The 57,671-nt window shown below is 52.9% G+C and carries 48 protein-coding genes, 1 other RNA gene and 1 pseudogene (1 of these 50 running past the window's edge); 20 read left to right on the top strand and 30 right to left on the bottom strand.

The window, feature by feature from the left end:
• Positions 1 to 2,172 carry the 3' portion of a PAS domain S-box protein gene (locus ACQ4M4_RS21070; RefSeq protein ID WP_430686434.1) on the top strand. It extends 783 nt beyond the left edge of the window, so only the last 2,172 of its 2,955 coding nucleotides appear in the window; its start codon lies off the left edge, out of view; its stop codon occupies positions 2,170 to 2,172.
• A gap of 10 nt (positions 2,173 to 2,182) precedes the next feature.
• Positions 2,183 to 2,917: a CPBP family intramembrane glutamic endopeptidase gene (locus ACQ4M4_RS21065; protein WP_430686433.1), complete on the top strand. Its 735-nt coding sequence runs from the start codon at positions 2,183 to 2,185 to the stop codon at positions 2,915 to 2,917.
• Here ACQ4M4_RS21065 and rnc read toward each other — a convergent pair.
• The 4 genes from rnc to ACQ4M4_RS21045 all read right to left on the bottom strand — a co-directional run bounded on the left by rnc (position 2,856) and on the right by ACQ4M4_RS21045 (position 5,336).
• Entirely contained in the window at positions 2,856 to 3,659 is an 804-nt protein-coding gene (gene rnc / locus ACQ4M4_RS21060; protein ID WP_430686432.1) for a ribonuclease III, read from the bottom strand. The genes ACQ4M4_RS21065 and rnc overlap by 62 nt on opposite strands.
• Before the next feature lie 24 nt (positions 3,660 to 3,683).
• Positions 3,684 to 4,140, bottom strand: an RNA gene (gene rnpB, locus ACQ4M4_RS21055) — RNase P RNA component class A.
• A gap of 52 nt (positions 4,141 to 4,192) precedes the next feature.
• Positions 4,193 to 4,846: a hypothetical protein gene (locus ACQ4M4_RS21050; RefSeq protein ID WP_430686431.1), complete on the bottom strand. Its 654-nt coding sequence runs from the start codon at positions 4,844 to 4,846 to the stop codon at positions 4,193 to 4,195.
• A gap of 34 nt (positions 4,847 to 4,880) precedes the next feature.
• Entirely contained in the window at positions 4,881 to 5,336 is a 456-nt protein-coding gene (locus tag ACQ4M4_RS21045) for a hypothetical protein (RefSeq protein WP_430686430.1), read from the bottom strand.
• A 293-nt stretch (positions 5,337 to 5,629) separates the two neighbouring features.
• Between ACQ4M4_RS21045 and ACQ4M4_RS21040 the strand changes: the two genes are divergently transcribed.
• Positions 5,630 to 6,265, top strand: coding sequence for a hypothetical protein (locus ACQ4M4_RS21040; RefSeq protein ID WP_430686429.1), 636 nt, complete (start codon positions 5,630 to 5,632; stop codon positions 6,263 to 6,265).
• A 150-nt stretch (positions 6,266 to 6,415) separates the two neighbouring features.
• Here the strand turns inward: ACQ4M4_RS21040 and ypfJ are convergent, their stop codons facing one another.
• The gene (gene ypfJ, locus ACQ4M4_RS21035) at positions 6,416 to 7,258 is read right to left on the bottom strand and encodes a KPN_02809 family neutral zinc metallopeptidase (protein WP_430686428.1); all 843 of its coding nucleotides are present in this window, start codon (positions 7,256 to 7,258) and stop codon (positions 6,416 to 6,418) included.
• 410 nt (positions 7,259 to 7,668) lie between these two features.
• On the opposite strand from ypfJ, the gene ACQ4M4_RS21030 reads away from it, so the two are divergent.
• Positions 7,669 to 8,610 carry a LysR family transcriptional regulator gene (locus tag ACQ4M4_RS21030; RefSeq protein ID WP_430686427.1) on the top strand — a complete coding sequence of 314 codons (942 nt, stop codon included), beginning with the start codon at positions 7,669 to 7,671 and terminating at the stop codon, positions 8,608 to 8,610.
• Between the two features lie 191 nt (positions 8,611 to 8,801).
• Here ACQ4M4_RS21030 and ACQ4M4_RS21025 read toward each other — a convergent pair whose 3' ends face one another.
• Together ACQ4M4_RS21025 and ACQ4M4_RS21020 are read right to left on the bottom strand one after the other, a co-directional pair.
• The gene (locus ACQ4M4_RS21025; RefSeq protein ID WP_430686426.1) at positions 8,802 to 9,461 is read right to left on the bottom strand and encodes a response regulator; all 660 of its coding nucleotides are present in this window, start codon (positions 9,459 to 9,461) and stop codon (positions 8,802 to 8,804) included.
• 107 nt (positions 9,462 to 9,568) lie between these two features.
• Positions 9,569 to 10,804, bottom strand: a complete 1,236-nt coding sequence (locus ACQ4M4_RS21020; RefSeq protein ID WP_430686425.1) for a sensor histidine kinase — start codon at positions 10,802 to 10,804, stop codon at positions 9,569 to 9,571.
• Positions 10,805 to 11,342: 538 nt separating this feature from the next.
• On the opposite strand from ACQ4M4_RS21020, the gene ACQ4M4_RS21015 reads away from it, so the two are divergent.
• The 5 genes from ACQ4M4_RS21015 to ACQ4M4_RS20995 all read left to right on the top strand — a co-directional run bounded on the left by ACQ4M4_RS21015 (position 11,343) and on the right by ACQ4M4_RS20995 (position 15,936).
• Positions 11,343 to 11,885, top strand: coding sequence for a hypothetical protein (locus ACQ4M4_RS21015; RefSeq protein WP_430686424.1), 543 nt, complete (start codon positions 11,343 to 11,345; stop codon positions 11,883 to 11,885).
• A 689-nt stretch (positions 11,886 to 12,574) separates the two neighbouring features.
• A complete protein-coding gene (locus tag ACQ4M4_RS21010; protein ID WP_430686423.1) occupies positions 12,575 to 13,648 on the top strand; it encodes a sulfate ABC transporter substrate-binding protein in 1,074 nt (357 codons plus the stop codon).
• A 135-nt stretch (positions 13,649 to 13,783) separates the two neighbouring features.
• Entirely contained in the window at positions 13,784 to 14,638 is an 855-nt protein-coding gene (gene cysT, locus ACQ4M4_RS21005; RefSeq protein WP_430686422.1) for a sulfate ABC transporter permease subunit CysT, read from the top strand.
• A complete protein-coding gene (gene cysW / locus ACQ4M4_RS21000; protein WP_430686421.1) occupies positions 14,631 to 15,509 on the top strand; it encodes a sulfate ABC transporter permease subunit CysW in 879 nt (292 codons plus the stop codon). The genes cysT and cysW overlap by 8 nt, the downstream gene beginning before the upstream one ends.
• 103 nt (positions 15,510 to 15,612) lie before the next feature.
• Positions 15,613 to 15,936 (top strand): NIL domain-containing protein, encoded by a 324-nt coding sequence (locus tag ACQ4M4_RS20995; protein ID WP_430686420.1) that lies wholly within the window; start codon positions 15,613 to 15,615, stop codon positions 15,934 to 15,936.
• A gap of 214 nt (positions 15,937 to 16,150) precedes the next feature.
• Here the strand turns inward: ACQ4M4_RS20995 and ACQ4M4_RS20990 are convergent, their stop codons facing one another.
• Both ACQ4M4_RS20990 and ACQ4M4_RS20985 read right to left on the bottom strand, forming a co-directional pair.
• A complete protein-coding gene (locus ACQ4M4_RS20990) occupies positions 16,151 to 16,792 on the bottom strand; it encodes a response regulator transcription factor (protein WP_430686419.1) in 642 nt (213 codons plus the stop codon).
• 589 nt (positions 16,793 to 17,381) lie between these two features.
• Complete coding sequence (locus ACQ4M4_RS20985) at positions 17,382 to 18,554, bottom strand: bifunctional sterol desaturase/short chain dehydrogenase (RefSeq protein WP_430686418.1); 1,173 nt, start codon at positions 18,552 to 18,554, stop codon at positions 17,382 to 17,384.
• A 277-nt stretch (positions 18,555 to 18,831) separates the two neighbouring features.
• Here ACQ4M4_RS20985 and ACQ4M4_RS20980 point away from each other — a divergent pair, with 277 nt between their 5' ends.
• A complete protein-coding gene (locus ACQ4M4_RS20980) occupies positions 18,832 to 19,716 on the top strand; it encodes an SDR family oxidoreductase (protein ID WP_430686417.1) in 885 nt (294 codons plus the stop codon).
• 41 nt (positions 19,717 to 19,757) lie between these two features.
• Here the strand turns inward: ACQ4M4_RS20980 and ACQ4M4_RS20975 are convergent, their stop codons facing one another.
• The gene (locus ACQ4M4_RS20975) at positions 19,758 to 20,513 is read right to left on the bottom strand and encodes a TIGR00297 family protein (RefSeq protein WP_430686416.1); all 756 of its coding nucleotides are present in this window, start codon (positions 20,511 to 20,513) and stop codon (positions 19,758 to 19,760) included.
• A gap of 146 nt (positions 20,514 to 20,659) precedes the next feature.
• On the opposite strand from ACQ4M4_RS20975, the gene ACQ4M4_RS20970 reads away from it, so the two are divergent.
• A complete protein-coding gene (locus ACQ4M4_RS20970) occupies positions 20,660 to 21,112 on the top strand; it encodes a VOC family protein (RefSeq protein ID WP_430686415.1) in 453 nt (150 codons plus the stop codon).
• A 96-nt stretch (positions 21,113 to 21,208) separates the two neighbouring features.
• On the opposite strand, the gene ACQ4M4_RS20965 is transcribed toward ACQ4M4_RS20970, so the two are convergent.
• The 3 genes from ACQ4M4_RS20965 to ACQ4M4_RS20955 form a co-directional block, all read right to left on the bottom strand.
• Positions 21,209 to 21,922, bottom strand: a complete 714-nt coding sequence (locus ACQ4M4_RS20965; RefSeq protein WP_430686414.1) for a phytanoyl-CoA dioxygenase family protein — start codon at positions 21,920 to 21,922, stop codon at positions 21,209 to 21,211.
• Between the two features lie 1,093 nt (positions 21,923 to 23,015).
• Positions 23,016 to 23,960: a glycosyltransferase family 2 protein gene (locus ACQ4M4_RS20960; protein ID WP_430686413.1), complete on the bottom strand. Its 945-nt coding sequence runs from the start codon at positions 23,958 to 23,960 to the stop codon at positions 23,016 to 23,018.
• Between the two features lie 33 nt (positions 23,961 to 23,993).
• Entirely contained in the window at positions 23,994 to 24,542 is a 549-nt protein-coding gene (locus ACQ4M4_RS20955; RefSeq protein WP_430686412.1) for a DUF4330 domain-containing protein, read from the bottom strand.
• Positions 24,543 to 25,204: 662 nt separating this feature from the next.
• Here ACQ4M4_RS20955 and ACQ4M4_RS20950 point away from each other — a divergent pair.
• A complete protein-coding gene (locus ACQ4M4_RS20950) occupies positions 25,205 to 26,071 on the top strand; it encodes a M48 family metallopeptidase (protein ID WP_430686411.1) in 867 nt (288 codons plus the stop codon).
• Positions 26,072 to 26,315: 244 nt separating this feature from the next.
• Positions 26,316 to 27,785: a glycolate oxidase subunit GlcD gene (gene glcD, locus ACQ4M4_RS20945; protein ID WP_430686410.1), complete on the top strand. Its 1,470-nt coding sequence runs from the start codon at positions 26,316 to 26,318 to the stop codon at positions 27,783 to 27,785.
• 225 nt (positions 27,786 to 28,010) lie between these two features.
• On the opposite strand, the gene ACQ4M4_RS20940 is transcribed toward glcD, so the two are convergent.
• The 3 genes from ACQ4M4_RS20940 to ACQ4M4_RS20930 all read right to left on the bottom strand — a co-directional run bounded on the left by ACQ4M4_RS20940 (position 28,011) and on the right by ACQ4M4_RS20930 (position 31,916).
• Positions 28,011 to 29,096: a sensor histidine kinase gene (locus ACQ4M4_RS20940; RefSeq protein WP_430686409.1), complete on the bottom strand. Its 1,086-nt coding sequence runs from the start codon at positions 29,094 to 29,096 to the stop codon at positions 28,011 to 28,013.
• Between the two features lie 10 nt (positions 29,097 to 29,106).
• Positions 29,107 to 30,363 (bottom strand): FIST signal transduction protein, encoded by a 1,257-nt coding sequence (locus ACQ4M4_RS20935; protein WP_430686408.1) that lies wholly within the window; start codon positions 30,361 to 30,363, stop codon positions 29,107 to 29,109.
• A 182-nt stretch (positions 30,364 to 30,545) separates the two neighbouring features.
• Positions 30,546 to 31,916 carry a proton extrusion protein PcxA gene (locus ACQ4M4_RS20930; RefSeq protein WP_430686407.1) on the bottom strand — a complete coding sequence of 457 codons (1,371 nt, stop codon included), beginning with the start codon at positions 31,914 to 31,916 and terminating at the stop codon, positions 30,546 to 30,548.
• A gap of 437 nt (positions 31,917 to 32,353) precedes the next feature.
• On the opposite strand from ACQ4M4_RS20930, the gene ACQ4M4_RS20925 reads away from it, so the two are divergent.
• Together ACQ4M4_RS20925 and ACQ4M4_RS20920 are read left to right on the top strand one after the other, a co-directional pair.
• The gene (locus tag ACQ4M4_RS20925) at positions 32,354 to 34,456 is read left to right on the top strand and encodes a recombinase family protein (RefSeq protein ID WP_430686406.1); all 2,103 of its coding nucleotides are present in this window, start codon (positions 32,354 to 32,356) and stop codon (positions 34,454 to 34,456) included.
• A gap of 351 nt (positions 34,457 to 34,807) precedes the next feature.
• The gene (locus ACQ4M4_RS20920) at positions 34,808 to 36,409 is read left to right on the top strand and encodes an alpha-amylase (protein ID WP_430686405.1); all 1,602 of its coding nucleotides are present in this window, start codon (positions 34,808 to 34,810) and stop codon (positions 36,407 to 36,409) included.
• A gap of 380 nt (positions 36,410 to 36,789) precedes the next feature.
• Here ACQ4M4_RS20920 and ACQ4M4_RS20915 read toward each other — a convergent pair whose 3' ends face one another.
• The 3 genes from ACQ4M4_RS20915 to ACQ4M4_RS20905 all read right to left on the bottom strand — a co-directional run bounded on the left by ACQ4M4_RS20915 (position 36,790) and on the right by ACQ4M4_RS20905 (position 39,678).
• Positions 36,790 to 37,473 carry a hypothetical protein gene (locus tag ACQ4M4_RS20915; protein WP_430686404.1) on the bottom strand — a complete coding sequence of 228 codons (684 nt, stop codon included), beginning with the start codon at positions 37,471 to 37,473 and terminating at the stop codon, positions 36,790 to 36,792.
• Between the two features lie 958 nt (positions 37,474 to 38,431).
• A complete protein-coding gene (locus ACQ4M4_RS20910) occupies positions 38,432 to 38,752 on the bottom strand; it encodes a hypothetical protein (RefSeq protein ID WP_430686403.1) in 321 nt (106 codons plus the stop codon).
• Between the two features lie 8 nt (positions 38,753 to 38,760).
• Positions 38,761 to 39,678: a branched-chain amino acid transaminase gene (locus tag ACQ4M4_RS20905; RefSeq protein ID WP_430686402.1), complete on the bottom strand. Its 918-nt coding sequence runs from the start codon at positions 39,676 to 39,678 to the stop codon at positions 38,761 to 38,763.
• Between the two features lie 557 nt (positions 39,679 to 40,235).
• Between ACQ4M4_RS20905 and ACQ4M4_RS20900 the strand changes: the two genes are divergently transcribed.
• Positions 40,236 to 41,915, top strand: a complete 1,680-nt coding sequence (locus ACQ4M4_RS20900; protein ID WP_430686401.1) for a SpoIIE family protein phosphatase — start codon at positions 40,236 to 40,238, stop codon at positions 41,913 to 41,915.
• A 4-nt stretch (positions 41,916 to 41,919) separates the two neighbouring features.
• Positions 41,920 to 42,360, top strand: a complete 441-nt coding sequence (locus ACQ4M4_RS20895) for an ATP-binding protein (protein WP_430686400.1) — start codon at positions 41,920 to 41,922, stop codon at positions 42,358 to 42,360.
• Positions 42,361 to 42,743: 383 nt separating this feature from the next.
• On the opposite strand, the gene ACQ4M4_RS20890 is transcribed toward ACQ4M4_RS20895, so the two are convergent.
• The 5 genes from ACQ4M4_RS20890 to ACQ4M4_RS20870 all read right to left on the bottom strand — a co-directional run bounded on the left by ACQ4M4_RS20890 (position 42,744) and on the right by ACQ4M4_RS20870 (position 48,973).
• Complete coding sequence (locus ACQ4M4_RS20890) at positions 42,744 to 43,517, bottom strand: lysophospholipid acyltransferase family protein (RefSeq protein WP_430686399.1); 774 nt, start codon at positions 43,515 to 43,517, stop codon at positions 42,744 to 42,746.
• Between the two features lie 117 nt (positions 43,518 to 43,634).
• A complete protein-coding gene (locus ACQ4M4_RS20885) occupies positions 43,635 to 43,943 on the bottom strand; it encodes a hypothetical protein (protein WP_430686398.1) in 309 nt (102 codons plus the stop codon).
• A 199-nt stretch (positions 43,944 to 44,142) separates the two neighbouring features.
• Positions 44,143 to 45,708 (bottom strand): mechanosensitive ion channel family protein, encoded by a 1,566-nt coding sequence (locus ACQ4M4_RS20880; protein ID WP_430686397.1) that lies wholly within the window; start codon positions 45,706 to 45,708, stop codon positions 44,143 to 44,145.
• 243 nt (positions 45,709 to 45,951) lie between these two features.
• Positions 45,952 to 47,421, bottom strand: coding sequence for a carotenoid oxygenase family protein (locus tag ACQ4M4_RS20875; protein ID WP_430686396.1), 1,470 nt, complete (start codon positions 47,419 to 47,421; stop codon positions 45,952 to 45,954).
• A 118-nt stretch (positions 47,422 to 47,539) separates the two neighbouring features.
• Positions 47,540 to 48,973 carry a folate/biopterin family MFS transporter gene (locus ACQ4M4_RS20870; protein WP_430686395.1) on the bottom strand — a complete coding sequence of 478 codons (1,434 nt, stop codon included), beginning with the start codon at positions 48,971 to 48,973 and terminating at the stop codon, positions 47,540 to 47,542.
• Positions 48,974 to 49,195: 222 nt separating this feature from the next.
• Here ACQ4M4_RS20870 and ACQ4M4_RS20865 point away from each other — a divergent pair, with 222 nt between their 5' ends.
• Positions 49,196 to 49,735: a hypothetical protein gene (locus ACQ4M4_RS20865; protein WP_430686394.1), complete on the top strand. Its 540-nt coding sequence runs from the start codon at positions 49,196 to 49,198 to the stop codon at positions 49,733 to 49,735.
• A gap of 126 nt (positions 49,736 to 49,861) precedes the next feature.
• Here ACQ4M4_RS20865 and ACQ4M4_RS20860 read toward each other — a convergent pair whose 3' ends face one another.
• From ACQ4M4_RS20860 to ACQ4M4_RS20850, 3 genes are all read right to left on the bottom strand, one after another.
• On the bottom strand, positions 49,862 to 51,466 hold the full coding sequence (locus ACQ4M4_RS20860; protein WP_430686393.1) for a hypothetical protein: 1,605 nt from the start codon (positions 51,464 to 51,466) through the stop codon (positions 49,862 to 49,864).
• A gap of 735 nt (positions 51,467 to 52,201) precedes the next feature.
• A complete protein-coding gene (locus ACQ4M4_RS20855) occupies positions 52,202 to 53,065 on the bottom strand; it encodes a hypothetical protein (RefSeq protein WP_430686392.1) in 864 nt (287 codons plus the stop codon).
• Between the two features lie 99 nt (positions 53,066 to 53,164).
• A complete protein-coding gene (locus ACQ4M4_RS20850) occupies positions 53,165 to 53,293 on the bottom strand; it encodes a hypothetical protein (protein WP_430686391.1) in 129 nt (42 codons plus the stop codon).
• Positions 53,294 to 53,455: 162 nt separating this feature from the next.
• Here ACQ4M4_RS20850 and ACQ4M4_RS20845 point away from each other — a divergent pair, with 162 nt between their 5' ends.
• Both ACQ4M4_RS20845 and ACQ4M4_RS20840 read left to right on the top strand, forming a co-directional pair.
• The gene (locus tag ACQ4M4_RS20845) at positions 53,456 to 54,343 is read left to right on the top strand and encodes an ABC transporter permease (RefSeq protein WP_430686390.1); all 888 of its coding nucleotides are present in this window, start codon (positions 53,456 to 53,458) and stop codon (positions 54,341 to 54,343) included.
• A gap of 160 nt (positions 54,344 to 54,503) precedes the next feature.
• Positions 54,504 to 54,893 carry a hypothetical protein gene (locus ACQ4M4_RS20840; protein ID WP_430686389.1) on the top strand — a complete coding sequence of 130 codons (390 nt, stop codon included), beginning with the start codon at positions 54,504 to 54,506 and terminating at the stop codon, positions 54,891 to 54,893.
• A gap of 339 nt (positions 54,894 to 55,232) precedes the next feature.
• Here ACQ4M4_RS20840 and ACQ4M4_RS20835 read toward each other — a convergent pair whose 3' ends face one another.
• From ACQ4M4_RS20835 to ACQ4M4_RS20825, 3 genes and pseudogenes are all read right to left on the bottom strand, one after another.
• Complete coding sequence (locus ACQ4M4_RS20835; RefSeq protein WP_430686388.1) at positions 55,233 to 55,991, bottom strand: flavodoxin family protein; 759 nt, start codon at positions 55,989 to 55,991, stop codon at positions 55,233 to 55,235.
• A 228-nt stretch (positions 55,992 to 56,219) separates the two neighbouring features.
• Complete coding sequence (locus ACQ4M4_RS20830) at positions 56,220 to 56,837, bottom strand: FMN-dependent NADH-azoreductase (protein ID WP_430686387.1); 618 nt, start codon at positions 56,835 to 56,837, stop codon at positions 56,220 to 56,222.
• Positions 56,838 to 56,911: 74 nt separating this feature from the next.
• Positions 56,912 to 57,526 (bottom strand): annotated as a pseudogene (locus ACQ4M4_RS20825) (SDR family oxidoreductase); the annotation flags it as partial.
• Between the last annotated feature and the right edge of the window lie 145 nt (positions 57,527 to 57,671).

Here is a 57,671-nt window from a genome sequence, read left to right as displayed (position 1 = left end):
TTTCGAGGACGGGTGGCCCGGGTGGCCAGCATTCGCGACATTACTCAGCGCAAACAGTCCGAACAGGCCATTCTGCAAAGCGAGGCGCGCAATCGGGCGCTGGTAGAAGCATTTCCCGATCTAATTTTTCGCATTCATCGAGATGGCACCTATTTAGACTGTAAAGCCGACGAAAACTTGCTCATTCCAGCGGAGGAGCTCATTGGCAAAACGGTGTACGAGTCCATGCCGCGAGAACTGGCCGAGCAGCGCATGGCCTATGTTCACCAAGCGCTGGCCAGCGGGCAACCCCAAAATTTTGAATACCAGATGCGGCTATCGACCCTGAAGCAAAATCCCACCATCACCCGACTGTATCGGCAAATGGTGGATGCACGGGGTATTGCACCAGAACAAGCCGACCTGCGCAGCTACGAAGCCCGTGTGGTGGTGAGTGGGGATGACGAAACAATCGTGATCGTGCGCGACATTACCGAGCGCAAGCTTACGGATGAGGCGGTGCGTCTGTCGCAAGAAAAGTTTGCCAAGGCGTTTCACTCTAGCCCCAATGCCATGACGCTGGCAACGTTGAAAGATGGCCGTTTGGTGGATGTGAACGAAGCGTTTTATGAAACCTTTGGCTACAGCCGCGAAGAAACGCTCCAGCACACGGTACATGAGATCAATTTTTGGGTGAATCCGAGCGATCGCGCCCGCATGGTCGAAGCCCTCTTGCAGCAAGGTTCGGTGCGCAATCAGGAATACCAATTCCGCACCAAGTCGGGCGATATTCGCGTGGTGCTATTTTCCGCCGAAATTATTGATATCCAGGGCCAGCCCTGCTTACTGGATGTCATGGCCGACATTACCGAGCGCAAACGAACCGAAGAGCGCGATCGCCTGGTATCGCAAATGTCGCTCCGCATTCGAGAATCCCTCGACCTGCAGCAAATTCTCAATACCGCTGTTGACGAAGTGCGGCAGTTTCTGCGGGCCGATCGCGTCACCATTGGCCACGATGCACCCGGCACGCTGGGCAAAGTCGTAGCCGAATCGGTCACCCCCGGCTACCGCTCCATGCTGAATGTCGAATTTCATGACTCGGTATATATCAACGAAGTCATTGAGCTGTTTTCCGATCGCCAGGTCAAGGTGATTACCAGTCCCGCCGAATTAGAAAACTACCCCGCGATTCTGGATCACTTTGCCAAATATCAGGTGCAGTCGGCTCTGTCGGTTCCCATTCTGCTCGACAATCAGTTCTTCGGGTTGCTGGTCGTGCATCAGTGCAACGGCCCGCGCCAGTGGGATGCCTTTGAGGTGGAGCTGTTGGAGCAACTGTCCACCCAAGTCAGTATTGCGGTGCAGCAGGCCAAGCTCTTTCAACAGGTGCGCGAACTCAACGCCGATTTGGAACGCAAAGTGCAGGAGCGTACTGCCCAGTTGCAACAAAAAATGGAAGAACTCCAGGAACTCAACGACTTGAAGGACGAATTTCTCAACGCGTTTTCCCACGATTTGCGAACTCCAGTGATGGGAATTTCACTCGTGATCCGCAACTTGCTCAACCAACCTGGGGAAACGATTCCCGTGTCGCGCTCCATTTTGGATCGGATGGTGCAAAGCAGCGATCACCAGCTGGCCCTAATCAAGTCCTTGCTGGAAGCGCACTCATCCGAAACACGCGGCGTCAGCCTGAATCCTGAATTGGTGCAGCTCAGCTTATTGGTACAAATCATTGCAGAAGATATTGAACCGATTGTGCAAAAAAATCGGGCAACGCTCACCAATGCCGTGCCCGAAGACCTGCCGCTGGTGAATGCAGACCCCGTACAGCTGCGGCGCGTGTTTGAAAATTTAATCACCAATGCGTTGCACCACAATCCACCAGGCGTCCACATTACCATTGGCGCTTCGGTCGAAGAAGACATGATTCGCTTCACCATTCAAGATGATGGCACTGGCATGAGTCAGGAAACCTGCGATCGCCTGTTTAAGCGGTATAGCCGAGGAGCCGGGAAGTCGCGCCATTCCACCGGCATTGGCTTAGGGCTATACCTATGCCGCCAAATCATTACAGCCCATGGTGGACAAATCGGCGTCACCAGCAAACCGGGTCAGGGTTCCACCTTTTGGCTCACGCTGCCGTTGGCCATTCCCACTGGGGCTAACCCCGCGTTAACAGAAGGTTGACGGCAGAAGAATGACGACAGGCAACCTAAAAAACCGCGATCGCGCATTGGCTCGTTGGCCAGCCGCCCTGTGGCTGGCCCTAGTTTGCGTGGCCGCCAGTGGCGGTACGACTTTGCGCTTTTTTGGCCCAAGGGAACTGGAAGCAGAATTTGGGGCGATCGCCTATACCCTATCTCGTCTGCTATTGCTGGGGCTACCACTGGTGTGGTGGTGGCGAAATTCTAGAGAATTTGCGTCCCTGCAGTTTACGCCACCCACACGCGCCCACTGGAGGGCGGGACTAGGGTGGGGACTGGCAATGGCAGGCATCATCCTGGCAACCTATGTCGGGCTGGGGCGAACCTGGATTTCGCCGGAAGCGGTGCGGCAACAGGCCCAAGCCGTGGGTATTACCAGTCCGGCAATGTTTCTAATGGGGGCGGCTTACTTTTCGTTGCTCAATGCTGTGGTGGAAGAGTACGTGTGGCGATGGTTTGTGTATGACCAGTGGGAGCGATTGCTAGGCCATGCTTCAGGTCTCGCCATGCTGGGAGCGGCGCTGTGGTTTACGCTGCACCACATTCTGGCATTGGCGGCTTATACCCCCATTGGCGTGGTTGTGTTGGGCTCGGTGGGAGTTTTTGTAGCGGGCATGATTTGGTGTGAGTGCTACCGTCGCTACCGCTCGATTTGGCCCAGCTACATTAGCCATGTGCTGGCAGATCTGGCGATCGCTCTGGTGGGGTGGCAGCTTCTATTTGGCTAAGGGACACTTGAAAGGTTGAGTCTGCTGGGCTGAGCTGCTCTTGCAACCGATCAAATGCGATGCGCGCAGCGGCCTGTTGGGCGGCTTTTTTGGATTGTCCCTTGCCCTGGCCATAGCTTTGTCCGTGGATAAACACCTCGGCCACAAACCGTTCGGGATGGCCATACCGCTGCGATAGCTCCGTTAGGCGGTACTCTGGCAGCACGCCCATGTGCGTTTGCGTGATGCCCTGGAGTGCGCCTTTGTAGTTCAGCCGAGCTGGATCACTGGCAATGATCGTGGCAAATTCTTGCAGGTGGGAATCCAACCAGGGATGAATCAAATTGAGCGATCGCCCACTCAGGTACAGGGCAGCCAGCATAGCCTCCATTGCCGCAGCAATGCGCGTATCGTGCCCCACCCGATCGGCGGCAGCACTCGGCCCCATCAGCAAATATCGCTCTAACCCGTAGCGATCGCCAATTTGCGCCAACATGCGATCGCTCACCAGCACGCTACGCATCGCAGACAATTCGCCCTCTGGCACCGTCGGATAGGCCGCATACAAAAACTCGGCGGCGGCCAGCTTCACCACAGCATCGCCCACAAACTCCAGCCGCTCGTAATTGGCCGTGGCAGAAGCCGTGGGATGGGTCAGCGCCATATCCAGCAAATCCCACCGGATGGGTGCATCGGCGGGCAAACCCAGCTTGAGCGCAAGTCGGCGCAGCTCCTTTTCTCGATAGGGCGAACTCAAGGTCATGGCACAACGTCAAAAACCAGGGGTGGAAAGAGGCAGACATAAGCCGGGTTCTGTTCACCCAGCGGCGCACCGCTGAATGGGCAGCTATCTATCTGGGATGACTGTCACCAGCCACCTCAAGCGGATTGGCAGCCGCACTGCACAGTTGCCTGTACAGCACGTCTCGGAGCCGGTAAAAGACCAACCGTTGCTCCTTCGACCTTGCACCCCACCGGGGTTTACCGAGCCAACGCCTCACGGTCGTTGCTGGTGCGCTCTTACCGCACCTTTGCACCCTTACCAGGAGGAATTCGGAATTCGTAGTTCGCAATTCGTAATTACGAATCACGACTTACGAATTAACAATCATCCTGGCGGTATGTTTCTGTGGCACTATCCTCACGCTCACGCGCACTTGGCGTTACCAAGCAGGTCTGGTCTTTCGGGAGCCCGGACTTTCCTCAGATCTTGAATCAAGATCCGTAGCCGCCTCGCTGCCTCTTTCCTCTTTTAAGTCTATCGGACTTAACTTGACCAACGCTGAACTTTCGGTTTTACGAACTCTCTTTCTTTTGCTTCCAGGGGTAGCCCGCATCCCACGGAACCCGCTTGACGATAAAGCGGCACAGCACGGCGTACATATCGGTCTCTTCATCCAGGGCTTGGTTTGTATCTGCAACGCGAAACACGAGGCGAAAGGCAAATTCGAGCTGGGCCTCTTCTGGTAGCGATCGCGCGGGAGACAAATCCACCAGGGGCGCGGCCACCTGCAAGGTACCGTCAGCATTACGTCGCAGCATATCCTCGGCGACAACCCGCTCTGTTAGCATTTTGCCAGGAGCAATCACGCTAAAGATTTGCGGACGAGATAAATCCAGATTCATGGTGGGGGTAATGCGCACTACCCGGCGCGATCGCCCCGAAAAATTGGTCAGCGAACACCGATCCCAATCCACATACATCGCATAGGGCGAACTGTTCACCACCGTTAGCGACAAGTCGGGAATGGTTTCAAACTGGTAGCGAGGACGAAAGGGAATGCGAATGGCGATCGCATTTTGCAGTCCTTGTTCCTGAAGCTGAGCCTTGAGCGATGCCTGGTCAAAAATGACCGCCGCCTGATCTTCTAGATTATTGTAGGCTCGGTAGCCCACGTAAATCAGCGTGAACAGGTACACCATCACAATCACGACATCCAGGGGGGCCATATGCCAAGCCTCAGGCTATCTAGTACCGCAGCCCCTAGCGCCGCACCTGACCCACAAACCCCGAAGCTTTGAACTGTTCTAGCTTGAGCGGAGTCGCCAACAGGTCAGAAACAGTAATGCGTAGCTCAAAGTCGCCAATTCCGGGTTCCACCGAATCAATCGACCCCAACCGCGTGCGGTTTTGCATGACAGGGTTATTGTTGGCGTCGTAAATACGACCAAAAATATCCGCATTGTTGACTGGCTTGCCCGATTTATTCTCAGTTTTGCCAAACACAATAAAACAGTTAGCTGGGGTGGCACTGCCACCGGATGTTACGGTTCCCTCGGCAATCTCCGCCGGACACTCCTTATAATCCACGTCGAACAGTCGAATTTGAGTCAAGGCCCAAGCGCTGGACATGGGCAGCCAACTGGCAAAACAAATGAAGCCTGTGGCAATCGCCACAACAACGAGATGCAGCCAGCGAGAGATAGGGGTCGTACTCATATCAGTTCAATCGATTGCAAGGAGGTGCTTACCCCAAGAGTACCGCGAAACGAGGGTTCCCGATCCACTGCGATCGCCCTCTAGCCCCACCTTGCACTCCAGCCACCCCAAGAGTCTTCAGCTCCAAGGCACGATCTTCTTGCCCCACGAACCGACCGCAAAAAGTCGATTGTTGGCAATCGCCGCTCAACGAAAATTCTCAGACTTCGGCCATAAAGTTAACGAGATCTTGCAAAAGATTGAGGTTCGTTGAGTTTTAGGAGGATAATGCAAAGCCAACCCCCGGTTCATTTTTGACATTTGTAACTGCCATGTCGAGTGCTGAGTTTGAGGCAGCCCTCAAGGCTGCAATTGACGAGTGTGACGCGGTAGGATGTCCGCTCAGTGGACAACAGCAGGCCATTTTGATGCGGGCGATCGCCAATCCTTTGGCTCCCTCATCCAGTAGTGAAGAAAATCCACTGGATAACCTGCCACCTGAGCAGCGTCAGGCGCTGATCGATTTTATTGCCGAGCAAGAGCAGCAAAGCCGTAACTGGAAAGTACAGCTACTCAACGATTGGCTGGCTGGCCGCGAGTCGGGCAAGGTGCAGTTTATTCGCGATGAGTATGGCTTGCAGTGGTTGGAGCGGGTGCGGCCGTCTCATGTGGTGCGCTATGCGCGGCCAACTCGCTTGGTGGTGGGCGATCGCATCGAGGTTTCCAATGGATTGTGGGAATGGGTGCAAGACGATGGCCCCTGTAGCCGCGAATGGTTTTTGTGTACGGTCATTAGCGTGTCGTCACCCAATGGTGGCAGCACCAGCCCAACCGACCTGCCCACGGGGCACACCAACTGCATTATCCGATTTGATAACGGCATGGAATACGAAATTCAAGGCATTTACGAATGGAATCGCTATAACTGGCGCTGGGCCGAAACCGAATAGCCCAGCCGAATATCGTTGATCAAGCCCAACTCTCTCAGGCTACAAGTTTCGTCTCTGATACGTCCTGCATTCATCTCGCCCTGGTTTCCAGCTCTCGATTGGGCAGCCCGCAGAATTGGGTCAACCGTCAAGCCAGCTAAAGGCGTCGGACTACAGGCGTTGGGCTTCAAACGTGTTGCATTGCTCAGGGTCACCCGTGTTGACTCCCTGGCGAAACCAGCGAACCCGCTGAGCCGAGCTGCCGTGGGTAAACGACTCAGGCACAACATACCCCTGCGATCGCCGCTGCAATCGATCGTCTCCAATTGCCGCAGCCGCATTCAGCGCCGCTTCTAGGTCCCCAGTCTCCAGCTGCACGATCTGCGCATTATGGCCCCACACCCCAGCAAAGCAATCGGCCTGTAGCTCCAGCATCACCGACAGTTGGTTAGCCTCGGTGCGGCTGACTCGTCGCTGCAACGATTGCACCTGGCTCGAAATGCCTAACAAGTTCTGCACATGGTGGCCGACTTCGTGAGCCAGCACATAGGCTTGGGCAAACTCGCCCGGCGCACCCAACTGAGTCCGCAAATCTTCATAAAAGCTCAAATCAATGTAGATTTTTTGGTCGAGTGGGCAATAGAACGGCCCTACGGCCGCCTGGGCATAGCCACACGCCGACTCAACAGCTCCCGAAAACAACACCAGCCGTGGCTCTACATAGCGGGCACCTTGTTGCTGAAACAGAGCGCCCCAAGTTTCCTCGGTATCGGCTAAAACAACGCTCACCAGTTCTGCAGACCGCTCATCCGCAGGCGACACTTGGGCCGGGGGAGACTCAAGGTATGGAGAAGGGCCAGAATCCAGCACGATGGATGGATCAATGCCAAAAAACATGGCAATGAGCGCCAAAATGACGCTGCCAATGCCAATTCCGGCTCCACGACGACCACCGCCACCCATGCCGCGCCGATCTTCAATATTGATACTGCGTCGCCCTGTTTCCCACCGCATGGTTCTTCACCGCAACAACATTGGCCGCCTGGTTGTGCCCTGGTTTGCTTGTTTGACCGGAGTGCTGGCGTGCTTCCACTCACGATCTTGGCAACCAGAGCAGCTCAGCTTGAGCAAATTCTAAAGGCGATCGCGATTGTTGAAAAGTATTGAACGGTAGAGATCGGCAGAGAATCTTGCAACTATGCGATCGCCCCTGAGTGCAGTTGCAGACCAAGGACTCAGGCCCACTCCTAAATTTTGGCGATCCCATCTAGCAATCTGGCGTACTGTTTATTGGTCGGCTTGTGGGTAGACTATTGAATCTGCCAGAGTAAAAGCTCTGCCGGGGTAAAAGCTGTTTGCTGATTTGACGATATGAACTGGCGGTTCTGTGTTGCTTACGTTGCTATGCTCAGGCTTAACGCCATATGAGAGATAATCCTCAAAATCAAATGAAGCTGTCTCAGCTACGGATCTTGGTCGCCGTCGCCGAGCATGGCAATTTTAGCGAAGCCGCATTACATCTCAACATGTCGCAATCTGCCGTGAGCCATGCGATCGCCGCCTTAGAAGAGCACCTGGGTGTAGTACTGCTGGTGCGCGGACGGCATGGAGCCAGACTCACCCCCGTTGGCGAACAAATTGTGCCCCACGCCCTGCAAATTGTCAGCCGGGCTGAAGCCATTACCAAAGCGGCAGAACTGGCCCGTGGACTCCACGGTGGGCAAGTGCGCATTGCCTCTTTTCGCAGCGTTGCAGCCCACGTACTGCCATTCGTCATTGCCGAGTTTCACCAACAGTTTCCCGAAATTGCCGTTAGCTTGATAGAGCATGATGACTGCCCCGACGTAGAGCAAGCCTTGCAAAACGGCGAGGCCGAAATTGGCTTTACGCTTTTGCCAACCGAGCGCCATTTTGATAGCTGGGAGATTTTGCGCGATGAGTTTGTGGCATTATTTCCGGCATCGTTTCAGCCCAGTAAGCCCACAATTTCCTGGGATGATCTGACCCAGCAATCCTTGGTCATGCCACCCGTTGACTACAGGATGATGCGCAAGCTGTACGACCATGTCGAACAGCACGGGTATCAGCTCAAGGTCGCCTATGAAGTGGGCACCGATGCGGCTATTGTTGGCCTGGTGGCGCAGGGGTTGGGGGCCACCATTTTGCCCCGCCTAGCTGCGGAGCCAATTCCCCCCAATGTGCAGGTGTTTTCGCTGCCCGTTCCGGTCGAGCGCATGATTGGGGCAATTGTTCGGGCAGATGCCCTGCATCCCCCTGCCGTGTATGCCTTTCTCGACATTCTTAAAAAACGCCAAGTAGAAGAACCCAAGGGCGATCGCACTCCCCAAAAGTTGAAAACCAAATAAGCGCTTTTCCCATGCCGTTGGGAATCAACAACTGACAACGAGTCAGGCCAGAGATCTAGACTGACATCAGTTTTGGTTGAGGGAGATGTTTTGAGAGTTGCGCGCCGCACACCCTTCAGAAATCTCCATTTCTGCGTGCGCAACGGGCACGCAAAACGAAGTGCTTCGACTTATCCAGACCCGACATTAGCCTACAGCTGATTGAGAAAGGTATTGGCAAAGAGAGCTGCCTGGGTGCGATCGCGCAAATTGAGCCGTCCCAAAATATTGGTTACGTGGTTCTTCACGGTTCCCTCAGAAATATAGAGTGCTTGGGCAATTTCGCGATTGCTGGCTCCCTGAGCAATCAGCTTGAGCACCTCTCGTTCGCGAGGGGTGAGTTGCTCTAGGGCCAGGGGTGGCTGGGGTTGGGTCACCGCAGCCGTAAGGCCCGCCGTTAGTTTGGGCAAAATTCCAGGACTGAGCTGCGTGTAGCCCTTGTGCACCATGCGAATGGCTTCCGCCAACTCTTCAGAAGGAGTATCTTTGAGCAAGTAGCCTACCGCCCCTTTTTGCAATGCAGCGACAACATACGCCTCATCATCAAATGTGGTCAGCACTAGAATCTTGATTTGGGGAAACTGTTGAGCGATCGCCCCGGTAGCCGCCACCCCATCCATGACCGGCATTCGCACATCCATGAGTATCACATCCGGAAGCTGGTTTTGCTTAGCCAAAGCTTCAACACAGGCGATCGCCTCTTGGCCGTGCTCCGCCTCAGCCAGAATTTGCAAATCGGGCTCTAACTCCAGCAAGGTTTTTAAGCCTTGCCGAATCAAGCTTTGGTCATCCACAATCAGCACACGAATCATACATGTTGTACTCTTAATTGGATAAATATTGGAATGAATTGGTGATTCAGTCAGTCACGATTTAGAACGACTTGCCATCAAGAATAAATACCGTAGTTAGCAGACATTTAGGCACGATCGCGATCGCGATTTAGAAGTGGAATTGTAATGGAAATGCGACAGCCTTGCCCTACACTGCTGTGAACTTCAAATGACCCGTTGAGTGCCAGCGTTCGTTCACGCATACCGCGCAAACCAAATCCTGTCTGATTTTGCTCCACATCAAATCCTTTTCCATCATCTTGAATGGTGAGATAAAGCGCGGTAGATGTACAGTGCAACCCAATTTGCACACGGGTTGCATTGGCATGTTTGTAAATGTTGGTTAATGCTTCTTGAATGATGCGGTACAGGCTCGTGTTGATTTCAGGAGCCAGGTTTTGATGAAGTTGCATTTCACAACTGGGGTGAATGCGTGTATGTTGCTCAAAGTCTTGCAGGAGGGTGGCGATCGCCTCATCAAGCGAGCGACTTTGCCATGGATCGCTGCGCATGGTCGCCACCGATTGACGCACATCAGACAGCGAAGTCGAGCCCAACCGCTTGGCCTGCTGCAAAAAGGTATAAGCTTGGCGCGGATTGGTATCCCACAGCTTGAGTGCACTCTCAATTTGCAAATTTAACGCAGTGAGTGAATGCCCCAACGAATCGTGAATATCGCGCGCAATGCGATTGCGTTCTTGTTCCATGGCCAGGCGTTCGGCTCGCAAAGCATAGTCCCGCAGTTGATCATTGGCGATCGTAAGCTTATCGCGGCTTTCGCGTTCGGCCAGCAGCGCATTCACCGTCAGCAACACAAACAGCAACGCCAGCCCAAATAGCATGATGGAGTTAAATCCAAACCCAAAAATGACTGGCTTGAGCCGCTCGCGCACAAAGGGCGGTGCTTGCAAATCCAACGTGTTTAACCGATGGGATGTAATCGACAAAAACATCATAAACGCGGCAATCGTTGCCAGCAGCCGTCCTGGTAGCTTGAATAGCAAACAGCTCCGAATCACCAACACCACATACAAAAATGGAAAAACAAAAATGCGCCGCCCGGTTGTTGGGGTTGAAATGAACACCAGCGCAAATTCCAGCACAGTGTACAAAATGGCGGCATAAGGCCGACCAACAGGCAACCGCAGCCCCATCGCCCCAAACCCAAGAATGGCAAACAGCCGAGACAATGAAATGCCCCGAGCTAATCGGGGAAACGGCGCAGGCATCAGTTCACTGAGTAGGGCAATCACGATCAAAACCCATTCCAAATACAGCAAAAATGGAAATGGATGGTTGCGGGGTGTTGTAGAGCGGCTCACAGGCGGCGTGTACCAATGGTTCTTAAAAAGAATAATGCTTGAAAAAAACTGAAATGACCGCAGGGCTGAGGCAGTGAATTATGCTTTGAGGCACGACCGTAAGAGATTGACCCAACCCCTCTAGAACTTGGCAAACCGTGCGTTCGTCTTAGAATGGCGAGTCAAGCCGACCGGGAGGCACTTCATTCAGCATCCAGCCTCAGTCGTTTGTGGATTCAATCCTGATTTTCTAAATCCTATCCTTTTCCCTCAGGACTTATGCAGTTGAATCATGTTTGGATTGCTTAGCGCCCCAAACATGATTCAACCCCCTGGTTTTTCGGATGACGTGCATAAGTTATTCCTGAAATTTGCGTGTTATGACGAAGGTCATGGCTGAAGCCGTGACCTTCGTCTCAGGCGATCGCACGGCTTGCTTCAGTACGATAAAGCCATCTCACACGTTCGCTTCTCACGTTCCAGGTTCCGGCGTTTACTCAACTGTTTGATTCACGCCGGAACCCATTGGAACACTCACACTACTGTATTTGGAGGTTGTATGAATCCTACGCGCAAACACATGCTGGCAGCCGGAATTGCCCTTGCACTCATGGCGATCGCTCCAGTAATTGCCAATGCCGAACCCGGTTCTATGGGAGGAGGCCGCATGGGAGGTCGCAATCCAATGGAACAGCTCAACCTTACCGATACCCAGCGTCAACAGCTTCAGCAAATTCGAGAAAATACACGAACTCAAATGGAAGCCGTGCTGACCGCAGAACAACGCCAACAGATGGAGCAAATGCGCCAGCAAGCAGATGCACGCCGTCAAGAGTTTGCCAACCTGTCGCCAGAAGAGCGTCGTCAACGGATGCAAGAAGCTCGTGAAGCAGGCGGCATGGGTCCCGGTGGTGGGCGTCGGGGCGGTGGGCCGTTTGGCGCACTCGATCTCACCGAGGCGCAGCGCACCCAACTTCGCAGCATCATGGAAAGCGCCCGCGAACAAAGCCAAAATGTACTCACAGCCGATCAGCGCCAGCAGCTTGAACAAATGCGGCAAAGCCGGGGCGATCGCCGAGGTCCTCGCGCTCCCATGCAGTAAAGCCAACCCTCTTCGGTGGTACTTCGTTGATATCCAGGTGACTTAGGCAGTTGAGACCTACCACTCGAAGTGCAGCATTCATTCCCCTTGCACAACTGCCTATTTTCTAACTCGTCACGATTTTCTTCATTCCTCTTTGCTCCAGTTCGGCTCCGCAATGGAGCCTTTTTTGTGCCTTGGCGCAGGTCAGCAGGCAGCCACAATTCAACACAAAACCCTCCATGGTGCGTCGCCCGCTTCGAGGACGATACACCATGGAGATCTAGTTTTTGAGGTATGGCGAGGTGCTGAGCAGGGCTGGATCGCAACACCGACAGCCTGAAATTTTGAGCGCGATCGCCTTTTAAGGTAATTTGATGCGATCGCGCCAAGTTCAGCTCCAATGGCGCTTCAATACCGCTTGAACGCTCAATCAGGACTTACGCATTTGTGTTGTGGGTGGGGTGCTTCGCACCCCCACCCACAACACAAACACGCCAGATTTAGTGGACTTGCGTAAGTCCATGCTCAAGGTTTATGAAGACCAGATAACCCGCTTATTAAATTACCAAAACCCGATTGAAATACTGTAGATTGGTTATCGAAGTTTAGTGTATGATGCATTTCTATCGACTAAGGCTTGTATCTCAGTCGACAAACCGTAGATTCATCATCCAACCATTCAGGCAGGTTCACGAAGGAGAGCACACATGGCTGGTCTGTTTAACCCTCGCTCACGTCGCGGTTTTCTATCGTTGGTATTGACTGGAATCAGCATGAGTATGGCGATCGCTGCATGCAGCCCCAGCAGTTCCGATTCGGCTAGTGGAGGGGCTGACACCAATAGGGGTCCAGTCGAACTCACCCTTGTCTCCTATGCCGTTACCGAAGCCGCCTACTCACAAATCATCCCCAAATTTGTTGAAAAATGGAAAGCCGAAACCGGGCAAGATGTCACCTTTAACCAAAGCTATGGTGGCTCTGGCTCTCAAACTAGGGCGGTCATTGATGGCCTAGAGGCCGATGTGGTAGCGCTGGCGCTAGCACTGGACACCCAAAAAATTGAAGAGGCCGGACTCATTCAACCCGGCTGGGAAACCGAAGCGCCCAACAATTCCATTGTGCACTCATCAGTTGCCGTTCTTGTCACCCGCGAAGACAATCCCAAAGGCATTCAAGGGTGGGCCGATCTTGCAAAAGAGGACGTACAAGTGGTCACAGCAAACCCCAAAACATCGGGTGGGGCTCGGTGGAATTTTCTCGCGCTTTATGGGGCCATTAGCCAAACGGGTGGAAACGATGCCCAGGCGATCGCCTTTACCGAAAGCGTATTCAAGAATGTGCCGGTTCTGCCCAGAGATGCCCGCGAAGCCACTGACGTATTTTTCAAGCAAGGGCAGGGCGACGTTCTCATCAACTACGAAAACGAAGCAATTCTCGCCAATCAGCGGGGAGAAAACCTGCCATTTATCGTGCCAACCGATGTCAACATCTCCATCGATAACCCGGTTGCTGTTGTGGATGCCATCGTCGATCGGCGCGGCACCCGCGAAGTCGCCGAAGCCTTTGTCGAGTTTCTCTTTACCCCCGAAGCCCAAGAGGAATTTGCCAAAGCTGGCTTCCGCCCCTCCGACCCAACCGTAGCCGAAAAGTACGCCTCTCAGTACCCAACCGTCGAGAACCTCTTTACTGTAGCCGATCTGGGCGGTTGGGACTCCGTTCAAGCCAAGTTCTTTGACGATGGGGCCGAGTTCGACAAGATCCAGGCCAAAGTAGGCCGATAGTCTCTACGATTCGGTCTCTACGATATAGAGTGGATCAGGATCAATTTTGACCTTCGGCCTGATCCACAAGCGCACAGCTTTGCCGCGCTTGACCCGAAAAAGTTTTGCCATCTTGCTGATCGGAGTCTTACTTGCATGACAACCTCCCCGCTGTCCCCATCCCAGCCGAGCTGGCGAGAGCGGCTTGCTCGCTTTGCCAAGGTATCTTGGCCGTGGCGCATTACTTGGTTTTACCTGGTGGTGTTGCTGGTGTTGCCCACGCTGGCGCTCATTGCAAATGCGGCCACGCTTACTCCTGCCGATATTTGGCGCATTATTACTGATCCGGTGGCGGTATCAGCGTTTGAAGTGACGTTTGTGACTTCGGCAGTGGCCACAGCAATTAATGGTGTGTTTGGCTTGGCAACCGCTTGGGTGCTGGTGCGCTATGAGTTTCCGTTTCGTCGCCTTGTGGACGCGGCGATCGATTTGCCATTTGCCCTACCCACGGCAGTTGCAGGTTTAACCCTGGCCACGGTCTACAGCGAAAACGGCTGGATTGGATCTTTGCTCGCTCCTTTTGGCATTAAGGTGGCCTTTACTCGGCTGGGCACTGGGCTGGCCATGATGTTCATTACGCTGCCCTTTATTGTGCGATCGGTGCAGCCTGTGCTTCAGGAAATGGAAAAGGACATCGAAGAAGCCGCTTGGTGCTTGGGTGCCTCCAACTGGCAAACCTTTTGGCGGGTGGTGCTGCCACCGCTATTGCCAGCACTGTTAACGGGATTAGCGCTGGGCTTTTCGCGCGCAGTGGGAGAATACGGCTCGATTGTCATTATTTCAGCGAACATTCCGTTTCAGGACTTGATTGCTCCAGTGTTAGTGTTTCAGCGATTGGAACAATATGACTATGCCGGGGCAACCGTGATTGGATTGGTAATGCTGGCAGTATCGCTTGTAATTTTGGTGGCGATCAATTTGCTACAAGCTTGGGGGAAACGCTATGACTGATTCTGCTCAATCTCCACAACCGTTGTCACCCGTGGATCTTCAGCCTGCCACTCCACGGCGGGCCATTCCCTGGGCAAAGTATGGTTTGATTGGTGGCGTGCTGCTGTACCTCTCGCTGCTGATCTTCATTCCGGCCGTCAATGTATTTGTGCAAGCCTTTAGCGGCGGCATTGAGGGCATTCTGGAAACGTTTGCCAAGCGTCCGTTTCAAAATGCGGTGGGCCTCACGATTTTGACGGCGGCGATCGCAGTTCCGTTAAATGCTGTATTTGGCTTGGCGGCAGCCTGGGCGATCGCCCGACATCGATTTCCGGGGCGCACGTTTGTTCTCAGTTTGATCGATCTTCCCTTTTCGGTATCGCCCGTGGTTGCAGGATTGATGCTGGTGCTGCTGTATGGCAACAATGGCTGGTTTGGCCCATTTTTGAACGCACTGGGCATTCGGGTGGTGTTTGCTCTACCAGCCATGATTTTGGCGACCGCTTTTGTCAGCATGCCGTTTGTGGCACGAGAAGTCATTCCTGTGTTGGAAGAGGTCGGTTTTGATCAAGAAGAAGCCGCCGAGACCCTGGGAGCACGGGGCTGGCAGGTCTTTTGGCGCGTGACGATTCCTTCCATTCGGTGGGGCTTGCTGTACGGCCTGCTGCTCACCAATGCGCGAGCCATGGGCGAATTTGGTGCGGTGTCGGTGGTGTCGGGCAATATTGTGGGCAAAACCCAAACCCTACCGCTGTACGTAGAGCATGCCTACAAGCAATACGAAACACAGTCTGCATATACGGCAGCGGCAATTTTAGCCTGTTTAGCTTTTGTCACGCTCGTTTTGAAGGAAATTTTGGAGCGCAAAACCCGCATCAAGGACGCGGAATAAGTCGACCCAGTCTTCCGCAGCGTTCACCATTCCAGCTTCCATTTGGTCTGGTACCTGTTTGCTCGATCTCCGTTCACACTCACATTCGCTGAGAGGGTTTTCTATGCTGCCTCAGTCTCATTTTGCTGCGTCGCATTCATCCAATGCTGATACAACTTCAGAGGGCGATCGCCGCATCACCAGTCGCCGCATCCGTATTCGTGTTCCCAAAACCTATCACCAGGAACCAGTCATTTCGCGCTTAATTTCGCAATATCGGCTCACGGTCAATATTACAGCTGCCCTGCTGGGAGCCAATGCCAAAGAGGATGGCTGGTTTGACCTGGAGCTGACCGGCGAAGCACGCCACCTCGACAGCGCCCTCACCTATCTCGACGAACTCGATTTAGAAGTGTGGCATGGAGAGGATGAAAGCGACGGTTGGTAAGACCCTCGGCGTCAGAGTTCAGAAGATCCAGCCAGGGTTTTAGAGCCAGAGTTTCACGAAACTGATACAAACCTGATTGGAATTGGAACAAGCGGGCGATCGCCACAAACTCTCGCAACCTCTGGAGCCTGTAGAACGCCTCCATCAAAATGCCCCTGTGAATCTTGCGGGGGCATTTTGGGCGGGAACGCCGAAGAGATGCAAGGTTAAGATTTTAGGCCATACTGTTTTCGATCGCCCAGCGAGCCAGCTCAGTCCGGTTGTGCAGGCCAGTTTTGCCCAGCATATTGCTCACGTGGCTTTCAATCGTGCGCTGACTCACATTCAGCTCTTCGGCAATTTCTCGGTTAGCCATACCTCGGGCTACGTACTGCACCACGCGCAGTTCGGTAGGCGTTAGCTCTACATCAAATGGCACCTGAATCTTGGGTGCGTTGTCCAGCCCTTTGCTGTCGTTCCGCTGAATGAGGCGCGACGCTTGCTTGAGCGAAGACTCCACCTGAGCCACCAATTCCTCAGGTTCAAAGGGCTTCACCATGTACACATCGGCTCCAGTATTTAGCCCCTTAACACGATCTTGGCTTTGGCCCTTGGCAGAGAGGAACAGAACCGGAATCCAGCTCGTGCGAGGATCTTTACGCACATGCTCAACAAACGAATAGCCATCCATCTGCGGCATCATGACATCGCAGATGATCATATCTGGCGTTTCCTTCTGGAGAACGTCCAGGGCTTCTTGGCCGTTCTCAGCCGTTACGACCTGATATCCTCGAAATTCCAGATAATCCTTAACCAGCAAAATCAAGTTAGGGTCATCATCAATTAAAAGAAGCTGCTTTGGATCTCCAGAACTCATATCCTTTGCCATGCCTTTGTACTCGCCACGCCTGGAACTATCGAAACTAGACTTAGGTGAACTTTGCTATCCACGGAACTTACAGAAACGTCGCGTGTTACGCAAATTTCTTGTGGTTAACCCGATATAGCCTAGCGACAGGCTTGAGCGATCGCCCTCCAGCTAACCAGCCTTGAAACAGCGATGCATACCTGGATCCATAATACCCGCAACTTCCTGAGAAATACCCAGATGAAATTGCGTAGAGGCGTTCACGTCTAACGCGCCATTATACCGTTGGTTTTTGATGTCGCGCAGTGAAATTTGCATGGGGCTGCGATCGCCCAGTGGTATTCAATTTATCGAGAACCGTAGGATGAATCCGTTGCCAGCGTAACACTGTCAGAATGCGGTCTTTCGCCACACGCTCTCAAGCGTGCTCTCTAAAATTATGAAGCGCTGAGTGAAAATACGGCCATGACTGCTGTGAAGAAACATAACAAAAGCCTCCGACAGACTCCCGCTTGATTACTTAACGGCAGTTTCGGTTCAGTTTTTTTCTGGGGTCGCGCATCCTAAAATCGGCACCTTGGCGGCTCCAAAACTCGCATTACTTAGAGAACAACCGAAAGTACAGCGATTGAGCCATCTCTTTAATAGGAAACGCCAGATACGTTAGCGGATTGATGGTGACGATGATGTTGCGCACATCGCGCTTTGCCAAAAAGACGATGCCTCGGGCCACAAATTCAGGCGACATCACGCCGATGGGATTGAGATTGCTTTTGAATGGCCCCAAGATCAGTTTGCGGATGACACAGGGGGCATCTTGCCGCCGTAGGGTAATGAGGTTGCCCAAGGTGCGCTTCGACAGCTCATACAGGGGGCTAAAGGCAGGGCTCACTTCTGCCTCAGAGGTATTGATCCACAGCTCCTTGAGCGCGCGATGCTCGGATTTTTGTACGGTGCTTAAAAACAGCTCGGCCAGTTGCCAAACGGAGAACGTATTGACTTGAAACGATGCTTGAATGGCTTCGGGCGTGCGATCGCCATGCACATTAATGCCGTGGTTGAGGATGAAGATATCCACAGACTGGAGGCGATCGCGCAGCAAATGCTCTGCTCCGGGCTGCCACTGCACCACATCCACCGCCCCATCAATGCCATCAATGGCAGAGGTGGTGAGGGCAATTACCTTCGCGCCCTGCTGAGCCAACTCACGAATGAGCGATCGCCCCAACGAGCCCGATGCCCCCGTAATTGCAATGGTTTTTCCCTTTAAAGACAAGGCCGTACCCAACGCTTTATCTACAATTGTAAAGTGACCACAGTAGTAGGCGTTGCCCTGGTCAAAATGGTGCCGCCAATGGTACGTGCGGTTCACCGTCCACACCGAGGGATTTTCATCCAAATCCCCAGGTTTGTGGGTGAGGTCGGTTTGCAGCAACAGCCCCTGCGATCGCGCTAAACACGTGACCAAAAATCCCGCTGAGTAAAGGCAGCCCAGCCACATTATCGACTGCTGAGTGGCGATCGCCAACACCGCCCCAGCCACAATCATGGCGATCGCCTCGGGTGCATCGTTGTAGAGTTGAGCCTTGCAGTAAGCGTCGCGGCTCACCATCGACAGATCTCGGCGGTAAGCCTTGTGATGCAAATTGTGCCATCGCTGAATGGGTTGCCAGTAGTGCCCAGCAATGTGGTAAGCATCGCGTACCACCTCGGCAAACACCACCGAAAGAAATCCCAACCCGGCTTGAAACACCAACCAATAAACGTTCATCGCTAGCTATCGCTATTGTGTAATCGTGATTTTGAGTGAACTGTGACTGTGGTGAGGGCGATCGCCCGACGACTGCCTTTGCACGATTTTCACATTCGCAACGAATGCGCAGCTATGCAATTCAGTGGATTCCGGCAATCGAGAAAACTCATTAAAATCGGACTGAATCGTGGTTTTTAACCCAACCTAGAATTTGGTAAAAGCATAGCTAGTGTAACGTAATGTGTCGGGTCTCTAACAGCCACAGCCGATCCCAAAACAGGAGGATGCAGCATCCATGTATTTAGTCACTGGTGCAACCGGACACTTGGGCAAGCGGGTCGTGCGCCTGCTGCGAGAGCAAGAGCAAACGGTGCGAGCATTTGTGCGGCTCACCTCGCGCTATGCCGAGCTAGAGCATCGCGGTGCAGAAATTTTTATTGGCGACCTGCGACAAGAGCGGGACATTCAAAAAGCCTGTGAAGGTGTGGAGTACATCATCAGCACTCACGGTTCGACCGAGGCTAGCGGCGGTGCCCAGGCGCTTGATTACCGCGCCAATATTGACCTGATTGATGCAGCCAAGGCCAAGGGGGTGAAGCATTTTGTCTTTACTTCTGTGCTGGGGGCCGATCGCGGATACGAAGATGCACCCGTGTTCAAAGCCAAGCGGGCTGTTGAAAAATATTTGGAAGCCAGCGGGGTAAACTACACAATTTTGCGGCCATCGGGATTTTCGTCCAACTTGCTGCCCTTGGCCGAGCGCTTTCGGCAAACGGGCGTGTATGTGTTGATTGGCGATCCCAAAGCTCGAACTTCGATCGTCAGCACGGACGACCTGGCCAGGATTGCGGCCATCGCTCCCATGGTAGAAACCGCACGCAATCAAATCTTTGCCGTGGGTGGCCCAGAAATTTTGGAACGGGGTGATGTTCCCAACATCTTTCAGCGTATCTTCAATAAAGAGCCAATCTTGATTAATCCACCTGTGCTGGCGATCGACGGTATTCGTAATGTGCTGGGATTCATCAACCCAGACCTAAAAGCTTCGCTGGGCACATTTCGCACGCTGCTGGCCAACGAATTCTATTGCACTCCAGCCGAAATTGAACGCCTAGAATCGACCTTTGGCTTTAAGTTGGAAACGCTGGAAAGCTACGTGCGGCGCTATATCAGCGTGTAATCACAGCAAATAGCCACAGCAAAGTCCAGCACAACCGCAGGTTACATCAACGCCAGCCCTAAGCCAACTACCATGGCGATCGCCGCGCCAATGGCGGTATTAATAATGTTGACCATTTCGTTCGTCAACCAGCGATATTTCGACTGGTAGGTGGCTCCAATCACACTTTCCAGGTTCGTTGCCACAAAGGCTGCGGCCACACATAGCGCGATCGCCAGCGGAGTAATCAGCCCAACCAACCAACCAATCGCCGCGATGACAGCCGCCCCCACCAAACCTGCCAACGTGCCCTCTAGGCTAATCGCCCCTTCAGTGCCCGCTGGCACTGGCTGCAACGTGGTAATCAAAAAAGTGCGCTTGCCGTAGGCTTTGCCCACCTCGCTGCCGCAGGTATCGGCCAGCTTGGTGCTGAGGCTGGCCACATAGCCCAAAATCAACGCGGCCACGCCAATATTGCTAAAGCCGCTCGCCATCACATAGGCCCCTAACGCACACAAGGCCGCGATCAGGGCAGATCCCCACACATTTTCGGGGCCACGCGCCCCCGATCGCTTTTCGGCAATGCCCAATTCTTCTTTACGGGCCATGCCAATGCGCGTCACCGCCGACCCTGCCAAAAAATAGAACAGAATGACCCCATATCCACGCCATCCCAACGTTCCCCAAATGATGATGCCCAAGGCCCACGCATGGAGCAGTCCCATGGGGGTGAGCAACTTTTTTGGGGCAACCCAAGCAATCAGGGCCAAAACAGAGTTAATGGCGATCGCCATACCCCACGGAATGAGCGCATCCATAAGCACAGCCCTGGAAAAAAGATGATAGACAACAGCACGGGATAAACCAACATGCTACAAAGACGCATAGTTCAGCAAGGGATGAACCTTCTGGCAGCCTTGAGCACACACTGCCTACAACGTTAACACTTTCAGCTCTTTTGCTTATGCAGTCTCACACCTTCTCACCGACAATTTTTCACCTAGCTTTTCCAGTCACTAACCTGGCACAAACCAAAACCTTTTATGTAGATGGATTGGGCTGTGAGCCCGGTCGCGAAAACCCTCATTCACTGATTCTGAACTTGTATGGTCACCAACTGGTGGCCCATGTAACCCACGAACCCCTCACTCCCCAGCGAGGTGTCTATCCTCGCCACTTTGGCCTAGTGTTTACCAATGAGGCAGATTTTGATGCGCTGGTTGTGAGATCGCACCAGCACCAGCTCAATTTCTACCAGCCGCCCAAAGAGCGGTTTGTCGGCACCCTCCTCGATCACCGCACCTTTTTTTTACAAGACCCGTTTTACAACCTGTTGGAATTTAAGTTCTATCGCCACACCTCGGCCATTTTTGGTGAGATAGAGCTAACCCAAATTGGAGACACACCTTTGGTTTGATTACATTTGGTCTCAGCTCAACACGAATTGGGGAAATGCCCCTCAAGGCTGTGCGACAGAACTGACCAATGCTCTAAGTGCGTTTCTAACCAGGGCTTAATTCACTTCGTAACCGGGAATCAACGATAGCCGACCTGGATCGACCATGGAATTTTGCATGTCATAGTCGCGTAGGGCAAATTGCACCGTTAGCAGCAGGCGATCGCTCCCAAAACAGGGTGTTCCTCGATGAAAGCAGTAGGTATCTTCCACAAAGCCATAGCCTGCCTTACCTTCGACAGCGACTCGTGTATCGGCTCCATACATGCGAGTTAGCTCAGTTTCAGAAATGCCTCGCCGCTTCCACTGGTGAGTCCCCTGTTTGCAAAGATGGCTCCCGCGAAAATACACGTGGGCTCCCGAATGACAATCCACATCGCTGAGATAGAAGAAAAACTTGATTGAGTGAGAGTCATCCAAATCGTAGTGGAAAGCTTGCCCAGAAACACCTTTGGGGCTGTCAGCTACACTTGGCTTGGCAAATGTCCACCATAGTTGGCTACCCTGATGCACCGATGGCCCCTGCAGGTACTCAGTCGCGATCGCCAGAAGCAGGGGATCTTTTCCCAATTGCTCTACTGCAGGACATCGCAGCGGCACATTAAAGAAATGTCCTACGCTAAAAACTCGCTCGGCTAAATGTTCTGCCTGTTGGCGATCCGCATAATAAAATCCAAGGTTCTTTCGGCGATCGCCATAACAGGGAGTCGTTTGGGCAAAATTTTGAATTTCTTCCACCACAGAACTTGTGAGCTGAAATCCAGATGCCATGCCATCTTTTCTCAACAACTTCACAGCATGATTCACCTGAGGAGAAGCTGTAAAAACCTCGGACTTTTCACCATCAACCAGCATCTCGGTTGAAGATGTAATCCGTCTTCCCCTATAGACTTTTCGGCCCACATTAAATTTGCAAACTTGGCGCATGAATAGCCAAGAAGGATTGCTCAAAAGGTATCGAACTCTATCTGCTTTATGAGCCAAAACGGCTGCCCATCGTTCAATCGATAGTTGGGATAGAAGCGTTGCTCGATCAACCGAAACATGCGCACCGCTGGGAGTTTTCATAAGATAACTCTATAAAAACTAAAAAGATGAAATCATATTTTTCATAAAGAGCATTTAAAGCAGTTCGGTTTTTATGCAGTGAGCGGATGAAGTTTTTTCAATGCTTTTGATTCAGCAATCCAGCCAATCCTCCAACCCATAGAGGTTTTGACACCGCTGCACGACAAATTGAGAGTATGGCCCAATTCATCAACTGTGTTGCACGATCGCGATTAAGGAAATAACAATAAAGAAAGAAATGATAGGCACATTGATGATTGAAGGAGTAATCATCAATGTGCTGCACCCAATCGTTTGGCAATAAACGTGTCAGTTAGCAGACTGTCTGCTTGGGATGCTCGATTGGAAGCAATCTTGGGAATATAAAGATAGGAAAACCGTTAAACAGGCTATGGGTTATCTTGTGAAAAAGCTGCCGATGATTTTGGTGATGATAGCCACACTGCCCCTATTGTTGAGTGGCTATCGTCAAGCATCACCCCAACAGGTTCAGACGATCGCCAATACTCCAAAAAATTGGTTTCAGATGGAAGTAGATACACGCTTGGGCTCCTTGCAGGTTCGCATCGGCCGAGTTAGGCCGCAGCATTAAGCGCTTGCCCCAAGGTGGCTGATCCTGATGTGAGGAGCGAAAAGCCACACACAATTTTCCATACACAGTTTTAGAGACACAGCGCTTGAGCCTTTATGCATCGCCCAAAAGCTGAGCCTCAGAATCTTCACAGAATCTTCAGGATCAATAGGCTCAGCATGTCTGTAAGACACAGACATATGTGCAACAGCCGTCGTTTATATATTATCGGAGGGCTCCGGCTTGCCGTTGCTCGGCATAAGCCGCATATACGCCCTGTACGTTGTACCAATTTAAGAAAATTCGAGCAATCTCAAGTGCAAGCTGTGGTTTTCCCCGGTTAATGAGCCAACGCAATAGCGGAGCCATCGTCACCTCGTTGAGCAATCCGCCCAGCGACAAGACACCCCAAAGCACTCGATGCAGCCACGTCATTTGAATCATCATGCGCACGTTCCATGTGGGGTGCTTTTGGTAAAACAGCACGCCCATGCGACCCCGCTGAATTTCTTTGTCGATGAGGTTGGGAATTTGATCGAGGGTGAAGGGCGGGTGCCAGTGGTAACCTACGGCTTCGGGACACTTGATGAGTTGAAGTCCTAACTGTTTTAGGCGAACTCCAAGTTCCAAATCCTCCCAGCCATAGAGCTGAAAGCGGGTGTCAAATAAGCCGGCTTTTTCTAACCATTTACGGGCGATCGCCACGTTCCCAGTCGCAAAGTAGGCCGCAGAAAAGTCTGTCACCTTAAACGGCTCACTTGTGGGATCGTCAAAGTTGGCTGTGTTGATGACACTGCCATAGGTGAAGGCGCGATCGCTCCCCAATCGGCTATACCCTGCCGTGAGAGCATCCATGTGGGCCTGCAAAAAGGTCTCTAGCACCACCAAATCGCTATCAATGAAGATGATGATATCGCCCTTGGCCGATTCTACGCCCAAGTTACGAGCAGCCGCAGGCCCGCAATGATTTTGCTGAATAAGCCGTACATGGGGAAAGTTAACCTGCTGCAACCAGTCAACCGTGCCATCGGTGGAACCATCATCCACCACCACCACTTCATACCCTTGAATGGGGGTATTGGGAGACAAGCGCTGATATTCGAGCGATCGCAAACACTTTTCCAAAATCGGCTTGCGGTTATAAGTAGGAATGACAACGCTAAGAAACACAGGCTTCCTTCTTTGGATGCAGCAAATGAATGATTAACCTTGGGGCTGTTCCTGCTGAATGCGCACCCCAACCACAGGAGCATTGAACCGGAAGGTTTGTCCCTCCAGCTCTAGAGGGGTTCCCACCTTCACTTTGCTGTTCCCCAACACAGGGCCATCGCTGGTGATTTGGGCGTCTCCTCCCAGTGTAATCAGCATATCAATGGTGTAGTTGAGTTCAGGACGGGGATCGGGCTCAGCGACCACAGAGCCATCGGGCTGGGGAACCGCAACCGAGCGCGGCAGCGATTGCACATTCAGCACTTGAAGTTGCCCATAGGGCTGATTGCGGATAATGACATCTACATTTTCGGAAGCTTGCAGATCGCGCAACAGCGCTTGAGGATCGCTGGCCGTGAGGCCACGCACCATGGCATCCACCTCGACTGGGGCTGTTTGCACGCCAAGCTGCGCCACCGACGAACCCGACGTACCAGGAAAGAGAAAGATTGCAGCGGCCACCATCAAGATAATGAGGCCAGCCCCCAAATCAAGGATGTTGACTTTACCAAACAGCCGTCCGTTTGAATCGAGAATCGCCATGAAACTAGACCTCAGGGGTGAACCCAAGTGCAAAAGACCACCCTCGATTATGGCACCTAAGCGGCTAACCCGTGGCGTATCTATGGATTTTCTTGGTGGCATGCTTTTTTAACAAGTTGCCAATAAAATTCGTTCATGCCTACTCGCAACATCTATGCTCCAGGCTTCATGCCTTGGCACCAATTCTGCCAGTAACCCAGTAACAAAGTTTTGAGCGAATTTGGCAACCTTCTAGCTAACCAAGTTTTTTGGGCATTCTTGATTAGACCTCTTGCATAACTTGCATGGATTTTTGCGCAGTTCCACCGCACAGCAATTCATGCTTCAACAACCTATTCATACAGAAGGCCTATTCATACAGGAAGGTCTATTGATGAGGAAACAGTTGACATGGAGCGTGGGAAAAGGCACAGACCCAGCATATTCCTGACCTAGCGCCGGGGAAAAACCCAGGGCGATCGCCCCACCCCATTCACCTCAAATTTTGAGGCAACCCAAGCAACCTTTTGGTGTGAAGCAACGTCTCGATCATCAGTCGAAACGATTTCCCTAAAGTCTTCCGTTCGTTGGTTGCCCCTACAACCTAATTCAGCTTTGAATTAATCTAATTTCACGTTTGTCTGCCCCTCCTTCAGTTCTTGTCGTTTAGCGTTCATTCCGACATGTCTAAACTCCTTTCACTGTTCTCTCGATCGTCTCGTCGCCGCTGGCTCTACAGCCTGATGGCCGCTATCATGGCCGTCAGCATTGTTGTCATCACGCCCACCCCGTCGCAGGCAGTACCTCGCTGGCTCAATATCCTGCTACAAGGCGTGCAAATTATTCAGCTCTCCAACTTGTCAGATCGACAAGAGGCACAGCTCGGTCAGCAAATCAACGCACAACTTACGTCGCGGCAGTTTCGGCTATACCGCAACTCGGATGTAGTGCGATACATCGATGACATTGGTCAACGCCTAGCCGAAACAAGTGAACGCTCCAATATCGACTACACGTTCCAAGTCGTTGACTCTGACCAAATCAACGCCTTTGCAACCATGGGTGGCTATGTCTATGTAACGACCGGATTGCTCCGAGCTGCCGAAAATGAAGCTGAGGTCGCAGGGGTTCTTGGTCACGAAGTGGGTCATATTGTGGAACGCCATGCGGTAGAGCAAATGCGTGAGCGTGCCGTACAGGCGGGTGTAGCCACGGCTGCTGGATTGGATCGCAACGCTGCCGTGGCCATTGGGGTTGACTTGGCGCTCAATCGGCCAAATAGCCGCCGCGATGAGTACGAAGCCGATGAACTGGGTCTGCGCAACATGCTAGAAGCTGGATACGCGCCAAGTGGCTTGGTGACGTTTATGCAAAAGTTGGCACAGCGTGGCTCGCCTCCAACCTTCCTGAGTACGCACCCTCACCCTGCCGATCGTGTTGAGCGGCTACAGCAGGCGATTAGTTCTCTGCCCTCCAATGTGTCTTCAGCTGCGACAGATGGCTTAGCTCAGGATGCATATCGGGCGCGCATTAGTCCGCTTCTGCGCTAAGTCTGGCCTGGTGTTGCACCCGTTTAGGTTCAGTTCGTTCAAATTGGATTGACCCTTTTCCTCGAAATCTTTTCCTCAGAAATAGCAGGCGCGATTCGTCGCGCCTTTTTTGGCATTCCTGACTGGCTGATTTTGACAGGTTTAGAGAACAAACTCGCGTTAGCATTCATTTAGGGCTTTGCCTCAACTGTTGAATCAACCGATGAATCAACCGACTTCAATCGCGGTTAGGTGAGAATGAACTATGGTTGCACTGGAAGCAGGAATCGACTGGCAGCAGGTTGCAAGTGACATGGCCTCAGTGGTGGGCGATCGCTACGTGGTGCGTCGGCGCGAAGAATTGCTGGTGTACGAGTGTGACGGGCTCACCAGTTATCGTCAGCGTCCAGAGTTGGTAGTTTTGCCGCGAACGACCGAGGAAGTTGCGGCGGTGGTCAAGGTGTGCGATCGCCATCGAGTTCCCTTTGTTGCGCGAGGGTCTGGTACTGGCTTGTCGGGCGGTGCGCTGCCGATTGAAAACTGCGTACTCATCGTGACCTCCCGTATGAACCAAATTCTGGAGATGGATTTGGACAATCAGCGGGTGACCGTACAGCCCGGTGTGATCAATAACTGGGTGACGCAGGCCGTGAGCGGCAGCGGCTTCTTCTACGCACCCGATCCCTCCAGTCAAATCATTTGCTCTATCGGCGGCAATGTTGCCGAAAATTCGGGAGGCGTGCACTGCCTCAAGTACGGCGTTACCACCAACCATGTGCTGGGTTTGAAGCTGGTTCTACCCGATGGCTCTGTTATGGACGTGGGAAGCAAGTTGCCCGAAATGCCGGGGTACGACCTCACCGGACTCTTTGTTGGCTCTGAGGGGACACTGGGCATTGCCACCGAAATTACCCTGCGGATTGTCAAAGCACCCGAAGCAATTCATGTACTGCTGGCTGACTTTACCAATGTGGAGGCAGCAGGGCAGACCGTGTCCGATGTGATTGGCTCGGGCATTGTGCCAGCTGGCATGGAAATTATGGACAATTTCAGCATCAATGCGGTGGAGAATGTGGTTGCGACCAACTGCTATCCTCGCGATGCTGCATCAATTTTGCTGATTGAGCTAGACGGATTAGAGGCGGAAGTTGCCGCCAATAGCCAACGAGTAGAGGCCATTTGTCGGAAGAATGGGGCACGTAATGTGCAAACAGCGATCGCTCCCGAAGAGCGTTTGACGCTGTGGAAAGGCCGCAAAGCCGCCTTTGCGGCGGTGGGTAAAATTAGCCCTGATTACTATGTGCAGGATGGCGTCATTCCCCGCACGACCCTGCCCTATGTACTGCGGGAAATTGAAGCCCTCAGCGAAAAGCATGGCTATCGCGTCGCCAATGTGTTCCATGCAGGGGATGGCAACCTGCACCCACTGATTCTGTACGACAATTCCATTCCTGGTGAGTTGGAAAAAGTGGAGGAACTGGGCGGCGACATTCTGAAGCTGTGTGTGCAGGTGGGGGGCAGCATTTCGGGTGAGCACGGCATTGGGGCCGACAAACGCTGCTACATGCCCGCGATGTTTTCTGTAACGGATATGGAAACCATGAAATGGGTCCGGCAGGTTTTTGATCCCCACGGGATTGCCAACCCAGACAAGATCTTTCCCACACCGCGCACCTGTGGCGAAGCAGCCCGTGCTCAAGCTCACGAGCAGTTTCCCAACGCAGACCGATTCTAATAGGACTTACGCACTCCATCCAATGAACCAAGGGGTTGAATGATGTTTGGAGCGCTTAGCGCTCCAAACATCACTCGACTGCGTAAGTCCTAGCTAAGCGAACGTTAGTTTTGGATCAGCCAAAGCACCCATGTTTGTCGGCCATTGGCCGCCATTGATCTCGGCTGACGTTCAGTTGGGTAGCCACGCGATCGCAGCTTGGGATCGCGTGATTCGATTGTGCGCTCAGGTTGTGCAATCGCCCTCTTGCCAGCAGGGAATTTTGATGGTGAACTGAGTGCCGCCAGACGCCGTAGGCTGGCAGTACAGTTCTCCATGGTGCTGCTCGATCACAATTTGGTAGCTAATGAAAAGGCCCATGCCGGTGCCCTTGCCCACAGGCTTCGTCGTGAAAAAGGGATTGAACAGGTGGGCTCGAATTGAGTCTGGAATGCCAGTGCCGTTATCCACAATGTGAATCACGGCGCGATCGCCCTCCAATGCTGTTTTGATCGTGATTTGGGGAGTTGGCTTGGGGGCGGGAGCGATGCGATAGCAATCCTGCACGGCATCAATGGCGTTGGTCAGCAAATTCATAAACACCTGATTGAGCTTACCGGGATAGCATTCCACCTTGGGCAACGGGTCAAATTCTCGAATCACCTCCACGTCGGGCAAGTCACCACATGCTTTGAGCCGATGCTGCAAAATCATCAGAGTGCTTTCAAGGCCGTCGTGCAGGTCAGCCGCCTTGAAATCGGCCTCATCCAACCGAGAAAAGGTACGCAGCGATCGCACAATATCCCGAATGCGCTCAGTGCCAACCTGCATCGAGCCTAGCAGCTTGCGCAGATCAACTTGTAAAAAATCGAGGTCAACCGTCTCAAGCACAACTTGCACCGACACAACCGGATCGGGATAGGCTTGCTGATAGGCATCCAACAGGGTGAACAAATCATCCACATACTGTTGAGCGTGGCCTAAATTACCATGCACAAAGCTCACAGGGTTGTTGATTTCATGAGCAATTCCGGCCACCAAGGTTCCTAAGGCAGACATTTTTTCTGCTGCTACAAGCTGGGTTTGCATGAGCTGAAGCTGCTGGAGCGTCGCTTCTAGCTCTTTACCCCGCGCCTCTACCGAGTTCTTCGACATTTCCAGATCGGCTATCACCTTGCGCATCAGGGCTTCTGACCGTTCAGCATTCGCCTCTAGAACTTGGCGGTCTTGCTCCGAGCGCTCCAGTTTTTTGCGCAAAATCCGATTTTCTTTTTCAAGCGCCGCATAGGCTTCGGCAGAGCTGCGATCGCACGGATGAGGAGCTGACGACATAGCAACTGGCTTATAGAGTTCCTAACAATAGCGTGACGAACGTGGCATGGTGAGACTTCGCCGCCGTTTGAGGTGCGAGGGGTGCGATCTCGCCGTAGGTATAAAAGCCTGCCGTACACACTGGTTGGTCTAGCCCTTGCTGAACTAAGTCATGCTCCATCAAGGTGCGGGTTCCCAGCAGGTTGCGTCGCACACAGCAGGAAAACAGCAGGACTGCTTCAATTTGATGACCTGGGAAGTGGGCCACCGCCTGTTGCATCGAGGCTTGTGCTCCTGCCAAGATTTCGTCGCGGCTAGCGCGGGCAATTTGCACATTGGAATGTAGCGGCCAATGGGTCACTGCTTGCAGGCTTCCCTCCTGTTGGTCGTACCCAATCGACACCCGCAGATAGTAGCGATCGCCCTCACCCTCATCAAAAATCGCCAGCGGAAACTCTGTAGAAGGCACCAGATCGTTCATGTAGTACTGATAAAAATCCAGAGCGGGTTTGTGGTCAATCTCCTGCAGGCAGGGTCCCGCTGTCCGCGTAATTTCGCCCACCGCACCAATGGGAGTCCAGCCGTGAGCCACACCATGGCTCAGCTTTAGATCCCCATAGAACAACACAATGGGCAACGCATCGGTCAACACCTCATGCCCATAGAATTGGTAAGTTTTTTTGAAGAGAGACTGATCGCCCGCAAACCCACCCAACAGGGGCACCGAGTCCCCCAGAGCCTGCTGTAGGGTAGCAACAATAGTGGCACTATCCAGGGTGAGGCTTTCGGGAAAGGCCAAACACAGAGCCGGGGTGGCCGTGTCAAAATCCTGAGGTGGGTGGGCAATGGAAGCACGCGCCGAGGCGATCGCCTCTTGGGCTGCGGCAGTCACATCAGCCGCCAGATTACGCCCCAATCCCACCCCAATGTGCAGCGTGTCAGATGCAAACACCATCAGCACCAGCGAATCTTGTTGAAAACTCAGCGTTGAAGAGACTTCGCCATCGGTGGTGCATCCAACCAACATCATATTGGGGAAAGCGCCGAGAATAGTATCCAAAATCAGGTCGTGCTCAAAGTCGATCGCGGCAAACAACAGTCCCACCTGAGGATCATGGCCAGCCAATGCCGATCGGCATTGCTCCACGACATCCTTTGCTGCCAATTGGGAAATAGGGTCATCACTATGACCCACTGCCACTTTCAACATTGCTAAGCCCCCCCATACGGTCGCCAAACGAACTGTTGAGCGATCGCCCCACTCTAAAAGCAACAAGGCGATCGCCATACTCCAGTATCTCCAGCGGTTCCTTGACCTGCCATCGGCAATCGATCCGCCAATTGGCGGAAACCGAAGCGATGTCTACCCAATCTTGAGGTTGTTTAACAACCCATGACTCAAGCGCAGTCAAGGATGGCCCGATAAAACCCGGTAGCGAGGGCAGCCATCGCCCAATCTGGTCAGCTTGCCTACTCGTTCATATTGCGATAGGTGGCCACAGCAGACGGTGAAATACGGTTGAGATATCGGAAGATCCAATACTTGAAAATCGTGTCGAGAATCACCGGAAACGTCGCAATGAACAGAAAAATAAAGTCGCGATCGGCCGCAAGACCAAAGTGTCTGCCAATTCCTTCCAACAAAATCTCCCAACCGTGGGGCGAGTGGAAACCCACAAAAATGTCGGTAAACAGAATGATCACAAATGCTTTTGCACTGTCGCTCAAGCCATACACCACCTCATCAATAAACGACTTGAGAATTTCAATTTCGCGCCGACTATTGAACAGCACAAGGCCAAACACAATCGTGGCAAAGATGTCTGCAAATACGTTTTTCACGGCGTTGTTGCTGCGCTGGTGATATTCTTCCCGTAGCTCAGCGGCTCGCGCTTGAAAATTCTGCTGCATTTCTACCTCGTTGAGTGGTGGGGCTCTACCAATCAATTGTTCAAATCGCAGAATATCTTCGTAGCGGCGTAGCTCTTGAAATGCTTCCTGCTCCATATCCATGTTCAAGAAGGCACCAACGCGCTCCATGGTTCGCACCCGATCCACAATTGGGCCAACCAAAAACGTTTTCGTGACCTGCTGGGTGAGCAGCGGCAAAATAATCAACAGCAGCACAAACCGAAGCGCAACCGTTGTGCGAGCCCGAGACGCCCGAAAGGTTTCAACCACTTCCTGCTCGGCATTGGGATCCAGATCTCGTTTGATGCGATCGGCTGTTTTAAGAATGGAGCGCGGCAGAACTCCTGTCTTATCCGCAAACGACTCCATGTTTTCCATCGCCGCTTCGGCACGAGACCGTTGACTCAACGGCTTGGGGGTTGCGGCATCCAGCAGTGATTGAGGCTTTTGGGCGAGGGCTCCAGGTTGCTGGGCCGCATCAGCGACTATCAGCAATTTGGCGGTCTCTGCTGAATTCTCGCCATAGCGAGAAAGCACATCATCCACCAATCGCAACTTGCGCAAAATGAGAGCCGGTTTGTCGATGACATTGACCTGGTAATCGTCATCGGTTGCTTTTCCAAGCTGCACTTCGGTAATGGAGCGCGGTGTCAGCCGCAGTACTGTATTGCTGGTTTGAAAGACCGCCAGCCGCACTTTCATGATGTTGAGATATTTGCGCAGCTCAGCTTGAAAGTAGGCGTTGGTGCTGGCTCCATAGGTGCCATAGTTCTTTGAGATGCGATCACCGCCAAAATATTGTTCCTCAATGGCTTTGATGCGAACGGCGGCTTCGTAGGCTTCATCCAATGCACGTTCGGGTGTTTGCTGAAACCATTGATCAGCCTTGCCCAACAACCCCCGAAAGGTTGACAAGATAGAATTCTTCATAGCAAAAGAGTAGTTCGATCCAGGCGGAGAGATTCACGATTCATGAATGAATGCATAGCCAATCGTGGCGATAGAACTGTGGGTTTGCCTGCGATGGAAGCGCGATCGCTCAGCAATCGCAAAACCAGAAGGAGTGAGGCAACCATCGCTTTCTAAAACAAATGAGGTGAGCAATGCTAGGGGCTGTCATCAATTGCAACGACAGCATTGGTAGCTCTCGTACAACCAGGCATGAGCTTGAGTGGCGAGAGCGATTGTGGTGACCTTGATGCGAACTGGATGCTGGACAGATCGCACGGCACTGGATAACGCGCCCTAGTTAGTTGTTAAGCGATGTTTGGTTTCTCATCCCGCTTTGTGACCAGCGATAAAGTAAGGGTACGTTGTATCCTATCAAATTCGACCTCAGGAAATTGGTACAGTCAGACTCGATTTGGATGATTGGCAGCACTCGCAGCGGCAAAACGACTCGTTTGCTTCGCGAGTTTGAGCGGTTGGCGGCATCAACTCCAGCAGCGATACAGCCCGATGTGGCAAAGCCGATGCTGGTATTTGCCGCGATTGGCGATAACCGCATTGCCCTGGCCGATCGCTTACTTGAGGCACAACAGCGAGACTATCCGTTTGTCACCGCAACTCCGTTGGGGTTCTTTCAGGATGAGGTGGTGCTGTTTTATCCACTGCTGGTGGAGGAGTTGGGGCTAACGGCGCAGTTCCCACTGCGGCTGCGACCCGAAACCGAACAGGAGCTTGCCACTCGCCTGTGGCGGGAAGAGTTGGATGATGGGCGGTTGGCGATCGCTGGGGTGCCCGAGTATTTTGTGGTGCGACGGGTACTGGATTTGGTCCAACTTGCAGGCTCTGCAGGCATTGCCATTGAGGATTTGCCCACCATTTTGCAGGAAGGATTGGGTCAACCGGAAGAGACCCCTGCGCTCTGGGAAACCATGGGTGCAGCGATGGTGCGCTGGCGGCAGTGGTGCCTGGATCGAGGGTTGCTAACCTATGGACTAGTCGCAGAACTGTATTGGCGCTATTTGTTGCCACACCTTGTCTATCGGCAGCAGTTGGGACAGCGTTACCGGGCTGTACTTGCCGATGATGTTGATGAGTACCCTGCGATCGCTCAATCGCTGTTCGCCTTCTTACTGGATCAGGGCATCGCTGGGGTGTTTACCTATAATCCCGATGGGAGCGTGCGACGAGGATTGGGAGCCGATCCCCTAGCGCTAGAGGCGTTAAGCCAGCGTTGTCGGGTCGAAATGTTGCCATTCCCCACCAATACCCTAGGAACAGAGTGGGCCGATTCACTGGTGCAGTGGGTACAGGAGCCGGTGCTGGTGCCGCCGTTACCCGAGGTCATCCACACAATTCAAACCGTATCGCGAGCGGATCTATTGAGACAAACCGCAGAGGTGATCATCCAGGCGGTGCAAACCAATGAAATAGAACCGGGGGATGTGGCGATCGTGGGGCCAGGTTTAGATGCGATCGCCCGCTATACCTTGCGTGAGATTTTGTCGCGGCAAGGGGTTACGGTCGAGGCGCTCAACGACCAGCAGCCCTTAAATGGCTATCCTCGGGTGCGATCGCTGCTGACCTTACTGGCCTTGGTGTATCCAGGGCAGGGACGACTGTTGACCCACGAGGCAATCGCAGAACTGTTGGTGATCCTGAGCCAGCCGGCGATCGCTGCCCCTGTCGATAGCCCCCGCACCTCCGACATTGATCCCGTACGCGCCGGACTGTTGGTGGATCACTGCTTTGCGCCCGACCCCGATCGCCCCCGCTTACTCGATGCAACAGCCTTTCCCCGATGGGATCGGTTGGGCTATCAGGCAGCTCAAGCCTACGATCGCATTCGGTTATGGATTGAGGCCCAAATCCAACAGCAGCAGCAGCGCCTGATCCCCAGCCCAGTGAACCTGCTCGATCGCGCCATTCAGCAGTTTTTGGTGGGGGGTAGCCATCTACCCTACGACCAGCTCACCGCCCTGAGAGAACTGATGGAAACTGCCCAACACTATTGGGAAGTGGATACCCGCCTACGGCAAGCCGAAACACCCCGCAGCAAAGCGACCGAAGTGGCGATCGCCACTTCGGTTGGCAACTTCATTCAACTCCTGCGCAGCGGCACCATTACCGCCGATCCCTATCCGGTGCGCCCCGTCAGCCAGCGGCAAGCAGTCACCCTAGCAACGGCCTATCAATATCGGGTCAACCGCTGTGTGCATCGCTGGCAGTTTTGGCTCGATGCTGGCTCGCCCCTATGGCTGACGGGTGGCGGAGCTCTGTTTGGCGCGCCGCTGCTGCTGAGCGAGTGGTCGGGGCAACCCTGGACAACCGCCGATGCGATCGCCTTTGATCAGGAGCGTCTGGGCCGACAAGTTCGCGATTTGCTATACCGAGCAGGGGTCGATGGCGCAGGCCGTTCCCCCCGCATTTACCTGTGCCACAGTGACCTTGCCATTAGCGGACAAGAACAAACAGGTCCTCTATTAACGTTGGTCAATGCGGCGATCGCCCAGTCCAGCTATTGATCCCAGCACTTCCCGGTGGAACGATCGGGAATGCCCAAGCCAAACAGTGTAGGAGGACATGAACGATTTCCTCTGCTCCATTACGCAGGTTTCCTGCCCTGTTCCCATTTCCAGCGAAGACTGTTGGCTCAGGTTAGTCAATCTTAAGGAAGAAACCTGAGCGATCGCCAGTCACATCTGCTCATTCAACCCCCTGGTTTTTCGGAGGAAGTGCGTCAGTCCCATCGGCGTCCATGCGGTGCTTGAGCAAGGTTAAACCGTATGCAAGGAAGAGATCGAGATAGGAGGATCTGCATTTTTTGAATGTTCAGCCTATGATTTCCCGTAACCCCCTCGCGAGAGCAAATTAAGATGAGCATCTCTGAACGCTTGCGCCAAGCGGCATCCAATTTAGAAACAACCGTATTGCCCAAAGTTAAAGAGCAGGTAGCTCGCGTCATTCGCGAGAATCTAGGTCAAATTTTGGAAAATCGCGGTGGCACCGAAATCAACGGTGTGATGATGCAATATTTTCACTGGTACAATGCGCCCAGTGGCACCCTGTGGAACGAAGTGCGCGATCGCGCCCATGAACTATCCAAAGCGGGCTTTACGGCTCTGTGGTTGCCTCCGGCCTACAAGGCCAGCGGCGGTGGTTACGATGTAGGCTACGGGGCCTACGATTTATTCGATTTGGGTGAATTCGATCAAAAGGGCAGCATCCCCACCAAATACGGCACGAAAGATGAGTATATTGCTGCTGTCAAAGCCGCTCAAAGCGCAGGCATTCAGATCTATGCCGATGCCGTATTCAACCACAAAAATGGCGGCGATGCCGAAGAAGAATTTGACGCCATTCCGGTAGATTCCAACAATCGCAGCCGTGACCTGGGTGGCCCTCGCAGGATCAAAGCCTGGACCGCATATAACTTTCCCGGTCGTGGCGACAAGTATTCCAGCATGAAATGGCGCTGGTGGCACTTCGACGGGGTTAACCACAACATGTACCAACCCGGCGACAGTACCATCTACCGCATTGCAGGGAAAAGCCTAGAGCGAAATGTAGAGCTGCAAATGGGCAACTACGACTTTTTGCTGGGGTGCGACTTCGACATGGAACATCCCGAAGTGCGCGGCGAGCTAAAGTACTGGGGCGAATGGCTGATGGATACGGTGGGCGTGGATGGATTTCGCCTCGATGCCATCAAGCACATTCAGGGTGACTTTTTTAATGAATGGATCGACCACTTGGAGCACTACACCCAGCGCAACCTGTTTGTTGTGGGCGAGTACTGGACAGAGAACTTGGCCGCGCTGCACTGGTACATCGGCTACACGGGCGGTCGCATGTCGCTGTTTGACGTGCCATTGCACTACAACTTCCATCGCGCTAGCCGCTCTGGCGGCCACTTCGACATGCGCACCATCCTCAACGGCACTCTGATGAAAGAGCAGCCCGTATTTGCAGCCACCTTTGTCGATAATCACGATTCTCAACCGCTGCAAGCGCTGGAATCAGTCGTAGAAAGCTGGTTCAAGCCGTTGGCCTACGCGCTGATTTTGCTGCGGCGCGAGGGCTATCCCTGCGTGTTCTATGCAGACTACTACGGTGCCCACTACAAAGACAAAGGACGTGATGGCAACGAATACGAGATTTGGCTCGATTCCCACCGCTCCATTCTCGACAAGCTGCTCTATGCCCGTCGCCACTTTGCCTATGGCCCCCAGTACGATTACTTCGATCATCCCGATGTAATTGGCTGGACCCGCCTGGGCAGTGAGCAGCATCCCAAAGCCATGGCCGTAATTATGAGCGATGGCCCCGGCGGTAGTAAGTGGATGGAAGTGGGCAAACCCAACACTCGTTTCTACGACCTAACGGGAGCTGTCAGTGACACCATCACCACGAACGAACACGGCTGGGGAGAGTTTCGCTGCAATGGTGGCTCTGTATCCGTTTGGGTGCAGAAGTAAATGTAGAAGTAAATAAAGCTGGAACTCTGCGCACATTTCTGCGTCCTAAGGGGTAGGGCGATCGCAGCATGCCGTTTCTTGACATTCGGTTTTTAGCGCGCTCTGGAATCTCCTGGATGAAGTGATGTAATCATGGCATCTGTCCTTAATTGGGTAGATGCCATTTTTTCGTGGGTTTTAACTGCTCCATGTTTGCGACCCAACCCCATCGGCGAGGTTCTACCACCGGAAGTCAATATCCAGGTAGCCAAAGGTTTTCCTGACATCTAAGTAATCGGCCATAGTCAAATATAAGACCCTAAAACTCTGTGCGGGCGGCACAGGTTTTAGGGTCTGTTTCTTAATGGTGTCGAGATGCTTAGAGACACGGGAAACCCAACCTAACCACCCCTAGGCAAATAGGTGAACGTGACAATCTCTCGCTGATGCTTGGGATTAGTGCCGTGGTGATACACAGCAGCCACATCTGCCACAATGACTGTGCCTGCTTGCCCTGTGCAGCGCACCCAATGGTGAGGAGGAACCAGCCGTTGCATGGTTTGGTTCGTGTAGCGATCGCTCTGTGGAAATAGCCGAAACCAACCCATCCATGGGGTTTTAGGCTTGGGAATATACTCGAATCCACCACCCTCAGCATCCACGTCGTGCAGGTAAATCATGACCTTGAGCATGGTGGGTGCCTCGCGATCGCGGTGCCAGCGTCGAACTCCCAACTGTTTCGGGGTGGAGTGATCAATGCGGTACGTTACATCGTGAAGAATGACATCTCGACCAAAATAGTCGTAGGCGATCGCCATCAGTTGAGGATGTACCCCGAGTTGATACACCTGGGGGCAGTGCAGCAACATCTCTGCACCCGAAACCTCGACTCCATGATGGGCAATATCCCAATCATGGGAAGGAAGTGCAGGAGAAGCAGCTATGGAACGCACCTGGCAAATGTCGCCTAGCAAAATTCCGAGATCGGCCAGCGTTAGCGTTATCGCTCCTTGCGCTTTTAGCTGTGCCGTAACTGTATCGATATCCAGACTCGCTAGCCCTGATTGAGAACAAACGTCATTCATCTGGATGGATTGGTGAAAAGGTAGGCTAGGTCGCATCATCAATACCCACTAAACCCCTGAAACACCAGAGTTGCCTGATTTCGACAAGCAAACTAGGGATTGCCTATACTCAAGGGCCAGAGTCATCCTTGCATGAATCACGGCCCCAGGTAAAAGCGAACTTGTCACCCTGCGCTCTATAATCAGCCCAAAAACAATCAGTCCAAAAACATCAATCATGCCCTCAGCGTCAGTCGTGAGATATGACTTCCCCTTGTTTTCTCTACAAAGCTCACGTTTACACCCAATTGATTGCTTCCAATTCATGCAGACTTCATAAAGAGCAAGCTCTACACCATCCCATTCAAAATTTCCGAGCTTGAGGCTCAGGAACCACGAATCTCGCGAAACGAATCAACTCCAAAGCGCCCAGACTCGTAAAGTATAAATTCATACTCCTGACTAAGTCCAACCGTGGAAATACGATTGTTCTAAACTTGGATGTGCTGTGTCGTCTGGTGCAATACCCGTTTTAGAGGGCTCTAGTGAAGTGGTAGAGCCGCAGCCTGTACCGGATTTTCTCAATTTGTGCGATCGCGGGTCTTGGTCTATAGCTCACCCTACGGCCGTATTGCAACCTTATGAGCTGTCCTTGTGCTTACTTCGCCGACGGAGAACCGTATTAGGACTCACACACTTTATCCGAAAACCAGGGGGTTAATGCTGTTTGGGGCGCTAAGTGCCCCAAACAGCATTAACCTGCGTAAATCCTGCGTATCTTTTATGTCAGTTTCGGTCAAGGACTTTTCTGATGGTTGCATGACACGCAATCATCAGAAAAGCCCAATTTTGCGTGGGCAATGCGCATACAAAATTGGGCTTTGGCTGATTCCAACTTGGACGTTAAATTGAGCCAGCACCACTTGAGGCACTTATGATGCCAGGTGCCCCAGCCACAGCTGTAGGCGATCGCCATTGGTTAATCGGCAAATCCGGGTAAGATTTCGTCGGGTTCGTCGTCGTCCATATCCCAGCCTCCCCGCGCAGGGCTCGGTGATGGGGCCGCAGTCTCAGGCAAAAAGTCCCACAAAATTTCGTCGGGTTCGCTTTCCAATTCTTCATAAGTCGTGCCCGAAGAGGCCGACATACTAGGGGCCGTCACCAAATATCGGCTGATATAAAAGCCAACGGCCTCTTGCATCAGCTCATCAATGGAACGACCCGTCGATTGGGCGATCGCCTCAAGCTGCGCCTGCCATAGCACCGAAATCTGGCATTGAATGGTAATTTGCTCTGGCATGAATATCCTTAGGAATCGAGCGACACCGCATATACCCAATCTTTATATTTAGGATCGCGGTTTTCGGTAATCGCAGTGAACTGATCGCGCAGGGCATTGGTAATCGGGCGATCGCTAGAGTACTTGTAGTTTTCAATGCGGCTTACCGGGGTCACCCTTGCTGCCGTGCCGCTTAAAAACACTTCATCAGCAACAAACAGCTCCGACTTATCCACCGCACGCTCCTCAACGGGGATGCCCATATCCCATGCCACCGTTAGCACACTATCCCGCGTAATTCCTTCCAAAATATCCTGGTCAAAGGACGGTGTAATCACTCGGCCATTGCGCACAATAAAAATGTTCATCCCCGAGGCTTCGCTCACCTTGCCCTGAGAATTCATCAAAATCGCCTCGTCAAAGCCCGACTCTACCGCCTCGGTTTTTGCGAGAGACGAGGTAATGTAGGCTCCACTAATTTTGCCGCGCAGGGGCAGGCTTCGATCCTCTTGCCGATACCACGAGCTAATGCGGCAGCTGACTCCTTCAGGCGAGAGGTAATCGCCCAACTCCAACCCATACACAAAAAAGTCCTTTTCAACATTGTGCAAGCGAGGCGAAATGCCGAGATCGGACGTATAAACAAAGGGTCGAATATAGAAGGACGTTGTAGGGCTATTTTTTTTCACAAAGTCTGTGATCACCTGCTGAATTTTGTCGGCAGGCAGATCAAAGTGCAGCAAACGAGCGCTGCCACTCAGCCGTTGACAGTGGCGATCGAACCGAAAGAGTAGGATTTGGCGAGGGTTTTGAGGATCAGGAATACCCCGCATTCCACCAAATGCCCCAGTTCCATAGTGCAACGCATGGGTGGCAATGGATAGGTTCGCGTCGGCAAATGGAATGAAGTGGCTTTTGTAGTACGCAATCGGCAAGAAGTTGTGCATAGTGAGGACGTTTCCTTTTAGCCTCAGAAAATAAAACGTGGATAGATCGGCTTTTAGCTAGCCTAAGAGCAAGTGGGAGTTTGATCAAGCATAAGACAATCGGGTGAAATAGATTGCAATGCTTACGGTTAAGGGAATTGACACCCAAGGTTGCTGAAGGGTGCCTTGTTAGCGATCGCCCGCCCTTGGGTATTCTCAGACGAGATAGGTTGGGGTTTCTGTATCAACGTGGAGTGGCAGCTGCACCCCCTACAGAAACTCCCTTAGAGTGTAGTAGCAACGTTTCTGGGGCAACCCAGCCAACTCGCGTGGTTGCTCTGGGTTAAGCCTGATGGTGCGTCATTGGGTTGGGTAGCGGCGGCCCGTTCGTGCTATTTATCCCCATGACCCATGCACCGCAATCTATCTCTGGGTGACCGCTCTATGCTGGCTGTGTGACCGCCGTGGGTGGTCGCTCTGAATGTTCGTTTTGCGTGTTCTGTCTGTCCGCGTGTTCTGTTTTTGTGAAACCTGTTGAGCCGCGTAGCGGTTTTTAATGCTGGGAGACCCTGATTCGAATGACATCAGCCCCTGAACCAAAGCTGCGATTAATGGTTGTGGATGACGAAGCCGACAACCTAGATTTGCTATACCGTACCTTTCGTCGTGATTTTCAAGTCTTTCAAGCGGAGAGTGCTCTAGCTGCCCTGCAAATCTTGCACAAAGAGGGCGAAATGGGCATCATCATCTCCGACCAGCGCATGCCCAAAATGACGGGCACCGAATTCTTGGGTCAGGCCGCCGAGCAGTTTCCCGATACGATTCGGATTTTGCTCACAGGCTATACCGATGTCGAGGATTTGGTAGAAGCCATCAATGCGGGCAAGGTGTTCAAATACATCACCAAGCCCTGGAAGCCCGAAGACTTGAAAACGGTGGTGATGCAAGCTGCCGATACCTATCGAGTGCTAAAGCAACGCACCCGCGAGCTCAACCGAGCCCTGCGACGCGAGTCGATTTTTAATGCGGTGACAACGGCCATCCGCGAATCGCTCGACTACGGCAGTATGCTGCAAACGATTGTGGGCACACTGGGCCATACATTTGAAGCGAACTATTGCCTGTTGCGCCCCTTTGCAACCGACTACACAGGCCAGGAGGCTAACCAGTACTGCCTGCTGGCCGATACGTTCTCCTATTCAGACATGGCCGATGCGACCGGGCCGTTGCCTGTTTTTGAAGATAAACCTGAGCTAGTCGATATGCTGGTGAGCGATCGCTGTGCTCACCTTGTTCCCGCTGGAGCAGAGCCTTACACCCAGCTCATGGTGCCGTTGGTTTACCAGCAAGATGCTTTGGCCTTACTTGTAATGTATCGCCATGCCGATGCCGAGGCTTGGTCGGCTGAAGACATTCGGCTCATCGAAGGAGTGGCTGAGCAAGCAGCTCTGGCGATTTCTCAAGCCAAACTTTATCAACGAATTCAGCAACAAACCGAGCAAATGCGAGCCGAACTCGCAGTTGCTCAGCAAATTCAAATCAATTTATTACCTAAGGAGATGCCTGTTTTGGATCAGGCAGAAATTCAAGCTTTTTGCCATGCAGCGCGCGAAGTCGGGGGAGATTTCTTTGAAACCTATGTCCATCCACAAGGCGATGTGTGGCTAGCAGTTGGTGATGTATCGGGTAAGGGAGTTCCGGCAGCATTGCTCATGGCCAGCGCCATTTCGGTGTTGCGCCGAGAACTCGCCCAAGAGGTATCACCAGAACCCGATGAGCTGATGCGCAACTTGAACAGCAGCCTATCGAGTGACTTGGTGAGCAACAACTGCTTCATCACCATGGTGATTGCGCGCTATCGGCCACAGGCGCAAGAGTTGGCCTATGCCAATGCTGGCCACATTTATCCCTTGGTCTGGTCGCGGTCAGCGATCGCCCAAAATTCAGAGCTGGAGCCCATATATCTCAAAACTCGAGGCGTACCACTCGGAATTTTACCCATGTGGAAAGCTACAGGCGATCGCCTCAAGCTAGGGTCTGGTGATGTGTTACTTCTCACCAGTGACGGCATTACCGAGGCTACTATTAGCACCGGGGGCGATCGCAGCACCGTCGAAATGCTTCATCAAAGCGGCCTTTGGCAACTTTTGCAGCAGCAGGAGGGCAAACTCGATCTTTCTCAAGTTCTGTCCTACATTCAAACCCACAGCACCGTGCAAGAAGACGACCAAACCATTCTCTCCCTGGAGGTTCTTTAGTTTCATGAGAACAGAGCTTCATGTCCCTAGCGATTTGCAGTTTCTCAACATTGTTGAGCAGTGGCTGTTGGGCTCTCTAGAGATAGAGCTCGGGCAAGAGGTCGACTGGCCTCGCCAAGCCAACCGTCTTCGCCTAGTTTTGGTCGAGGCATACTCCAATGTGGTGCGCCATGCCCATCGAGAACAGCCCAATCTGCCTGTATTGATTCGGATGGAGCTACACGAGCGCGACCTCCATCTCGAAATTTGGGACTATGGCGATGGGTTTGACTTATCAACATATCTGCCACCTGTTCCTGACGATCGCCAGGATGGAGGCTACGGCTGGCTGATTCTCAACCGATTGATGGATAAGGTGGAATACCGGCTTCAGGTCAATGGGCGCAACTGCCTGACCCTAGAGGCAACCTTACCGAAAACCGAAGAGCCAGCCAACGTTTGCTGAGGCCCTTTGTGCAGCTTATTTGCCAGTTCTGCATACCAAGGTTGCAGGCTAAATTCTTGCATCAAATCTCGGCTGTTGTCAGCCTGTGAACGATCGCTTTCTCTGACAATCCAACAAAGTTGGAAGAGCAAACCTGATTCTGGGTAATTCCAGCGATCGCAGTTTTTGGTGGGTAGGCACGATTCCTTAAAAATCGCATGGGTTTACGGAACGCACGTCGGTTCCGCCCGATGCTCAAAATCTGGCGATGAAGCGAGTTTAGCGCCGTCGTAACCTCAGCCAACCAGCAATCACTCAGCTGTATAAACCTTAAATTTGCTGCAAGTTGCAGCAACCTGCAGCTTACGATGCCTTGGCTGCCAGTTCCACGGCCATCTCATCGGCTATTGCCGCACCATCGGCTGCTCAAATACGTCTAACTCCATGGGTTCCAACACAGCATGATCGAGCACTGTTTGGTTCAGGCTGCCGTGTTCACTTCGACAGGCAACGCGGGGGCTAGAGGGTTTCTTTCCCATCTCCAGCAACCGCTGATGCAAATCCTCTGTGAGGCGACGGGCACCCTGCTTGGCCGAGCTTTCTAAATAATTAGCGACCGCGATGGGCTCTCCAATGCGGGCGGTCACATCATCTCCCCAGGTTGGCAGGGCCTTGCTGTACTCCAGGTGAATGGGCACAATTTTGACACTCAACTCAGGTTGGCTTTGCTCAGCCTGAATTGCCAAGCGGGCCAATCCCGGCTTTAGGGGATGCAAATCCCCATCTCTAAAAATGCCGCCTTCAGGGAAAATGACCAGCATTTCACCATTTTGCAGCAGCTCCATGCCGTAGCGCAGGCTGCTAATACCAGGCTGGCGAATATTGACAGGAAATCCGCCCAAGCGCCGCAGTAGCCATCCTTGCAGACCCGTCATTTCATCGGCAGTGACCATAAATCGCAGGTAGCGCCCCGTTACACTTGGCCCGGTAATGTGGGGAATGATCAACCCATCCCAACGGGAACGGTGAGTTGGAGCCAAAATGACCGCCCCCTCGTGGGGAAGGTTCTCTTGCCCGGTCACGCGGATATGGCCAAAAAAGCTGGGAAGAAGGATGCGATTTCCCAGAAAATATGCGATCGCCGCCATTGCAGGTGAAACGCGTGAGTTAACCATCATTGCCCGATCGTTAGTAACTGCTGAACTCAATGCTGTGGAACGATGCATTTGATTGGATAAAGACATGACAAGAGAAATCAGGGCTATGCCTCATGAGCCCTCCTCCACTCCTGCCCCTTAGCTTAGTGGCTGCATATCGCCAACATGCCAATGGGCATGACAGTTCTCAGGCTGTCCTGAATTGCATTCAACAGGTGATTCGCACAATAGCTTGACAGGTTTGCCAAAGGCTTGCACCTGCCCAATGGTGGGAATTGTTGCGCTGCGGGGCACCGCCCAATATTCCCCAAGTAGAACGTTGTGGCCGTCGTTTACAGCTATGGTTAGAATTCCCGCTGGGCTGAACAAGATAGCAGGTTTGGGCGATCGCCCTCCAACAACGTCAGTTTCGGTTAAGGGCTTTTCTGAAGTTTGCGCGGCGCGCAAACTTCAGAAAAGCCCATTTTTGCGTGCGCAACGCGCACGCAAAAATGGGCACTTCAGCTTATCCAAAACTCAGGTTCCAACAGGGTTTGTGCCGCTGTCAGAATTGGCAGGTTAGAGCCCCCTACGTTTGATGTTGAGGGTGCTGCGGTGGAACATGGAAGGTCCAACCAGCTGCGAGTCACTGTTCGCAATCGAAGAGTCACTTTTCGAGGTCGGATGGAGGAACGGCCCGAGGCGGCTGGCTGGCGAGCCATTGTTGCAGGGCTTCTAGCAGTTCAGGAGATAGAGAAATGGGCAAACTTTGGTGTCGCAGATTAAGGTCGCGCTGCGGAAAGGGAATTTCGACGTGATTAGCCCGAAACAAGCTTTCAATTCGAAAGTATAGATCGCTCGAAATCACAATTTGCTTGCTGGGTTCTCGCGTCCAAATGAGCAGCTCAAACTGAAGGCTACTGTCGCCAAATCCTTTGAAAAACACTTGAGGTCTAGGGGAACTCAGCACTTGGGGATGGCCCCGCCCTGCTTCTAACAAGAGCGATCGCACCTTAGACACATCTGATGTGTACGCCACCCCAACCGGAATATGCAGCCGGGACACCGGATTATCAAGGCTCCAGTTAATCACTTCTTTTTCGAGGAACCGCGAGTTAGGCACAATGATCGACACCTGATCCAGCGTGCGGATGATGGTGCTGCGGGCACCGATACGCTCTACGGTTCCCTGAAATTCACCCACTTCTACAAAATCACCCACCTGGATAGGCCGCTCAAACACCAGCACCAAACCGCTACCAAAGTTTTTGGCAATATCTTGCAAACCAAAACCAATCCCCACGCTCAGGGCACTGGCCAGAATCGTGAGCGAACTAATATCTAACCCCCAGAGCTGCAGCACCACCAGAGACCCAATGAAAATGAGGCTGTAGCGAAAAATGATGGCGATCGCCTCTTGGGCACCTCGGTTCATCACCGCCAACCGCAAAATGCGGGTGCGGAAAATATCGGTCACATTTTTGGACAGCAAAATTAACAGCAGCAGCATGGTCACCAGCGCCAGCAGGTGCAGCAACGAGTACTGGCGGGCCCCCAAGGTGAGGAGCGGTGTGGTAAAGCTGTCGAGCAGGACTTCAATCGCTTCACGGCTCCAGTAGCGCGTAATGGAAAACAATCCCGTTGCATACCACAGCGCCAAGATCCATACGCACGCACGTGCGATCGCCAACCCCAAGTTCAGCAGTTGCTCTAGAAGATCGGGCGGGGCCTCACCGTGTTGCAGGTCGGGTTGAGTCGTAAACCCGGTATGTCCAGGAAAGCCGGTCGACCCAAGCGAAAGACCTGGACTTCCCACAGGGAATCCGGTTATGCCCGTTGAGGGGGCATCAGATTTGGGAGGTTCGGATGGTATTGGCCAGAGCGATCGCACTCGTGAACGCAACACCTGATCCCACAGGCGCCCCAACCCCCAATGCAGAGAAAGAGCGATCGCCAGAGTGGCCAATGCCCTCAATACCGACCACTCCAAGCTACCGTTCACTTCTGGGCTTGGAAATTGCAGGACAAGGGGTTCTGTCCCTGCTTGTGCCAATTTTGGAACCATCCCACTCGTAGCCACAAGGGTTAGTAGGCTCAACAGGCCAGCATTGCGAAGACGCAGGCTATGCGGCAGACTGTGCGATCGCCGCAATATCCCTTTGCACCACCCTGCAAAACCAGCATCAACCCTAAAGGGAAAGTGACCCACAATCCAATGAAAACAAGAGCGCATGCAGAAGGCCGAACAGTTCGCCTTTAGTGTATCCGTCCTGCCAGCTCCCTGCCCAGGCAAGCACTAGACCGCCTGCACAAATGGCTTTTTAGAAGCACGAAGCGTTGCGCAGCGGATCTGCGCAACGCTTCGTGCAGGCCGAGCAGGTCCACAGCAGGTCGCGAATACCCGCGTGGCGATCGCCATATCCATCCTTCGTGCCTTTGATGCAGCGCCCAACGGTGAGCAAGGTTGCACGCCCCCTTAGGCAAACACCTCTGGGGTAAAACTACCATGCAGCCCATAGGGAACATGGTGCTTAAGCTTTAATCGAGCCAGTGGGCCACGGGTCAGGTCCGCCGCATCCAAAATCACCACTTCTGAGCGGCTCTCGTGAGCATTGAACACCAGCGTGAGCAACCAGCCATCATCCTCAACCATGGGATCGGACGTGGCACGCGGCACAAACACAGGCTCACTCACATAGCCCCACGGTGCAGCGCTCCACAGTTGGCGATCGCCCGTTTCAACATTGGCCTTGAGGATTGCCTGCAGCGGGGCGTTGCTCTGGGGCTCGTGAGCAGCTCCCATGTAGGCAATGTGATACGGACGACCCACCCGGTTGGGATGCACAACGGGAAACTCACAGGCACGCTCATCCAGCCTTTCGCGCAACACGGTTTTACGCTGTAGATCCAGATGCAAGCGCCACATTTGGCTGGGGGCCATCGCTTCAAAGTTGACCTCGCGATAGTCTTGTCCGGGTTCGGGGGCGGGCAGTGCATCGTAGGCGATCGAATCCACAATTACCGTATCACCTTGCTCGTAGGCGTTGATGTGGTGAAACACAAAGCCCGAATAGACCGGAATGGTTTGGATCGGTCGAGTTGCATCCCGAGGGATCACCAGAATTTGGGTGGGTTCGTTGTCGCGAAAACGAATGCACTCGCCCGCACCCTTCATACCCAAAGCAAAAGGCAACGGATTGAACTGCACCGCATTTTGGAAAAAGATGCAGTAGTTCGGCGTGATGGCAAAATCATGCATAAATGCAAAGCCGGGAACCGATCGCTTCTGTTGCTTGACAACAGTTCCAGACTCATTGAGTTCGTACAGGGTAATGGTGGTGGAAAGCCCCGGTTTAACGGAAAAGTTGACGAGGCGGGTTTCGCCATTGCAGTCGGGGTCAACCCAGGGGTGCGCGGCAAAGGCGTCACCTTTGGCCAGTACGCCGTCCAGGTCATCTAGACCCAAGGTTTCTAGCGTTTTGGGATCGAGCCGATGAGGCTCTGCAGCTTCCCAGAGGGCAAGCAGTTTGCCACCCCAGTAAATGACGTTGGTATTGGCAATGTTTTTGAGCCGAAAATCAAATGCGTTGGCAAGCCAGCCACCGGGCTTTTGGGTGCCAAAAACGCCACGATACAAGATCTTTTGAGCCTGTTGTTCTTGCACATAGGCTTCGGTGCGGACATAGCGATTGCGAAAATGTGCTTTTCCATCCTGAAAGGCGATCGCACAAATCATGCCATCCCCATCAAACGGGTGCTGGTAGCGATCGCCACGAATATCCAGCAATCCTGGGCCATTGCGAAACAACGTTCCCTGCAACTCAGGCGGAATGTCTCCCTCAATCTCATCAATGGGGTAATCAAATTCCTCGCGGAGGGATTCATAACCGCGACTCCATTCTTCTCGGTTGTATGGGCGAGTTTGAATTGGCGATTGAGCTTGCATAGGTAAAAAAAAGTTGCGAAACATTACGAAACGAGAAAATTGCATGCAGCAGCCCAGCCCATATCGCCGGTCAAGGTCACAAAACTGACTGGCGATCGCTGGGCGCGTGCGTTGAGAGTTAAGACTCTTTAGGCGGAACTGTCACAAATTGAGAATCGGATAACTCACCAACGGCAACAGGTGGCCTGACCTCTGCCGAGGCAGACGGGGGCAACGCCTCTGGCGAGGACTCCGACGAGACGATTTCGCCATCCTTTTGACTCGGAAGCCAGCCCAAAAACGGCAACGGCAGCAGTGTGCTGAGATTCGTAATCACCACCAACAGCCACAGATTGTGAAAGTCTGATTCGGTCACCTTGAGCAGGTGCATCAACCCAGCCCCAAACTCATAGGATAGCAACGATGCCAGGTTTGTTACCGACATTAACAAAGCAAATAGCGTCGCCTCTACCCCCGGAGGGCAGAGTCGAGCCGCCAGCACCAGCACGGGCATGTAGGCAATTTGGCCCATCACGGTGAGAACCAGGCTATCGCCCAAGCTAAACCAATGGTCATCAATGCCGATCGCACGGTTGGCATGGGTTACCAGCAGCAACATCGTCATACCCAGCGCCGCCGAAATCAAGGTTGTCCAGCCAAAAATTTGCCGGAAGGACACCCCGCGAAAGAAGCGCTGAAACATCCAAATGCCCAGCAGCGACGCCAAGCTGGTGACTAACCGCACTCGTCCCAAAAATTCAGGAGAAAAGCCCAGTTCGTTAGTGGTGAAGAAGAAGAAGGCAGAATCAGCCGTTGGGGTTGACTGCCACAAAAACAAAAATGCGGTGGGCAACCAAATGGCTTTTTGAGCGATCGCCCCTCTAAGCTGCGTGACCTGTCCCCGAATTTGCTCCCAGTTTGAGGTTTGTGCCGCTTGGGGTTCACTAATCAACCCGGCAATAAGGGACACAATGAGCGGAAAGGAGGCGGTAATGAGAAAAACGGTATGGGTATCAAATTTTTCAAGCAGGAAGCCGCTGAAATAGGCGGTGATCAACCCACCGAGTGCCGAAGCTCCCCAGCAAATGGCTTGCAGCGAACCAGAATCCTGAACGGTTTCGGTGCGGGCACGCTCCACCACCAGCGAATCGACAATGACATCGCTCACGGCGATCGCCAACGAACTGAGGGCGATCGTGGCTGTAGCGGCCCATGCACTGTGAACCACCGTGGCCAGCATGACCCACGACACAGCTCCCAGCAAACCCGACAAGATCAGATAAGGCCGCCGCCGATAGCCCAAAATGGGAAACCCATCAGAAATAAAGCCAAACAGAGGCTTTACCATCCAGGGAATGGCCACAATACCAAGCAGCGCCGAAACCTGAGCTGGCGTTAGCCCCAGTTCATCCTTGAGAAAAAAGCTAACGGCCAACCGCGCAAGCCCCAAAATACCTTGCACGAAGTAAACCGTGAGGATGGCAAGCAGCTCGGGCGTTGGCTCGTTACCAAAGAAAACTTTCTCGGTGAGAACCTGCTTGAGCCGGGATGGACTGGAGGTGGAAACAACCATCAAAAACAGTGTTAAGAAATATCAACTTGACTCTATCTTAGCCTTCCCAATTCAGATGGGCAGCGATCGCTCCAGAGATCGTGACGCAAAGTGTCCCTTTATGAGCCCAGCCCCAAGACAGGTTTTCTATAGTAGACGAGTGATGTTGCCAGGAAATGACGGCAACATCACAGCATTCCTTGGGTGTTTTTGAAATCGGTACATTGCCCCTTATTACGCCTTATGCTGCACTTTCCTTTTGCAACAACCCAAAAGTTTGCCCTGATCGCCGTTAGCGTGGCAGGCTTGACCTTAGCTGGCTGCGAGCAAACCACCACCGATCAATACCAGGCATCGGCGCGCACGACGTACACCTGGTTGGTGGAGTATCAGGGGCGAGGTGGCGGAGCCAGTGAGCGCCCACCCCGCGTTGAAGAATTTGCTTCGACATCGCTCGAAAACCGTAATGGTCAGCGTCCCGATGGGGCGGTGACAGGCCCCGATGACCAGGGGTTGTGGTGGCCAGAGTTGCCGCCTCGCCCAACGGTCGATGAACTTGAGGCGCGCACTCAGCCGCAAGACGATGTCGGTTCGCCCCAGTTGAACAAGCGGGTGGACTATGAAGTCACGTTTCGTCTGCCAGGAGAGGATAATCGCACACTGGACACCAGCTACGATGTGTATCGCCAGGTCGTTAAAGCTTATGAGCGCCGCATTCCGCTAGAGTTTACAGTTGACCCAACCGGGTCTCGTGTGACCAAGGCCGCTGCTCGCGTTGAGTAGAGTGGGTGAACCAACACTAAATAGCATTGAAAAAAGAGGGCCAGAATTCCTGGCCCTCTTTAATTTTTCGAGGAGCTTCGCTGGAATCTGGGGCGATCGCCCCAGATCCGATTGAGACATTAGCCCTTAGCGACGGCGGCCACCCGGAGTTCTGCCCCCTTCATCGTTGCTGCCGCCACGAGGACGTGAGTTGCCAGGGTCACAGCCTTCGGCACCATTGCCAATTCCCTGGTTACAGTTGCGACGACGGCGACCACGACGATCATCATCATCGTCATCATCGTCATCATCGCCATCGTCGTCGTCATCATCGCCATCGTCGTCGTCATCATCGCCATCGTCGTCGTCGTCATCATCGTCGTCGTCATCATCATCGTCGTCGTCATCATCGTCGCGGTCGTCATCGTCGCGGTCATCATCGTCGTCGTCTCCATAGCGATCGCAGCCAGAGTTACATTCGCCCCGAATGATGACGTTGTTGATTTGGGTGTAGTTGACGAGCAGTTGGCTCACGCGATAAACGGATGTACTGCTGCTGTTAATAGAAATGAGCTGCACCAGCGTTCCAGGAATAGCGTTGATGAGCGATCGCGACGTGCTAGAGAACACTGAAACTACCTGGTTGACCACCGAGTAGCGGCCCGATGCAAAGGAACTGGTGTAGTTACAGGTGCTGGGAGCCGTAGGTAAACCCGACAACGAGAACAGACGGGTATCAATTGAAGATGACGTGCTCAAGAAGGTCACACGAGAATCACTGGCAATCCGAGTGAAGTAGTCGTACACGGTGGTGCGGGTATCGACCGAGCCGTTGCGATCGGTATCCACACCGTAAACCGTTCGAACCGTTCCGGCACAGCCACAGTTCGAGGTCACTTCTGAGGGAAGCACCAGCGTTACCGCTGAATGGCTAGAGAGAATTTCAAACTCTGTGTAGCCAATCACTTGGTTGCGCATGTCAAACAACCGCACCACCACGCGATCGCCCGGGTTCATGCCCCGCAAAAATTCAGCACGTTGGTTCATGCGGTAGCGAAAGTCACCCACAAAGCGCTCTTCAGAAAAACCGGTACGCGTGCGAGACTTGAGCGAAATGCGCGCAATCACCTCTGGAATGGTGACTCGATCTTGGCGAATCGCCAGGCTGAAGCCATTTCCAACGGTTTGGTCATCGTCATTGTCAAAGTCGGAAGTTTGGGTCGTGGCGATCGCGCTGTAGTTTTGCACCGTTTCAAAGGTGGCCGTTTGGTTGCGGCTACCACCCAGCACGTCGTAGCGCACCTGCACCACAGCCCGCAATTCGGTCGTTGCCAGGTTACGCACCCCCGACAGCGCACTAATGGGAATCACTTCTGGTTCTAGCGTGATGCGTCCACTGTTATTTGAAATGAGACGAGCACCTGTATTGGTGTACACCACTCTCCAACGACCATCAACCCGGCCAAAGATTTGATAGACCGCATTAGCGTAGCTCGTGGCAGGTTTGTCCTGCACAGCCAGCTGCATGACAAGGGCTGTCACCTCCTGCCGTGCATTCACAAGGCGTCGCAGGTTCAGGTCGGCGTTCCATGCTCCCTGGCGTTGGCTAATTTGCAGCGACTCTGTTTGAGCCAATGCAGGCAGTATGGGCATGCCCATCATCATGAGCGAAGAGGTCGCCAGTACGATCGCGGCTTTGCGACGTAGCTTGTCGTAAATTTGACCGGATTTGGCGTTGCCAGTGTTGTTCATATAAAGATATCCAGGTGTTAGATGAGTTGACTGATACAGATTTGGATCGCGTTTTAGGGGAAACTGCGAACCAACTAAAAATCCACACGCATAGTAGAAGCCCAAAGCACGCACCAAAACTAGCGATCGCCCCCCAAGCTTGCGATCGCTTCGTTTTTGCTAACTGACAGGACTGTCGGTGCTAACCAGGGGTTCCCGGCTCGGGTATAAAGTTTGCGTAAAGCCTGTAAAAATTACGGGAGCAACCTCGGCTGTTTCAAAACCGCTACTGCAACCACCAAAGAACAGCCAACGCCTCTGCCAACCGGATGAAGGCGATTGGGTACTATAACAACGAACGCTGAGACAGCCCCTTACCACATCCTGAAAGAGCTGAAGTTTTAGCCGATGATTAACTCTGCACCAGCGATTGCGACCCCAGGGTGCACCGCATTTTGTCAAACTGTGCGCTGAAGGGTATCCGCACAATTCAGTGAATATCTACATAGGACAACCATTCTACGGCGGCTCTAGGGCGACTGACCTACTGCCATGTTTGCATCACGAAAATGTCCCTGCAATTTGCCCACGCATGACAGCCCGCTGGATAGCTCAGCTCAATCCCAATTAACCTGAGTTTTGGATAAGCTGAAGCGCCCATTTTTGCATACGCGACACACACGTAAAAAGAAGCTTTTCTGAGGTTTGCGCGACGCGCAAACCTCAGAAAAGCCCTTAACCGAAACTGGCGCTTAATTACGGATTGAAAGCAGCGCGGGTTGAAACGTTGAGTTGGGTAGCCCGAAGGTTGGGTTCCTCCAGCCACTCGCCGGAGCGATCGCTCATGGCTTCTGGCAGGGGTTGCCATAATTCACCCAGCGGCAGCACAAAGGGATTTTCCCCTGCGGTGAGCTGATGATCTTGCCTAAGTTGCTGTAGCCCTGCAACCAGAGCTTGGCGCAATTCAGGCTCTGTTTCTTGATCGAGCACAAAGTGAAAGCAATCGCAAAGGTAGTGCAACACCATGGGATCAACCACAGAAACTTCTAGTGCATACTCCAAAGCCTGATGAATCGCGATACGCCGCTTGAGCGGATTGGGGTGCGCCAGTTGAGCCACGATGGTATCGAGGGAAGGGGGTGGCAGGAGAGGCCGCATTGACCGAGCCGGAGCATGAGGGCGCGATCGCTCCATCAACATTCCGACCAACGCTACCGTCATGAGCCCTTGCAGCAGCAGCCCGCCCGCCAGTGCAGGGTTGTGAGCCTCATTCCACAATGCGATTGCCGTTGCGCTACTCACCGTTGCAACACTGCCGCCTGCGATCGCCATGAGCAAAGGCCGATTGGCCCGATACCATAGTTTGCGCCAGCTCGCCGGAGCCTGCCACCGTCCCATATAGGCTAGATACAGCCCAAGCCCAACGCTACCGCCCAAGCCCGACGTGACAACCAACCGCCAATCTACAGCCGCCAGCAGCACAGCCGTTGTTGCAGCAACCAGCCAGCCTGGCTTGGTGTAGCGTCGAGCCATTCGCCGCAGCGTTCGGTACGCAGGCTCATGCGCTGGTTCCTGCAACCAACTCACCACTTGCCACAGCTGAGACGAAACCTGAGTCACAATTTCCCAAATTCCCTAAACAAATCGAATTTCTAAGCAGCCAAAATATGGATGAAGCGCTAGAAGCTATCGTAATACGATTTACCTCGTCTGGGGATTTTACTGAGGGATTACGACTTTGAGGGTCTCTTTTTTGTGAGGCTCTTTGCAACGGCCAAATCGGGTTTTCACATCGGTTTTGTACAGTAGCGTCAATGGCGATCGCCCCCAACCATCTCTCCATTCCATGACGAGCCTTGCAAAAGAGCAGTCACCCACCCAACGAGATCCATCGTTTGCCCTAGATACGCTAGCTTATTACTAAGGAACCTAACGTTTCATAACAATCGCCATTGCTCAAAATGGCATCAAAACTTGAGTGCACAGACTCAACCCTACGAGAAGACGATTATGAGTCAAACGGTTACTCCAAACTCAGCCTCCCTTGGTTTGAACTCGGGCAGTGGGGCGATCGCTCCCCAATCAGGCGGGTTTGGCGAGTTTATGCAAGAGACCCTGGCCCTGACCCGTCGGCTCTTCATTCAGCTTCAGCGGCGGCCTACCACCCTCATTGCGGGGCTGATTCAACCCATCATGTGGCTGGTGCTATTTGGTGCCTTATTTCAAAATGTGCCCCAGGGGCTGTTTGGTGACAGTGCCAACTACGGGCAGTTTTTGGGGGCTGGTGTGATGGTGTTTACGGCCTTTGGTGGAGCGCTGAATGCTGGATTACCGGTCATGTTTGACCGAGAGTTTGGCTTTTTGAATCGGCTGTTGGTGGCTCCGCTGGTATCGCGTTTTTCAATTGTGCTAGCTTCGGCCATTTTTATTGCGACCCTTAGCCTACTGCAAACGGCGGCGATCGTGGCGGTGAGTGCGTTTTTGGGCGCTGGCCTGCCCGATCCACTGGGGTTGGCCGTTGTGTTTGGCATTGTGCTGACCCTGGTGTTGGGGGTAACGGCGTTGAGCCTGGGCCTTGCCTTTGCCCTGCCGGGACATATCGAGCTCATTGCTGTCATTTTTGTGACCAACTTGCCGCTGCTGTTTGCCAGTACGGCTCTCGCTCCCCTCAGCTTTATGCCGAGCTGGTTGCGCGTGATTGCCAGTCTCAATCCGTTGAGCTATGCGATCGAGCCAATTCGCTACCTTTACCTGCACAGCGATTGGTCTTTGGGTAGTGTCGTGATGCAGGCTCCCTTTGCGGATGTGACCTTGGGGATGGCGCTGGTGGTGTTGCTGGCGTTTGATGCGATCGCTCTAGTGGCCATTCGCTCCCTGCTAAGACGTAACTTTGCCTAAGGTTAGTCTGCGGTCAGTTTGGTTTGTGGCAGCAGATGGGAGCAAAACTCTAGTCATTCCGTCTATGCTGTAGAGCACATTTATTTGCTACTTGCTGTTGGGACTTTTATCCGCCCATGTTGGCCTCACCTTCTTGCGACTTCACTCTGAGAATCTGCTTATGAACGCTTTCAATCGCTTATCCCGTTTGGCTGGAACTGTTGGATTTGCAGCGATCGCCGGAACGATGCTGCTCGCAGTGGCTCGTCCGGCGATGGCCCAATATTCCAATCCCAATGCAGACGGTGCTTCGGCACTCGATGAGACCCGCAGTTCCGATCCATTTTCTCAAGATGCTGGATTCAACTCATTGTTTGATCTCATGCATCGCGTTCAAACTGGCTCTGGCACAACCTACAGCGATTTTCAACGGCAACAGCGCGAAGGCATTAACACTGAGGCAGAGTTGTTTCGGCGGCGTCAGCTAGAGGCATTGCAACAGCGCCAGCAGACCCAATCCCCCATGGGAGAACCCCAGGCAGCCCCTACGGAGCCCGCTCCCAATAACTAAACTCTCGATTTCATAACCTTGGCCATATGGGGTTGGATGGGGGGGGGATCGCCCCCCCCCCCACACCACAAATGCGTAAGTCCTGACCAGTTCAAAAGCTCCCGTCTTTGAGTCTGGATGCCAATTTGGGTGTAGACGTTCCAAATACCCTCATGCCCATCTCCAATACACGTCAATGGATCAGATAAAGGCTGAACATTGACCCAGTTGACCAACTGCTCATTGTCTTGAAAGAAGACAGCAACACAGGACTTGTGCAGATTGACTGTCCATGAAAGGTCAGGTGGAGATGTTTGTGCAGTGTGTTGAAAAATTTTGTGCCATGAAAAACTATCCCTACTAGCGTTTATGCTCAGGGTTTTTGAAGTCTGTCTTGCAACCTGCATCCCAAACGTCAGGTTGGTTCCCGTGAGGAGGAATACCTCCATTATCTTGGAGTAGTCTGGCTATATGCATACAGTTCCAGGCTAAAAAGGTGGTATTGCGATTGGTAAATTCGTTCTCCGGCCCTCCAGACCCTGGGTCTAAATAGGAAGGGCCAGGGCCTACTTCGCCTAGCCAACCAGCATCCGCCTGGGGAGGGATCGTATAGCCAATATGCGATAGGGAAAACAAGATATTCATAGCGCAATGTTTAACACCATCTTCATTCCCGGTAATGATGGTTGCCCCAACCTTCCCATAATCTCTATACTGACCTTTCTCATTCAAAAGATGCGTGTATCCATACATCCGCTCTAAAACTCGGCTACAAACAGAACTTTTTTCACCCAGCCATACTGAAGTACACATCACTAAGATGTCAGTTGCATCAATTTCTTTCTGGATCTGGGGCCATTCATCTGCCTGCCACTCATTCGTTTGTGACATATCCAACCCTAGTCCAGCTGCTATTTCATAATCTACAGGCCGAATGACTTGAGTGGTTACTCCATTGGCCTCGAAAATAGCTTTGGCAATATTGATAACCCCTTGTGTATGGGATAACACTGGCGTTCTATTGAGTGTGCAGTTTAAAAAGAGAGCCTTTAAATCGCTGTACTGTGCAGGGGCATTTTGGCACTGACGATCGGTGATTGTTCTAAGCTGTTGTGACATGGCTTTGACTGCTGTATGAAGACACTACTTTGGTAGGAAGACATATTCGGGTGCATCCCACTTTTGTAAAATTGTCATTTTGACGGCTAGCGGCCTGTCATTCCCGTGTAGACGGGAATCCACGTCGGAAAGCTTACTCCCCGATAGATTCCCACTTTCTTGGGAATGACGTAGGCACTTGCGAGAGTGGGATGCACCCTAGGCTATTGCCTCAATCTCAGCTAATTGTTATTGCACGATCGCGGCTTTTAAGGCAGATTGGGCATTGGCGATCGCCAGATTACGGGCTTCATCCCCCAGATTTAATCTATCAGCATAGACAAACTCAATATCCGTTATTCCAATGAACCCAAAAATCAGTTTTAGATAGGGTGTTTGTAGATCATAGGAATGAGTGGGGCTACCTTCAGGGTAGGCTCCTCCCTGCGCCATAATGATCGTCATTTTCTTATTGTGAACCAGTCCTTTGTAACCGGTCTCATCCACAGAAAATGTACGCCCTACTCGCACGATCTGGTCGATGTAGGCTTTGAAGTTAGCAGGAATGCTGAGGTTATACATAGGGATACTGAAGACATAGCGATCGGCTAACAAGAACTCATCGATCAACTCGTCGGAAATCTGAATTGCAGCAGTCAACTCAGGGGTGTGTTGCTCGGGTGGTGTAAACGCAGCCGCAATCCAGTCTTCGCTGACAAAAGGAACCGGGTCATGCCCAATATCACGGTAGGTGACGGTGTCGTTGGGATGAGCCATTTTCCACTGGTTAATAAACTCTTTGGAAAGCATGCGGGAGACAGAGCGATCGCCACGGGGGCTCGAATCTAGATGAAGAATGTGAGTCATGGGATAAACCTCTAATGGTGAATCAGAATTTAGCAGAGTTGAGTTTAGGAATGACAAAATTGATTACGTCTTGTTCAAGCAGCTATGCCACCATCAATTTTGAGGCTCGCCCCCGTCACAAAAGCGGCTTCAGGGCTGGCGAGATAGGAAACCATCCCAGCCACCTCGCTAACCTGTCCGTAGCGACTGAGGGGCATTATGCTAGTGATTGCTTTAGCAGCGTCCCCATCTGAAGGAAGCATATCGGTGTCAATCGGGCCAGGTTGAATAGTGTTGACCGTGATGCCGCGAGACCCCAAATCGCGGGCAAGACCGTGGGTAAAACTGGCGATCGCCCCCTTCGTCAACGCATAGATCGAGAGACCGGCAAAGGGGGTAAAATCACTGCTAACACTGCCAATCATGATGATCCGTCCACCTTCACCCATGTGACGAACAGCTTCCTGAGTGGCTACAAAAACGCCCCTGACGTTCACCGCCACCATTCGATCAAACTCCTCGATCGAGTACTGGTCGATCGGCGCTAAAACTGCAACCCCTGCGTTGTTGACAAGAATGTCGAGCCGACCGAGGACGTTGACGGTTTCGGCAACGGCGTGTTTTACCGCTTCTACATCGGCACTGTCAGCCCGAATTGCCAATGCCTTTCCCCCTGCCGCTTCAATATCTTGCACCACCGCATCAGCTTTTTGGGGGGAACTGGTATACTCGAGTTTGGACTAAGTTGGTTCTCGGACTGCTCGATTGGGTGACATGGTAGATTGCCTCACCTGCAAGATGAAGTTGGGGCAAACGGAGGATAGCTCAAACCGACTAAACTTAAGCAGTTGCTGC

This window comes from Leptolyngbya sp. AN02str (assembly GCF_050565595.1).
In the GTDB taxonomy this organism is placed as follows: Bacteria; Cyanobacteriota; Cyanobacteriia; order Elainellales; family Elainellaceae; genus Kaiparowitsia.
Note: the sequence above shows the minus strand (reverse complement) of the source record. Positions and strands in the feature narration are given on the sequence as shown.

Coding starts and splice junctions, on each gene's coding strand:
- ACQ4M4_RS21065 (WP_430686433.1), top strand. CDS start 2,183: ATGACGACAGGCAACCTAAAAAACCGCGATCGCGCATTGGCTCGTTGG.
- rnc (WP_430686432.1), bottom strand. CDS start 3,659: ATGACCTTGAGTTCGCCCTATCGAGAAAAGGAGCTGCGCCGACTTGCG.
- ACQ4M4_RS21050 (WP_430686431.1), bottom strand. CDS start 4,846: ATGGCCCCCCTGGATGTCGTGATTGTGATGGTGTACCTGTTCACGCTG.
- ACQ4M4_RS21045 (WP_430686430.1), bottom strand. CDS start 5,336: ATGAGTACGACCCCTATCTCTCGCTGGCTGCATCTCGTTGTTGTGGCG.
- ypfJ (WP_430686428.1), bottom strand. CDS start 7,258: ATGCGGTGGGAAACAGGGCGACGCAGTATCAATATTGAAGATCGGCGC.
- ACQ4M4_RS21030 (WP_430686427.1), top strand. CDS start 7,669: ATGAGAGATAATCCTCAAAATCAAATGAAGCTGTCTCAGCTACGGATC.
- ACQ4M4_RS21025 (WP_430686426.1), bottom strand. CDS start 9,461: ATGATTCGTGTGCTGATTGTGGATGACCAAAGCTTGATTCGGCAAGGC.
- ACQ4M4_RS21015 (WP_430686424.1), top strand. CDS start 11,343: ATGAATCCTACGCGCAAACACATGCTGGCAGCCGGAATTGCCCTTGCA.
- ACQ4M4_RS21010 (WP_430686423.1), top strand. CDS start 12,575: ATGGCTGGTCTGTTTAACCCTCGCTCACGTCGCGGTTTTCTATCGTTG.
- cysT (WP_430686422.1), top strand. CDS start 13,784: ATGACAACCTCCCCGCTGTCCCCATCCCAGCCGAGCTGGCGAGAGCGG.
- cysW (WP_430686421.1), top strand. CDS start 14,631: ATGACTGATTCTGCTCAATCTCCACAACCGTTGTCACCCGTGGATCTT.
- ACQ4M4_RS20995 (WP_430686420.1), top strand. CDS start 15,613: ATGCTGCCTCAGTCTCATTTTGCTGCGTCGCATTCATCCAATGCTGAT.
- ACQ4M4_RS20990 (WP_430686419.1), bottom strand. CDS start 16,792: ATGAGTTCTGGAGATCCAAAGCAGCTTCTTTTAATTGATGATGACCCT.
- ACQ4M4_RS20985 (WP_430686418.1), bottom strand. CDS start 18,554: ATGAACGTTTATTGGTTGGTGTTTCAAGCCGGGTTGGGATTTCTTTCG.
- ACQ4M4_RS20980 (WP_430686417.1), top strand. CDS start 18,832: ATGTATTTAGTCACTGGTGCAACCGGACACTTGGGCAAGCGGGTCGTG.
- ACQ4M4_RS20975 (WP_430686416.1), bottom strand. CDS start 20,513: ATGGATGCGCTCATTCCGTGGGGTATGGCGATCGCCATTAACTCTGTT.
- ACQ4M4_RS20970 (WP_430686415.1), top strand. CDS start 20,660: ATGCAGTCTCACACCTTCTCACCGACAATTTTTCACCTAGCTTTTCCA.
- ACQ4M4_RS20965 (WP_430686414.1), bottom strand. CDS start 21,922: ATGGCATCTGGATTTCAGCTCACAAGTTCTGTGGTGGAAGAAATTCAA.
- ACQ4M4_RS20955 (WP_430686412.1), bottom strand. CDS start 24,542: ATGGCGATTCTCGATTCAAACGGACGGCTGTTTGGTAAAGTCAACATC.
- ACQ4M4_RS20950 (WP_430686411.1), top strand. CDS start 25,205: ATGTCTAAACTCCTTTCACTGTTCTCTCGATCGTCTCGTCGCCGCTGG.
- glcD (WP_430686410.1), top strand. CDS start 26,316: ATGGTTGCACTGGAAGCAGGAATCGACTGGCAGCAGGTTGCAAGTGAC.
- ACQ4M4_RS20940 (WP_430686409.1), bottom strand. CDS start 29,096: ATGTCGTCAGCTCCTCATCCGTGCGATCGCAGCTCTGCCGAAGCCTAT.
- ACQ4M4_RS20935 (WP_430686408.1), bottom strand. CDS start 30,363: ATGGCGATCGCCTTGTTGCTTTTAGAGTGGGGCGATCGCTCAACAGTT.
- ACQ4M4_RS20930 (WP_430686407.1), bottom strand. CDS start 31,916: ATGAAGAATTCTATCTTGTCAACCTTTCGGGGGTTGTTGGGCAAGGCT.
- ACQ4M4_RS20925 (WP_430686406.1), top strand. CDS start 32,354: ATGATTGGCAGCACTCGCAGCGGCAAAACGACTCGTTTGCTTCGCGAG.
- ACQ4M4_RS20920 (WP_430686405.1), top strand. CDS start 34,808: ATGAGCATCTCTGAACGCTTGCGCCAAGCGGCATCCAATTTAGAAACA.
- ACQ4M4_RS20915 (WP_430686404.1), bottom strand. CDS start 37,473: ATGAATGACGTTTGTTCTCAATCAGGGCTAGCGAGTCTGGATATCGAT.
- ACQ4M4_RS20910 (WP_430686403.1), bottom strand. CDS start 38,752: ATGCCAGAGCAAATTACCATTCAATGCCAGATTTCGGTGCTATGGCAG.
- ACQ4M4_RS20905 (WP_430686402.1), bottom strand. CDS start 39,678: ATGCACAACTTCTTGCCGATTGCGTACTACAAAAGCCACTTCATTCCA.
- ACQ4M4_RS20900 (WP_430686401.1), top strand. CDS start 40,236: ATGACATCAGCCCCTGAACCAAAGCTGCGATTAATGGTTGTGGATGAC.
- ACQ4M4_RS20895 (WP_430686400.1), top strand. CDS start 41,920: ATGAGAACAGAGCTTCATGTCCCTAGCGATTTGCAGTTTCTCAACATT.
- ACQ4M4_RS20890 (WP_430686399.1), bottom strand. CDS start 43,517: ATGATGGTTAACTCACGCGTTTCACCTGCAATGGCGGCGATCGCATAT.
- ACQ4M4_RS20880 (WP_430686397.1), bottom strand. CDS start 45,708: ATGCGCTCTTGTTTTCATTGGATTGTGGGTCACTTTCCCTTTAGGGTT.
- ACQ4M4_RS20875 (WP_430686396.1), bottom strand. CDS start 47,421: ATGCAAGCTCAATCGCCAATTCAAACTCGCCCATACAACCGAGAAGAA.
- ACQ4M4_RS20870 (WP_430686395.1), bottom strand. CDS start 48,973: ATGGTTGTTTCCACCTCCAGTCCATCCCGGCTCAAGCAGGTTCTCACC.
- ACQ4M4_RS20865 (WP_430686394.1), top strand. CDS start 49,196: ATGCTGCACTTTCCTTTTGCAACAACCCAAAAGTTTGCCCTGATCGCC.
- ACQ4M4_RS20860 (WP_430686393.1), bottom strand. CDS start 51,466: ATGAACAACACTGGCAACGCCAAATCCGGTCAAATTTACGACAAGCTA.
- ACQ4M4_RS20850 (WP_430686391.1), bottom strand. CDS start 53,293: ATGGAATGGAGAGATGGTTGGGGGCGATCGCCATTGACGCTACTGTAC.
- ACQ4M4_RS20845 (WP_430686390.1), top strand. CDS start 53,456: ATGAGTCAAACGGTTACTCCAAACTCAGCCTCCCTTGGTTTGAACTCG.
- ACQ4M4_RS20840 (WP_430686389.1), top strand. CDS start 54,504: ATGAACGCTTTCAATCGCTTATCCCGTTTGGCTGGAACTGTTGGATTT.
- ACQ4M4_RS20835 (WP_430686388.1), bottom strand. CDS start 55,991: ATGTCACAACAGCTTAGAACAATCACCGATCGTCAGTGCCAAAATGCC.
- ACQ4M4_RS20830 (WP_430686387.1), bottom strand. CDS start 56,837: ATGACTCACATTCTTCATCTAGATTCGAGCCCCCGTGGCGATCGCTCT.